Annotated in this window: 53 protein-coding genes and 6 pseudogenes (1 of these 59 cut by a window edge); 32 read left to right on the plus strand and 27 right to left on the minus strand. The window is 58.4% G+C overall.

The window, feature by feature from the left end; all coding sequences use genetic code 11:
• Positions 1-52: 52 nt before the first annotated feature.
• Both AC1DUP_RS33340 and AC1DUP_RS33345 read right to left on the minus strand, forming a co-directional pair.
• Complete coding sequence (locus tag AC1DUP_RS33340; RefSeq protein ID WP_113309762.1) at positions 53-589, minus strand: ankyrin repeat domain-containing protein; 537 nt, start codon at positions 587-589, stop codon at positions 53-55.
• Between the two features lie 77 nt (positions 590-666).
• Complete coding sequence (locus AC1DUP_RS33345; RefSeq protein ID WP_477836854.1) at positions 667-1,755, minus strand: DUF7256 domain-containing protein; 1,089 nt, start codon at positions 1,753-1,755, stop codon at positions 667-669.
• A gap of 187 nt (positions 1,756-1,942) precedes the next feature.
• Here AC1DUP_RS33345 and AC1DUP_RS33350 point away from each other — a divergent pair, with 187 nt between their 5' ends.
• Both AC1DUP_RS33350 and AC1DUP_RS33355 read left to right on the plus strand, forming a co-directional pair.
• Entirely contained in the window at positions 1,943-2,317 is a 375-nt protein-coding gene (locus AC1DUP_RS33350; protein WP_113309763.1) for a VOC family protein, read from the plus strand.
• Positions 2,318-2,469: 152 nt separating this feature from the next.
• Positions 2,470-2,802: a hypothetical protein gene (locus tag AC1DUP_RS33355; RefSeq protein WP_115038856.1), complete on the plus strand. Its 333-nt coding sequence runs from the start codon at positions 2,470-2,472 to the stop codon at positions 2,800-2,802.
• 128 nt (positions 2,803-2,930) lie between these two features.
• Here AC1DUP_RS33355 and AC1DUP_RS33360 read toward each other — a convergent pair whose 3' ends face one another.
• From AC1DUP_RS33360 to AC1DUP_RS33370, 3 genes are all read right to left on the minus strand, one after another.
• Complete coding sequence (locus AC1DUP_RS33360) at positions 2,931-3,686, minus strand: hypothetical protein (protein ID WP_162747587.1); 756 nt, start codon at positions 3,684-3,686, stop codon at positions 2,931-2,933.
• 304 nt (positions 3,687-3,990) lie between these two features.
• Complete coding sequence (locus AC1DUP_RS33365) at positions 3,991-4,566, minus strand: hypothetical protein (RefSeq protein WP_113309765.1); 576 nt, start codon at positions 4,564-4,566, stop codon at positions 3,991-3,993.
• A gap of 116 nt (positions 4,567-4,682) precedes the next feature.
• Positions 4,683-5,150, minus strand: a complete 468-nt coding sequence (locus AC1DUP_RS33370) for a MarR family transcriptional regulator (RefSeq protein ID WP_113309766.1) — start codon at positions 5,148-5,150, stop codon at positions 4,683-4,685.
• Between the two features lie 144 nt (positions 5,151-5,294).
• Between AC1DUP_RS33370 and AC1DUP_RS33375 the strand changes: the two genes are divergently transcribed.
• Complete coding sequence (locus tag AC1DUP_RS33375; RefSeq protein ID WP_113309767.1) at positions 5,295-6,083, plus strand: alpha/beta fold hydrolase; 789 nt, start codon at positions 5,295-5,297, stop codon at positions 6,081-6,083.
• A gap of 197 nt (positions 6,084-6,280) precedes the next feature.
• The gene (locus AC1DUP_RS33380; RefSeq protein ID WP_113309768.1) at positions 6,281-7,912 is read left to right on the plus strand and encodes a GMC family oxidoreductase; all 1,632 of its coding nucleotides are present in this window, start codon (positions 6,281-6,283) and stop codon (positions 7,910-7,912) included.
• Between the two features lie 189 nt (positions 7,913-8,101).
• Here AC1DUP_RS33380 and AC1DUP_RS33385 read toward each other — a convergent pair whose 3' ends face one another.
• Entirely contained in the window at positions 8,102-8,467 is a 366-nt protein-coding gene (locus tag AC1DUP_RS33385) for a winged helix-turn-helix transcriptional regulator (RefSeq protein WP_477836855.1), read from the minus strand.
• Positions 8,468-8,563: 96 nt separating this feature from the next.
• Here AC1DUP_RS33385 and AC1DUP_RS33390 point away from each other — a divergent pair, with 96 nt between their 5' ends.
• Positions 8,564-9,406: an enoyl-CoA hydratase/isomerase family protein gene (locus tag AC1DUP_RS33390; protein WP_113309769.1), complete on the plus strand. Its 843-nt coding sequence runs from the start codon at positions 8,564-8,566 to the stop codon at positions 9,404-9,406.
• A 189-nt stretch (positions 9,407-9,595) separates the two neighbouring features.
• Here the strand turns inward: AC1DUP_RS33390 and AC1DUP_RS33395 are convergent, their stop codons facing one another.
• Entirely contained in the window at positions 9,596-10,015 is a 420-nt protein-coding gene (locus AC1DUP_RS33395; RefSeq protein WP_162748529.1) for a hypothetical protein, read from the minus strand.
• 123 nt (positions 10,016-10,138) lie between these two features.
• On the opposite strand from AC1DUP_RS33395, the gene AC1DUP_RS33400 reads away from it, so the two are divergent.
• The 5 genes from AC1DUP_RS33400 (at position 10,139) to AC1DUP_RS33420 (ending at position 14,300) form a co-directional block, all read left to right on the plus strand.
• Complete coding sequence (locus AC1DUP_RS33400) at positions 10,139-10,849, plus strand: helix-turn-helix transcriptional regulator (protein ID WP_113309771.1); 711 nt, start codon at positions 10,139-10,141, stop codon at positions 10,847-10,849.
• A 337-nt stretch (positions 10,850-11,186) separates the two neighbouring features.
• Entirely contained in the window at positions 11,187-11,513 is a 327-nt protein-coding gene (locus tag AC1DUP_RS33405; RefSeq protein WP_113309772.1) for a YciI family protein, read from the plus strand.
• A gap of 201 nt (positions 11,514-11,714) precedes the next feature.
• Entirely contained in the window at positions 11,715-12,458 is a 744-nt protein-coding gene (locus AC1DUP_RS33410) for an SDR family oxidoreductase (protein ID WP_113309773.1), read from the plus strand.
• An 85-nt stretch (positions 12,459-12,543) separates the two neighbouring features.
• Complete coding sequence (locus tag AC1DUP_RS33415) at positions 12,544-13,434, plus strand: LysR family transcriptional regulator (protein WP_477836856.1); 891 nt, start codon at positions 12,544-12,546, stop codon at positions 13,432-13,434.
• Positions 13,435-13,628: 194 nt separating this feature from the next.
• The gene (locus tag AC1DUP_RS33420) at positions 13,629-14,300 is read left to right on the plus strand and encodes a glutathione S-transferase family protein (RefSeq protein WP_113309811.1); all 672 of its coding nucleotides are present in this window, start codon (positions 13,629-13,631) and stop codon (positions 14,298-14,300) included.
• A gap of 83 nt (positions 14,301-14,383) precedes the next feature.
• Here the strand turns inward: AC1DUP_RS33420 and AC1DUP_RS33425 are convergent, their stop codons facing one another.
• On the minus strand, positions 14,384-14,629 hold the full coding sequence (locus AC1DUP_RS33425; protein WP_113309774.1) for a hypothetical protein: 246 nt from the start codon (positions 14,627-14,629) through the stop codon (positions 14,384-14,386).
• Positions 14,630-14,712: 83 nt separating this feature from the next.
• Positions 14,713-17,112, minus strand: coding sequence for an arylsulfatase (locus tag AC1DUP_RS33430; protein ID WP_113309775.1), 2,400 nt, complete (start codon positions 17,110-17,112; stop codon positions 14,713-14,715).
• An 881-nt stretch (positions 17,113-17,993) separates the two neighbouring features.
• Between AC1DUP_RS33430 and AC1DUP_RS33435 the strand changes: the two genes are divergently transcribed.
• On the plus strand, positions 17,994-18,974 hold the full coding sequence (locus AC1DUP_RS33435) for a 3'-5' exonuclease (protein ID WP_162748530.1): 981 nt from the start codon (positions 17,994-17,996) through the stop codon (positions 18,972-18,974).
• Between the two features lie 227 nt (positions 18,975-19,201).
• On the opposite strand, the gene AC1DUP_RS33440 is transcribed toward AC1DUP_RS33435, so the two are convergent.
• Positions 19,202-19,789 carry a hypothetical protein gene (locus AC1DUP_RS33440; RefSeq protein WP_162765518.1) on the minus strand — a complete coding sequence of 196 codons (588 nt, stop codon included), beginning with the start codon at positions 19,787-19,789 and terminating at the stop codon, positions 19,202-19,204.
• A 41-nt stretch (positions 19,790-19,830) separates the two neighbouring features.
• A pseudogene (locus AC1DUP_RS33445) lies at positions 19,831-20,859 on the minus strand (zinc-dependent alcohol dehydrogenase family protein).
• A 106-nt stretch (positions 20,860-20,965) separates the two neighbouring features.
• On the opposite strand from AC1DUP_RS33445, the gene AC1DUP_RS33450 reads away from it, so the two are divergent.
• From AC1DUP_RS33450 to AC1DUP_RS33465, 4 genes are all read left to right on the plus strand, one after another.
• Positions 20,966-21,901, plus strand: coding sequence for a LysR family transcriptional regulator (locus AC1DUP_RS33450; RefSeq protein ID WP_113309777.1), 936 nt, complete (start codon positions 20,966-20,968; stop codon positions 21,899-21,901).
• A gap of 57 nt (positions 21,902-21,958) precedes the next feature.
• A complete protein-coding gene (locus tag AC1DUP_RS33455) occupies positions 21,959-22,849 on the plus strand; it encodes a LysR family transcriptional regulator (protein WP_113309778.1) in 891 nt (296 codons plus the stop codon).
• A 167-nt stretch (positions 22,850-23,016) separates the two neighbouring features.
• A complete protein-coding gene (locus AC1DUP_RS33460) occupies positions 23,017-23,811 on the plus strand; it encodes an SDR family oxidoreductase (RefSeq protein ID WP_113309779.1) in 795 nt (264 codons plus the stop codon).
• Positions 23,812-23,846: 35 nt separating this feature from the next.
• The gene (locus AC1DUP_RS33465) at positions 23,847-24,620 is read left to right on the plus strand and encodes an SDR family oxidoreductase (RefSeq protein WP_113309780.1); all 774 of its coding nucleotides are present in this window, start codon (positions 23,847-23,849) and stop codon (positions 24,618-24,620) included.
• A gap of 129 nt (positions 24,621-24,749) precedes the next feature.
• On the opposite strand, the gene AC1DUP_RS33470 is transcribed toward AC1DUP_RS33465, so the two are convergent.
• From AC1DUP_RS33470 to AC1DUP_RS33485, 4 genes and pseudogenes are all read right to left on the minus strand, one after another.
• Positions 24,750-25,028, minus strand: a complete 279-nt coding sequence (locus AC1DUP_RS33470; protein WP_162748531.1) for an MDR/zinc-dependent alcohol dehydrogenase-like family protein — start codon at positions 25,026-25,028, stop codon at positions 24,750-24,752.
• A 1,426-nt stretch (positions 25,029-26,454) separates the two neighbouring features.
• A complete protein-coding gene (locus AC1DUP_RS33475) occupies positions 26,455-27,564 on the minus strand; it encodes an AI-2E family transporter (RefSeq protein WP_477836857.1) in 1,110 nt (369 codons plus the stop codon).
• Between the two features lie 85 nt (positions 27,565-27,649).
• Positions 27,650-28,039: pseudogene (locus AC1DUP_RS33480) on the minus strand (response regulator).
• Positions 28,040-28,109: 70 nt separating this feature from the next.
• Positions 28,110-28,274: pseudogene (locus AC1DUP_RS33485) on the minus strand (histidine kinase); the annotation flags it as partial.
• A gap of 302 nt (positions 28,275-28,576) precedes the next feature.
• Here AC1DUP_RS33485 and AC1DUP_RS33490 point away from each other — a divergent pair.
• Complete coding sequence (locus tag AC1DUP_RS33490; RefSeq protein WP_113309785.1) at positions 28,577-28,975, plus strand: DUF1236 domain-containing protein; 399 nt, start codon at positions 28,577-28,579, stop codon at positions 28,973-28,975.
• Positions 28,976-29,015: 40 nt separating this feature from the next.
• Positions 29,016-29,621, plus strand: coding sequence for a BA14K family protein (locus tag AC1DUP_RS33495; protein WP_113309786.1), 606 nt, complete (start codon positions 29,016-29,018; stop codon positions 29,619-29,621).
• A 298-nt stretch (positions 29,622-29,919) separates the two neighbouring features.
• Here AC1DUP_RS33495 and AC1DUP_RS33500 read toward each other — a convergent pair.
• Positions 29,920-30,021, minus strand: a pseudogene (locus tag AC1DUP_RS33500) (integrase); the annotation flags it as partial.
• A gap of 250 nt (positions 30,022-30,271) precedes the next feature.
• Between AC1DUP_RS33500 and AC1DUP_RS33505 the strand changes: the two are divergent.
• Together AC1DUP_RS33505 and AC1DUP_RS33510 are read left to right on the plus strand one after the other, a co-directional pair.
• Positions 30,272-30,619 (plus strand): hypothetical protein, encoded by a 348-nt coding sequence (locus AC1DUP_RS33505; RefSeq protein ID WP_113309787.1) that lies wholly within the window; start codon positions 30,272-30,274, stop codon positions 30,617-30,619.
• 508 nt (positions 30,620-31,127) lie between these two features.
• Positions 31,128-31,418 (plus strand): annotated as a pseudogene (locus AC1DUP_RS33510) (alpha/beta fold hydrolase); the annotation flags it as partial.
• Positions 31,419-31,548: 130 nt separating this feature from the next.
• Here AC1DUP_RS33510 and AC1DUP_RS33515 read toward each other — a convergent pair.
• On the minus strand, positions 31,549-32,691 hold the full coding sequence (locus AC1DUP_RS33515; protein WP_477836858.1) for a mandelate racemase/muconate lactonizing enzyme family protein: 1,143 nt from the start codon (positions 32,689-32,691) through the stop codon (positions 31,549-31,551).
• A 60-nt stretch (positions 32,692-32,751) separates the two neighbouring features.
• Here AC1DUP_RS33515 and AC1DUP_RS33520 point away from each other — a divergent pair, with 60 nt between their 5' ends.
• From AC1DUP_RS33520 to AC1DUP_RS33545, 6 genes are all read left to right on the plus strand, one after another.
• Positions 32,752-33,447, plus strand: coding sequence for a GntR family transcriptional regulator (locus AC1DUP_RS33520; protein ID WP_113309788.1), 696 nt, complete (start codon positions 32,752-32,754; stop codon positions 33,445-33,447).
• A gap of 107 nt (positions 33,448-33,554) precedes the next feature.
• Positions 33,555-34,793: an ABC transporter substrate-binding protein gene (locus AC1DUP_RS33525; RefSeq protein ID WP_113309789.1), complete on the plus strand. Its 1,239-nt coding sequence runs from the start codon at positions 33,555-33,557 to the stop codon at positions 34,791-34,793.
• A gap of 61 nt (positions 34,794-34,854) precedes the next feature.
• The gene (locus AC1DUP_RS33530) at positions 34,855-35,772 is read left to right on the plus strand and encodes a carbohydrate ABC transporter permease (RefSeq protein WP_113309790.1); all 918 of its coding nucleotides are present in this window, start codon (positions 34,855-34,857) and stop codon (positions 35,770-35,772) included.
• On the plus strand, positions 35,769-36,620 hold the full coding sequence (locus AC1DUP_RS33535; RefSeq protein ID WP_477836859.1) for a carbohydrate ABC transporter permease: 852 nt from the start codon (positions 35,769-35,771) through the stop codon (positions 36,618-36,620). The genes AC1DUP_RS33530 and AC1DUP_RS33535 overlap by 4 nt, the downstream gene beginning before the upstream one ends.
• Positions 36,621-36,630: 10 nt before the next feature.
• Positions 36,631-37,728 (plus strand): ABC transporter ATP-binding protein, encoded by a 1,098-nt coding sequence (locus AC1DUP_RS33540; RefSeq protein WP_113309792.1) that lies wholly within the window; start codon positions 36,631-36,633, stop codon positions 37,726-37,728.
• A 202-nt stretch (positions 37,729-37,930) separates the two neighbouring features.
• Positions 37,931-38,770, plus strand: a complete 840-nt coding sequence (locus tag AC1DUP_RS33545) for an SDR family NAD(P)-dependent oxidoreductase (protein ID WP_477836860.1) — start codon at positions 37,931-37,933, stop codon at positions 38,768-38,770.
• 416 nt (positions 38,771-39,186) lie between these two features.
• Here the strand turns inward: AC1DUP_RS33545 and AC1DUP_RS33550 are convergent, their stop codons facing one another.
• From AC1DUP_RS33550 to AC1DUP_RS33565, 4 genes are all read right to left on the minus strand, one after another.
• Complete coding sequence (locus AC1DUP_RS33550) at positions 39,187-39,954, minus strand: LON peptidase substrate-binding domain-containing protein (RefSeq protein ID WP_477836861.1); 768 nt, start codon at positions 39,952-39,954, stop codon at positions 39,187-39,189.
• A 90-nt stretch (positions 39,955-40,044) separates the two neighbouring features.
• Positions 40,045-40,884, minus strand: coding sequence for a TIGR01459 family HAD-type hydrolase (locus tag AC1DUP_RS33555; RefSeq protein WP_113309794.1), 840 nt, complete (start codon positions 40,882-40,884; stop codon positions 40,045-40,047).
• Positions 40,877-42,157, minus strand: coding sequence for a xylulokinase (locus AC1DUP_RS33560; RefSeq protein ID WP_113309795.1), 1,281 nt, complete (start codon positions 42,155-42,157; stop codon positions 40,877-40,879). The genes AC1DUP_RS33555 and AC1DUP_RS33560 overlap by 8 nt, the downstream gene beginning before the upstream one ends.
• Positions 42,154-43,236, minus strand: coding sequence for a class II aldolase (locus tag AC1DUP_RS33565; RefSeq protein WP_113297920.1), 1,083 nt, complete (start codon positions 43,234-43,236; stop codon positions 42,154-42,156). The genes AC1DUP_RS33560 and AC1DUP_RS33565 overlap by 4 nt, the downstream gene beginning before the upstream one ends.
• A gap of 196 nt (positions 43,237-43,432) precedes the next feature.
• On the opposite strand from AC1DUP_RS33565, the gene AC1DUP_RS33570 reads away from it, so the two are divergent.
• The 6 genes from AC1DUP_RS33570 (at position 43,433) to AC1DUP_RS33595 (ending at position 50,152) form a co-directional block, all read left to right on the plus strand.
• Positions 43,433-44,209: a DeoR/GlpR family DNA-binding transcription regulator gene (locus AC1DUP_RS33570; protein ID WP_113309796.1), complete on the plus strand. Its 777-nt coding sequence runs from the start codon at positions 43,433-43,435 to the stop codon at positions 44,207-44,209.
• Positions 44,209-45,615: an acetate and sugar kinases/Hsc70/actin family protein gene (locus AC1DUP_RS33575; protein ID WP_113309797.1), complete on the plus strand. Its 1,407-nt coding sequence runs from the start codon at positions 44,209-44,211 to the stop codon at positions 45,613-45,615. Before AC1DUP_RS33570 ends, AC1DUP_RS33575 begins: the two co-directional genes overlap by 1 nt.
• Positions 45,612-47,156 carry a sugar ABC transporter ATP-binding protein gene (locus AC1DUP_RS33580; protein WP_113309798.1) on the plus strand — a complete coding sequence of 515 codons (1,545 nt, stop codon included), beginning with the start codon at positions 45,612-45,614 and terminating at the stop codon, positions 47,154-47,156. The genes AC1DUP_RS33575 and AC1DUP_RS33580 overlap by 4 nt, the downstream gene beginning before the upstream one ends.
• A gap of 31 nt (positions 47,157-47,187) precedes the next feature.
• Positions 47,188-48,171, plus strand: coding sequence for an ABC transporter permease subunit (locus AC1DUP_RS33585; protein ID WP_113297916.1), 984 nt, complete (start codon positions 47,188-47,190; stop codon positions 48,169-48,171).
• Between the two features lie 65 nt (positions 48,172-48,236).
• A complete protein-coding gene (locus AC1DUP_RS33590) occupies positions 48,237-49,175 on the plus strand; it encodes an ABC transporter substrate-binding protein (protein WP_113297915.1) in 939 nt (312 codons plus the stop codon).
• A gap of 77 nt (positions 49,176-49,252) precedes the next feature.
• The gene (locus tag AC1DUP_RS33595; RefSeq protein WP_113309799.1) at positions 49,253-50,152 is read left to right on the plus strand and encodes a sugar phosphate isomerase/epimerase family protein; all 900 of its coding nucleotides are present in this window, start codon (positions 49,253-49,255) and stop codon (positions 50,150-50,152) included.
• A 108-nt stretch (positions 50,153-50,260) separates the two neighbouring features.
• Here AC1DUP_RS33595 and AC1DUP_RS33600 read toward each other — a convergent pair.
• Positions 50,261-50,431, minus strand: a pseudogene (locus AC1DUP_RS33600) (ABC transporter ATP-binding protein); the annotation flags it as partial.
• 240 nt (positions 50,432-50,671) lie between these two features.
• Between AC1DUP_RS33600 and AC1DUP_RS33605 the strand changes: the two are divergent.
• Positions 50,672-51,028: a hypothetical protein gene (locus AC1DUP_RS33605; RefSeq protein WP_113297913.1), complete on the plus strand. Its 357-nt coding sequence runs from the start codon at positions 50,672-50,674 to the stop codon at positions 51,026-51,028.
• Between the two features lie 354 nt (positions 51,029-51,382).
• Here AC1DUP_RS33605 and AC1DUP_RS33610 read toward each other — a convergent pair whose 3' ends face one another.
• The 5 genes from AC1DUP_RS33610 to AC1DUP_RS33630 all read right to left on the minus strand — a co-directional run.
• On the minus strand, positions 51,383-51,625 hold the full coding sequence (locus AC1DUP_RS33610; protein ID WP_113297912.1) for a hypothetical protein: 243 nt from the start codon (positions 51,623-51,625) through the stop codon (positions 51,383-51,385).
• Between the two features lie 79 nt (positions 51,626-51,704).
• The gene (locus AC1DUP_RS33615) at positions 51,705-53,165 is read right to left on the minus strand and encodes an aldo/keto reductase (protein WP_113309800.1); all 1,461 of its coding nucleotides are present in this window, start codon (positions 53,163-53,165) and stop codon (positions 51,705-51,707) included.
• Positions 53,166-53,169: 4 nt separating this feature from the next.
• Positions 53,170-54,141 carry a branched-chain amino acid ABC transporter permease gene (locus tag AC1DUP_RS33620; protein WP_113297910.1) on the minus strand — a complete coding sequence of 324 codons (972 nt, stop codon included), beginning with the start codon at positions 54,139-54,141 and terminating at the stop codon, positions 53,170-53,172.
• Positions 54,138-55,049 (minus strand): branched-chain amino acid ABC transporter permease, encoded by a 912-nt coding sequence (locus AC1DUP_RS33625; protein ID WP_113297909.1) that lies wholly within the window; start codon positions 55,047-55,049, stop codon positions 54,138-54,140. The genes AC1DUP_RS33620 and AC1DUP_RS33625 overlap by 4 nt, the downstream gene beginning before the upstream one ends.
• Positions 55,046-55,177, minus strand: partial view of a branched-chain amino acid ABC transporter ATP-binding protein gene (locus tag AC1DUP_RS33630; RefSeq protein WP_113309801.1) — the final stretch only. The gene runs 612 nt beyond the window's last position; the window shows 132 of its 744 coding nt (coding positions 613-744); its start codon lies beyond the right edge, outside the window; it ends in the stop codon at positions 55,046-55,048. The genes AC1DUP_RS33625 and AC1DUP_RS33630 overlap by 4 nt, the downstream gene beginning before the upstream one ends.

Below are 55,177 nucleotides of genomic sequence, written 5' to 3' on the forward strand. Positions count from 1 at the left end.
AGCACGGCGCGCGATCGCGGATCGCTTGACCTTGTCGCAGACGGCCGTTCCCTTAGTCCGTCGCTCCAGCCGAAACCAACACCTTTATAAATTCCTCGTCGCCGGTTTCGCGCGCGAAAGAAAGCGCGGTTTCACCATGGGGCCCCTTGTGAGCAAGGAGGGCGGCGACCACATCAGGCCCGTTATCTTGATTGTTGGCCTGTTCAATGAGCGGCGTCCACCCACGGACATCCTTCGCCTCGATATCAGCCCCCCTACGAATCAGGAGGTCGACCGCATCAGGGTCTGTCACGATATGTAGAAGGGTCACTCCCTCATCATTTCTGGCGTTGATGTCGGCCCTATTGGCGAGAAGAAGGTGAAGGATTTCTGCATTGCACTCCATATCGAGAAGATGGATCGGCTGGAATTTGTGCTCGTCTACAGACGTTGCCAACGACGGATTGCCTGCAAGCATAGTTCTCACAACATTGATATCGCCCGATTGGACGGCGTTGTGAAATTTTGCAACGCTGCCCGCGTCTTCCGCGCCAGCCTGCCCAACTGAAATCCCGAGTACCGAGATCATCAGCAAGAGGAATTTGCGCATTTCAGTCTCCAGCAAACGTGGTCAGTCGTTTTTGCAAGCGGCGCGCTCGACCTTTCGGTTTTGGGGCAATGTTTGACCTAGTCCACCTGCACGCCGCGTTGCTCGAGCTTTTCCAATATAGGTGCCGCAGCAGCGTTGCGGGAAAAGCGGCCAGCCTCTTTGAGCGACGGCAGATCGAGCAATGCCTCGATATTTTCGGACGGGACGTTGATGCTGACCCGTTCCAATCTTTTGAGCGGGGCAAGGACCTTGATGTCGACCTTGTCCATCATCGAAATCACTGAGAGGCTTTTGAGGTTCGGGCAGAAGCGGATGCCGGAAAGATCCTTGATATCGAAAGCGCCTTCTTCTCCGCTCCAGAAGTACCAGGCAAACGGATAGATCGTCGCGCCGCCATCGAACTCCATCCGCTCGACGGAAGCTAGCAGGTCGTCGGTCAGCGGATACCGAGCCAGATAATCCAGTGCTTCCGGAATTAGGTCGTAGCCATCCTTCTCCAGATCGACGGGTCGGCGCAGAACATGGGTCGCAAGCTGTTCCGGCGTGCCAAGATCGAGCAGCTTTGCATCGAGAAGCGATGACATCACCGCAAGTTTGAGGTTTACGTCCGAGAATGGCGCGCCAACCGCGCCGCTTGCAGCCGGGTAGGGCGGCGCGGTCGGATCGTTGTATTGGGCATCGGGATTTGCAATGCTGATGCCGTAGACCGTGTCGAACGTAATACGGGCGGTGAGCATTCCCTCTGGCAGCCGTTTTGTTGCGAAACGGGCACCCTTGGTCACTTTGCTCTCTTCACCGATCTGGATGTCCGGTACGGCCCCGGGAAGGTCGATGAGTGATATGCCCATCGGGACGCCGGCAACAGTATGCATGAAACGGGAGTTGAATTCGATCTCGCCGATCAGCCCGTTGCGGTCGATCCGCACGACGACGCCGTAAGTTCGCTCCAGAATGTCGATCAATCCGCCCTTATGCGGCGCGGGCGCGCGCCAGGCAGATTGCATGGCCCTTTCGACGGCTGAGACCGGCATGCCGGGCCGCAAGGCCGCAAGTGCTTCGACATCGACCCGGTCGCTCGATGCCGCCATGCCTTGACCTCCTGATATTGCCGAAAGAGCCAGTGCGGCGCCGCCGATGAGAAAATGCCGCTTCTGCATAACCCTCATGACTGTCCCATGGTCTCCAAACGTCATTTCAAAACGTAACATATGCTGCCGTCCGAAGCACTTTCAACGTCTGAAACCTTCACCTTTGCGGCTTCACGGAAGTCAGTTATCAATTCGGGCGTTTTTGGCCACGGCAGGTCAGATACCTCGGATCAGAGCCCTTGGGTAACTTACTGGAGATGAAAACATGTTCACCCACGTCATGATCGGCAGCAACGACCTGGAGCGGTCAAGAGAGTTCTACGACGCGACGTTCGCTGCACTTGGCGGAAAGCCCGGCGAGATGGATGCGAGAGGCAGGCTGATCTATGTCCACGAAGGCGGTCGACTGATGATTACGAAACCGATCAACGGTAAGCCGGCGACCGCTGCTAACGGCGGGACGATCGGTATTGCCGCCGTGAGCCGCGAGCATGTTCTGGCGTGGCACGAGGCCGGCACCACGCACGGCGGGATATCAATCGAGAGCCCGCCGAATGAGCGCCCGAACGGGGCCTTCGTCGCCTATCTTCGCGATCCGGACGGACATAAACTCACCGCACGGTCTCAGCCGACAACGTAAAGCCAGCGGCAAGCGCTGGTGTTCTCCCCGCTATTGTGGATGGCTTTCCTACCTCACCAGCCAGAAATCTGGCTCGATGTCATTGGAGATTTGGAGGAAGCGCTCATTTCAGGATTTATGCTAGACCTGCGGTGCTGCCGCTGAGGATTTCAATGCCAGACGAGCCTAACTACCAGATCACCTATACCCTTACCGCGTGGGATTATGCAGCCATGGCGCGGGCGCTCACTCGCCGGCCCTGGCACCGCAGCATCGTCACGATGGTTCTATGGTTGTTTTCCGTCTGGTGCCTTCTGGTCTTCTTCACCGATCTCTACAATCCGATCACCATGATCAACGACGTTGCTGAAAGCAGTTCCTGGCTCTGGCTTCCGGCGTGCCTCCTCGTCGTGGCTTTGGTCTCGCTAGCCACGCACTGGCTGGCGTGGGAGCGTCGTTTCTGTATTACAGGCAGATCGCATCCGCTGACGCGAGCATCACCATAAGTTTGAGCGATGACGCCATTCGTGTGAGGTCGAACGTGGCGGATTCGCCGTGGCCACCGTGCAACGGATCATTCGGGAAAAAGATCATCTCATGTTGCCGATATCGAAGCGCGAAGCCTTCATTCTGCTTACTGCGCCAGATATTCAATCCGCTGCTTCTGGATCTTATCGTAGTTCGCAGACATGTTTTGCAGCTGTTCGTAAAGCGGATCGTTCTTCATGGCGTCATAGTCAATTGTTGAAGTCGGCGGCTCAAACGGGACGAGCGTATTATAGTGGCTTTGGGTCATTGCCGTTCCCGCCTTGACGATCCGGCCGCCCAGCATTTCGGCAATTTTGTCCGCTCTGTACTGCGCGCCAGAAGGGCCGCTAGAGGCGCTATCCTCGTTGAGGCCAGTGAGAAGTTTGTTGATGCGATCGCCAAGCGCATTGCTGTCCGTAGAAACGACACCTTGATTGTCAATCGTCGCAACAACCTGACCTGCTACCGTGATCGTTGCATACGGCTTCATGCGCGGATCGTTCGAATAGTCCGGAAAGGAAGTTTGAGTGTACTGATTTTCGAGGTATTTTTTGTTGGCCGCAATACGTTGTTGATCCTGCTCCATAAAGCTCTGGTACTGGTCTTCAGGTAGCTCCGAAACGTTGATCGCCGCCTTCTTCCAGTCAGAGTCCGACAACTGGTTCAATTTTCCCTGCAGACGATTCACCGATATGGATGGCGTGCCGTCGATAACAGTCCCGGAATTCTTGGAAGCGCCGACGTTTGTCTCGTCATTCAGACCGTCGGTATAAGCGTCCATGGCGGCAGAAGCAGTGGATCGGTCAGAGCCAGTGTATCGATTGGCTGAACTGCAATATGAAGTTGTTCCAATAGTTGTCACTGCAATCCTCCCCGTGCGGTTCCTGCTGTATAGCGCTCGGAGCTTGCCTCAACCTAGCCTTGCAGGTGGGCTTTTGGTATCGAAAACGAGGTTGGTACCGCTTGTCATCGGCGTTGTCCGCCAAACCGATGTGCGTATCTCAGAAGCAGCATCTACAGCGGACGTAGCTGACGCCGTATCGTTGAGCCTCTTCTCAGGCACGTTCACCTCCGACCATTCGTCGAACTCGTCAGAAGTCCTCAACGGTCATGTTTTCGTGGTACGTCACAGGCAAGAAATCCGGAATCGAGGTCCTTATGAGGCATTACATTTCTCCTGCTGTGAGACTGATGTTCTCCACACTGGCCGTTCCGCCTCCAATCGCTGCGAGCCCAATATCGAACCAGTACGGCGTACCAGGAACGAGATCGGGAACGATTGCCTGCAACGAAAATGGAATAGATTGCGGGTTCGAGACGATCGCGGTCACACCCCTTACGGCGCCACCAACAGGAGTATTGCTGTCAGTCAAAAGAACGTTCGAGGACTTGGCGGTTGCGCTGAAAGTTGCCCCGGAACCGATGACGATCATGCCGTCGGTGAGCTGCAGGCCTCCGAAGCTGCCGGCGCTGTTGAACTGGATTGAGCCCGGGCCACCGCCCGGCGCGCCGGCGGACGAGAGTGTGATTCCGCCTGCGGTATTGGTGATCGTTATCCCAGGGCCGGCTGTCAGGTTGGCGGCTTGCGGCGGATTACCGGACGATCCGATCAGAAGTTGGCCATTGGCAAGGGCCCCAACGGCGAGAAAGCCACCGTTGCCGCCATTGACCTGGATAGCATTTTGAGAACCGGCGGGTACCGCGTCCTCGATGCAGTCCACAAGCGCGTTGACATCTCCCATGACCTGGGTCGCATCTGCCACTTGGCCATTGGTCAACTGATAGGGAACATCGCATTGCGCAAAGGCGGGGACTATTCCGACCGCTTGAGCAAGCGGCGATCTAGCCCGATTGCAGATCAGGCGGGTGCGTCCCACCCGCCGATCTGGGAGTAAATCGCGTCACGAAGATGCCGAACATCGCGGTTCAAAGCAGCGAGTTCCGGTGGTGTCTGGGTCGAGGCTCCAAGCAAGGCATCGCTGAGGCAGCCCGCCCTGTGCTGCAACGCACGACCCTGGTTTGTCAGCGCCACCAATACCTGCCGTTCGTTTTTCAGATTGCGCGTCCGACTTAAGTGTCCGGCTGATTCAAGACGCTTTAAAAGCGGGGTCAGCGTGCTGGATTCCAGGGCAAGCTGATCTGCGATGGACACCACGGTCTGCTCGTCTTGCGCCCAAAGAACGTTCAGGACGAGATATTGCGGATAGGTCAGCCCCAGCTCGTCGAGAAGGGGCTTATAAGCGCGCTGAATAGCAATGCCGGCGGTGTAAATTGCGTAGCACAGCTGGTCGCGTAGGGGCGGGGGGTCGTTACGGCGTTGGGTCATTTTGAACTCCTGTAGACATCCATATAATCCAACTTATCACGAAAACCAATATCGCGATAAGATTCATGTTGACGCGCACCTCAAGATATGAAAACTTATAGTTATCGCGATAATAGTTATCGTATAGAAACGAAGGAGATGACCATGACACGCAAGTCCACAACCACCGTTGCCGCGATCGCAGTCGCTACCGCGTTGTCGGGCGCACTGCCGGCGAACGCTGCTGACACCATTCCTCAGAACCAGTCCGTAAAGAACGTCGTGCTCGTCCACGGCGCCTTTGCCGACGGCTCGGGCTGGAGGAGTGTTTACGACAATCTCACGAAGCGCGGCTATCGCGTCACCATTGTCCAGAACCCCCTGACCTCTCTGGCAGATGACGTTGCCGCCACCAGACGTGCGCTGGAACGTCAGGATGGTCCGGTCATTCTCGTCGGGCATTCCTGGGGCGGCACGGTTATCACGGAAGCTGGCATCGATCCGAAGGTTGCGGGCCTCGTCTATGTCTCTGCGCTCTCCCCGGATGCCGGCGAGACGACGGCCCAGCAGTATCAGGGGTTTGCTCCTGCATCTGAGTTCGTCATCGAGACCACCAAGGATGGTTTTGGATATGTCAGCCCCGCAAAGTTCAAGGCCGGTTTCGCGCATGACGTCAGCGATGCCGAGGCCGCGTTCATGAGCGCTTCACAGGTGCCAATCAATATGTCGGCGTTCGGCACCAAGCTCCAAAACGCTGCCTGGCGCACCAAGCCCAGCTGGGCTGTGATCGCAACCGAAGACAAGGCATTCGATCAGGCCATGCTTATCCACATGGCAGAGCGCATCAAGGCGAAGATCACCAAGGTGTCGGCAAGCCACGCCCTGTTCATGACACAGCCGACGGTCGTCGCGGACACCATTGATGCGGCTGCCAAGGCCGTTTCGGGAAAGTAGAAATGATGCATACCGCGTCATAGGGACATTCCACGCTGCCCCGATGACGACCTTCAAGGTCTGTCAAAACAGGCGCGGTAGGGTAAGAGCGGGCACGCAAAGGCCACGATCTTTGGCTGAGATCCATTGCGCGGCTTCGCCCTCTGGGAACCCTACACCACCCGCAATTTCCCCAAATCATTCACGGAGGTAGTCACGTGAATCTGAATACTCATGACCAAAATGCATCCGAAAATCCGCACCTTCCTCAGAGCGAGGTCGGTGATGTTTTCGACTTCATCGTCTGCGGCGCCGGGTCCAGCGGCTCGGTTGTTGCCGCCCGACTGGCAGAGGATGGGAACGCAAGCGTCCTACTGCTTGAAGCAGGCGGAGACGATGCGGCTGAGACCGTTACGAAGCCAGCGCAGTGGCCGCTCAATCTCGGCTCGATCCGGGACTGGGGTTTTGTCGGGCAACCGGCACCTGGCCTGAACGGTCGACGTCTTCCTCTCAGCATGGGCAAAGGGCTCGGTGGCGGTTCGAGCATCAATGTCATGGTGTGGGCCAGAGGACACAAGGGAGATTGGGACCACTTTGCCGCCGAAGCTGGCGATGACGCGTGGGGCTATCAGTCTATCCTCGGCTACTATCGCCGGATCGAAGATTGGCAGGGCGCTCCGGACCCAACGCGTCGCGGCGTAGGAGGACCGGCCTACGTCGCGCAGCCGCAGGCGCCACAACCGATCGCAGAGGCCTTGTTAAAGGCCGCATCCACTATCGGCATTCCCGTCTACGATAGCCCGAACGGCGAAATGATGGAGGGCCCGGGTGGCGCGTCTATCGCTGAACTTCGGATCCGGGATGGCAAGCGGGAGTCGGTCTTTGGCTCCTATGTCCGCCCGCTCATGTCGCGCCCGAACCTTACCGTGCTGACCGACGCGCTGGTCACGCGCCTTATCTTCGAGGGCAAGCGTGTGACCGGGGTCGAGGTTCTCGTCAAAGATCAGCGGCGTCAGTTCACGGCGCGCTGTGAGACGGTCCTGTCGCTCGGCGCGATCAACACCCCGAAAGTGTTGATGCAGTCGGGCATAGGTCCGGAAGACGAGCTGCAAGCCCACGGCATCCCCGTGGTGCAACACTTGCCTGGCGTTGGGCGCAATCATCAGGATCACCTCGCATTCGGCTGCACCTGGGCATATCGAAAACCAGAAGCCGTGGGTGGAAGCGGATGCGAAGCAAAACTCTACTGGAAAAGCGACTCGCGACTTGCGCAGCCGGACATTCTTCAGTGCCAGCTGGAGTTCGCGGTGCCGTCACCGGTGGAGACGGGTCTCGAAACGCCAGAACATGGCTGGACGATGTTTAACGGTCTTGCCCAGCCAAAAAGCCGCGGTCGATTGCGGCTCTCCGGCCCCAATATGAATGACCCTATCCTGATCGAACCGAATTCTCTCAGCTCCCCGGAGGACATGGCAGCCGCCCTGGCCGCAGTGGAGTTGTGTCGCGAACTCGGAAACAGCGATACCTTCGCGTCGCTGGTGACAGGTGAGGCGGCTCCGGGCGCGCGCGACAGATCAGGGATGATCGACTTTATCCGCCGTTCAGCGGTCACCTATTGGCACCAATCCTGCACGGCCAAGATGGGGCGCGACAGCATGTCGGTGGTCGACAACGAGCTCAAGGTGTATGGAATCGATGGTCTTCGCATCGCAGATTCCTCGATCATGCCACGTATCACCACCGGCAACACGATGGCGCCTTGCGTCGTCATCGGCGAGCGGGCAGCTGATCTCGTTCGGAAGATGCATGGCCTTCCGATCTTGATCGGAGGGGTCACTCAGCCAATTTGATGAAGAGATTTATGTGAAGCTCGGCGGCCAGCATACGCGGGCCGCCGAGCTTCTTTGTGCAGGCCGGGTATTGGGTCAAGGCGAAACGTGATTGTGTAAGGTTCAGACGTGCGCAATCGCTGTGCTTAACAACACGACCACGCGTAGCACCGTTGGAGGTACCCGATCTGCAGGTGAATGATTGATCCTTCAGTCGGCCTTGTAGCGTTCACGAGCCTGCATCACGTCGGCACGATGTTGTACGGTCCAGGTGTGGAGCGCCCGAAGCGGTGCCTCCAAAGTGCGACCCAATTTAGAAATTTCATAGGCAACAGCGATCGGCGAGAGGCTGATAATGCGCCGTTCGATAATTCCATTGGCCTCCAGGCGCCTGAGGCACTGCGTCAGCGCCTTCTGCGTGACGCCGTCCAGCCTTCGTTTCAATTCATTGAAACGCAATGGGCCATCACAAAGCGCACCCAGCACCAGAATAGTCCATTTGCTGGCGATCTCATCGAGCAACAGTCGGTCCTCGACGAGATTTTCATTCGCAGATTCAAGCGGAAGGGTCTGCATGGGATACTCCAGGCTACCAGGTAGCATCAAGGTGCGTAATTGACTGCTAGTATACAGATTATACCCAAGGGCGCTTGACATGAAAAGGAGTTTGAAATGTCCGCCCCAAAATATGAGACCATTCACGTCCACCGCGAAGGCGCCGCCGCGTGGGTGACGATCAACAATCCCCCTCTCAACATCCTCGATGCACGCCTGATGACGGAGATCAACGATTTCGCCGGGCATGCTGCCAAGGACGACACGCTGACGGTGATCGTCTTTCAGAGCGCCGACCCGGACTTCTTCATCATCCATGGCGATATGAATTTCGTGAAACAGCCCGAAGCGCTCATGTCGCTTCAGCTTGGCGATGCGGGGACCGAGGGGCTCAATCCGATGATGCGGCTGCACGAGAGGCTTCGCGGTCTGCCCCAGATCACGATCGGCAAGCTCGCCGGCTATGCACGGGGTGGCGGCGCAGAATTCCTGTCGGCGCTCGATATGCGCTTCGCTGCCAGGGGGATTGGTGGCATTGCCCAGATGGAGGCGTTGATTGGCATCATTCCTGGTTCGGGTGGGACAGCCTATCTTCCCCAGCTTGTTGGGCGGGCCCGCAGCCTGGAAATTACCGTGGGTGCGGAATTGTTCGACGCAGACCTGGCTGAGCGTTATGGCTGGATAAACCGGGCACTTCCTCCGGAAAAGCTTGATGCGTTTGTCGACGATCTGGCAAAGGCAATCGCGTCACGGCCCCCTGGAATGGTCCGCGCAGCCAAACAAGCGATCGATGCAAGTTCCAAAGATTTGACGCAAGCACTGCGGGTCAACAATGAACTGCTTGGCCAGACTTTTGCCGCGCCGATAGCAACTACACTCACTCTCGCCGCCCTGAAGGCAGGAGCGCAAACCCGTGAGGGTGAGAAGCAGCTGGAGGAAACGCTGTCTTCCTTGAACTGAACAGTCGCTGTCGGCACGACCGCCAACGTGCTTCTACCCTCACAATTAAAGAGGGCCATTGAGGGAGGGGTGAGGTCAAGCTCGTTTCGCGCTTTTCCTTGGGCGGGGCGAGGGATTATAAAACCACGCCAGCGGGAGTTTCGGCACCTTGAAGCTCCCACATCATCTGAGCTCGCGTGCAGAATTGGCCTACTGCAGCAGGAACAGCACGGCGCTCGTTACCAACATGTTGACCAGGAAATAGGCGCATTCACCATCGTTTAGTAGAACGGCCTGGGGAAATTGGGATTGATTGCGATCGTCATACACATCGCCAGGAGATAACCGACGCCGATCACGAGCCCGAGCGACAGGGCATCGGTAAGCGATGGAAGGCCGATCATGCGCATGATTGCAGCCGTCGTGACGATCATCACGATGTTGCATACGAAACGGGCCAATAGTCGTCAGCATGTCCAGCTTCGCCACCGGCATGGCCTCACGTCCCAGCGCCATTGCGTAATATCTGGGTACCAGGGCGCCAAAATAAACTCCCCCGAACACGAAGCCGAACGCGGCGGCCGCAAGAACGCCCCAGAGACTGATCTGGGCAAAGGCGCCGAAAACCATGGTTCACTCTCTTTCTAAAATATCTCCGCAGGATGCTCGATGCCTATGTGAAATCGATGAAACGGGTATAGTTAGACCCAACTGACACTTCACGGCAGTTGGACGTCGAGCGGACCCGATAGATTGCTGCGCCTACTTGAGCTTATGCGCGTAATGGTACCCCCGATCACGGCGTCACGCCTGGCGGTCGAACGCGGGGTGTCCGTTCGATCAATCTACCGCGATATCGAACTGTTGCGGCTGTCGGGCGCTCGCATCGAGGGAGAACGCGGCTATGGCTATCGATTGATCGAGGACTATGCTCTGCCGCCGCAAACATTCGATCGTCTGGAAATCGAGGCGATTACCGTGGGCTTGGCCGAAGTGCGCCACATGGGCGACCCGGATCTGGCGCGTGCCGCCGAGGCAGTGCTCGCCAAGGTCGCCGCAACCTTGCCGAACGATCGCGAGCAGCAATTGCTGCATTCCATATCCCATGTCTATCGGCCAAACGGCCGCTACGGCGCGAATGCGCATCTGCAAGCGATACGGCAGGCGTGTTGGAAAGAACAGGAAATCGAGATCGGCTATCGTGATCAAGTGGGTACCGCCAGCGAGCGCATCATCCGCCCGCTTGCCATCATGTACAGCGATCACGTCTTGACGGTTCTGGCCTGGTGTTGCCTGCGTGATGACTTCCGGATGTTCAGGGTCGACCGGATCGAGAGCCTTTCCAGCAACGGTGCCAGTTTTCGTCCCCGGCGGGCGAGTTTGTTGCGGGATTACCTTGCAAAGCTCCGTGAGAAATCGAGCCAATTAACGGCGGCTTTCGAGAGCTCCGCCAACATTCTTTGACATCCATGCCGGAAGCGGTCACGCTGACCGCGTCTGCGAACGTCAGCTATCCACCGGTCGTAGTAAAAAACTTCTTAGAGTTGATCGCTGACCCAAACAAATTCACGTGGTTGGGAAATCTTGGGGGCGGGTGTCAGTTCGGCTCCGTCAAGACCGATGAAACTGCGATCTCGCACAGCCGACGCCGTCAAACTGCTTTCCCGACCAAGGTGAGGACAATTCAGTCAATCGGTGGATCAATGTTATTCGAATTCAGCCGCTACCGGCCTCGGCGCCCAAGCCTTAGGTTTTCTCCATTGGATCCGGGAAACACGGATACGCAACAAGGAGAACGTCAATGATCGATCAGAACGGACCCCATTACTACGTCGTATTCCAGACGCCCGGCCGGAATTGGATCGAGGGCACGCCCTATAACGAACAGCCTGGATTTATGGATCATGTGAACTACGTCAGCACGCTCCACGACGAGGGCAAGGTCATCCTGAGCGGGCCTTTCATGAAGGAAGAGGGTGGTCTGTCCGGAAAGCTCGAGGACGGAGGGCTCACGATTTTCAGGGCTGCAAATCTGGCAGAAGGCACCCGTCTCGGAACGGATGATCCCGGTGTCCGGTCCGGATTGCTCAACGTCGAGATCAGGACGCTTTGGGTACCGTTTCACTAGCCAGAACTCGGCAGCACCAGATGTCCATAAGACCCTGCGGGATCGTCCGCAGGGTCTTTTTCATATTTAATTGCCGTTCGGATCTATTCAGCGGGCTGATAAATCATATCCAACTTTGCCGTCTAATTGGAGACCGTCACCCTTCGTATCTCTGGAGCACGAGCCGCACTGGCGGCCGTGAAAACCTGAAAGGAAACGAATATGGGTAAGCTCGACAACAAGGTCGCCCTCGTCACTGGCGGCAGTACCGGAATGGGTCTCGACACCGCCCGCCTCTTTATCAAGGAAGGCGCTAAGGTCGTCATCACCGGCCGCAATCGCTCGACGGTTGAGGCGGCCGCCCGCGAGATCGGTGCAGACTTCGTCCAAGGCGACGTCTCCAAGCTCGAAGACATCATCCGCCTTCGCGATCATCTCAAGGACAAGTATGGCCGCGTCGACGTCATCTTTGCCAATGCCGGGGGCGGAAAGCTCGTGCCGCTCGAAGAAGTGACCGAGGACGATTTTGACACGACCGTCGATACGAACTTCAAGGGGACGTTCTTTACGGTGCAGAAGCTTCTTCCGCTGGTCCCCAATGGTGGCTCGATCATATTGAACACCTCGATCGCGGGCTCGAAGGGACTGCCGAACTTCAGCGTATACTCGGCGACGAAAGCCGCGCTGCGTTCGCTGGCCCGGACCTGGACGACTGATCTGAAGGCACGTGGCATCCGCGTCAATGCGCTGGCACCGGGTCATATTGCAACCGACATCCTGCGAAAGTCCGGACTGAGCGCCGAACAGGTTGATGGAATCAACGGTCATGTCATCCCGTTGATCCCGCTCGGTCGGATGGGGACGGGCGACGAGATCGCGGGACCTGCTTTGTTCCTGGCTTCGGACGATAGCGCCTATGTGACCGGGATCGAACTGACTGTCGACGGCGGCTGGGCACAGGTTTGATGCCGGGCGCCCGCGTCGACGTCCTTCGATGCGTGCGCCTCCGCTCCTCTGCAGTTGCTTATGTGATGCGGGGAAACTATCGTCCATGTGGATGGGTGACCAACTTGCAGCTTTGAGATTATTTGTCCGCGTTGCGCACGCCGGAAGCTTTTCCCGTGCCGCCAAGGACATGAAGATTTCGCAGCCAACGGCGTCGCGTCTGATCTCTGTTCTCGAAGAACAGCTCGGTGCGACGCTGCTCGTCCGGACCACGCGATCGGTGACGTTGACGGATGCGGGCAGAGACTATCTCGCAAGCGTGCAGGCTGCGCTGGACACACTGGACCAGGCAGAGCACGACGTGCGCGGTAATGGGGAACTGCGCGGCCGCATCAGGGTCGCATCGTCATCGATCTTTGCGTCCCAGGTCATCGTGCCGAGCCTTCCGGAGTTCATGGCGCTTCATCCCTCTCTCAAGGTAGAACTGATCATTGAAGACCAGCGGCAGGACCTGATCGCGGAAGGCGTCGATGTTGCGATCCGTTTTGGCAAGCTCGCGGATTCGACGGCCATTGCCCGGCCGCTTGGACGATGGCGGCTCATACTCGCGGCGGCTCCCCGCTATCTCGAAAAACACGGCGCGCCAAACACACCGGGCGACATGGCTAATCATCGTGCAATTCTTGCTGGGCCAGCCGCGAATTCCGAGTGGACGTTCAACAGGGGAGACGAGCAGGTCACCATCAGGCCGGCGGGAGACTTGACGATCACCGGTAGCGAAGTCGGCATTAATGCAGGTCTCGCGGGTCTCGGCATGGTCGTCGCGAGTTACCCCTCTCTTCGCGGTTACATCGGTAATGGTGAGCTCGTTCGCCTCCTGCCGGGATGGGAAATGGCTGAGATTGAGAGCCACGCTCTCTTTCCAAGCGGACAGGCCGCAAAGCCTGCCGCGCGAGCGTTCGTCGACTATTTACAGCAGTTGTTGAAGAACTTCTGAAAGGAGCCGGCGTACGAGTGCCTGCGACAATGCTCCGAACCCACCGGATATTGCAACAGGTCACCCTCTTGCCCGTTTGGGAGCGGGCCAATTCATTCGGCCGGCGAATAAAAGTTATCGCATCGTCGCGCGTTATTTCGCAGGTCGCCAATAGCTATCTTCGTCATCCAGTTATCGAACAAAGGATGACCTCCATGGCCTATGAATTCTACTGGGTTAGCGGTAGCCCCAATTCCTGGCGGACAATGCTCGCGCTCGAGTACAAGAAAATTCCCTATGTCTCCAAACGCTTCGATCCGACAAGGGGCGAAAGTAAGACGCCGCAATATCTTGCACTGAATCCCCGCGGTAAGGTGCCCACCCTTGCGAACGGCGACTTCGTTGTCCACGAGTCTGTCGCCATCATGGCATATCTGGAGCGTGAGTTCCCGGATCCTGCACTGTTCGGGGAAAGCTCTTCGGAAGCAGGCCTAATCTGGCAGCTTATACTTGAATTCATCAATTATGCCCGCGACCCGATGGACGAGGGGGTCTCCCGCCCGTTGATCAGGGGACAAGCTGGCACCAACGCAGATGGGATCAGGGCCTCGGCGCTTCAATCGCATGCAGCGTTAAGATGGATGGAGGGCCTCTTGACCGTCCAACCGTTCCTGGCGGGCAACCAGCTGTCTGCCGCGGATTTCACGGCGATCCCATGCGTCCAGTTCCTTGCGCGCGTCGGGAAAAGCGCAGATGCCGTCTCGCTCCAACTCGGACTTGACGATCTTCAATCCTCATATCCCGCAGTCTCCCGATGGATTGCCAGGATCGAACAGCTCCCGTGTTACGAGCGCGCTTATCCTCCGCACTGGCGCAATTCGCGCTAGCCTGAAAACTGACGCCACGCTTGTTCGGACGGGCGGTGCTATCGGATAGCAATGATTTGCGGGAGCGGAAAGTCTGGCAAGGCTCACGCGATCGCGTCTGCTTGGAAGCGGACCCGCGTGCCGGGGCTGTCGGTCCCGGTTTCCGGCTTTGCCGGCGCTTCTCTAATCGGCGCGTCGAGGTCAAGCTCTTTTCGAGCTTTTCTGAGATGACACAAGACGAGAGGGTCGTCCGCAGTCGGCCCATTGCGGACCTCCTGTCGCATCAAATCATCACGCGAGCGAGGTGCGTCGGTTCCAAAGCGAGTTTGCGCGTCGGTGATGCTCTCCATTGGGTCTTCAATGCCGGGTCGCGAGAGACGCTGAATACGGGCTCGCGATATGCCGCCGTACAAACACTAGGCGAGTGAGCCGCCTAGATCTGCGGCGCCCCAACCTTCACCGTTAGCTTGTCGATCTTGCCAGTAAAGCGGAACGGCAGGGTATAGTCGTTGTCATCGACCCCGCTGCGGGTATCAACTCCCACGTCAAAGGATTCGTCGACGGTGACCAAGAAGGGCATGGTATGCGGGATGGATTGCTCTGCAACGACAGCGCCATCGACGCTAAGCACGCCCTTGCCACCCTTCCCGTAACCGGGTCCCGCATATGTGAAGTCGAATACGATGGTGTGCGCTCCTGGCGTCAGCGCCTCCTCGCCGGCCCACCGGAAGCGCTCCAGCGCAAGCATATTGTATGTAAAGATCGGTTTGCCCTTGAGCAGGTACAGACCGTAGCCGCCAAACCTGCCGCCGAGCGTGGCAAGCATTCCTTCTCCGCCACCTTGCGGAACATCGATGTTGGCCGTGATCGTGTAGGAGCGAGTTAGCGGATCGGGCGCCGAAGCTGGCGGCAGTCCTGAGATTTCGCCAGAATAGACGAACTCCGTCCGACCGGCCGTGGCGCTCGGGCGGGGTGCGATCAAGCGCGCGATGACGGAGTTGTCGAGCGGCAACACCTGATATTTGGCAGCCTCTACGAGGAAAAGCTGCTGCATATCCCGCAATTTATCCGGTTCACTGGCGGCGAGATCATTGAACTGCGAGTAGTCTTCGTTGAGGTTGTAGAGTTCCCATTTATAACCATCCATCACGTCCGGCATCTTGCCAAGACCCATCAGCCATGGCGCCGCTGGGGGCGTAGTCGAGGCTATCCAGCCGTCGTGATAGATCGCGCGATTGCCAAACATTTCAAAATACTGAGTGGTACGTGCTGAAGGCACGTCCTTCGCCCCTTTGGACCAAGTATAGGCCATGCTGACGCCTTCGATGGGCTTTTGGGCGATGCCGTTTACCGTGAGCGGAGTTTGGATGCCAGTCGCTTCCAGGATCGTTGGTACGATGTCGATCACGTGGTGGAACTGGCTGCGAATGCCACCCTTGTCAGTGATATGACCAGGCCACGACATCGCCATGCCCTGGCGGGTGCCACCGAAGTGGGAAGCAACCTGCTTGGTCCACTTGAACGGTGTGTCGAAAGCCCAGGACCAGGCAACCGACATATGCGGCTCCGTGGTCGGATCGCCCCAAGCGTCGTAATATTTCAACTGATCGGCTACGGGCATTGAAATCGCCTGGATCGCCGCCAAATCGAAAGCAGTGCCAATCGCCGTTCCTTCGGCGCTCGTGCCATTGTCGCCCTCGATGTAGATGATGAGAGTGTCGTCGAGTTTGCCCTGTTTGCGCACCTCATCAACTACCCGACCAATCTCGTAGTCCGCGTACGCAACGTAAGCCGCATATACCTCAGCTTGACGGGCGAACATCTTCTTCTCATCCGCCGACAGCGTGTCCCATTGGGGAAGATCGTCGGGCCACGGCGTTAACTTGGTGTTTTCCGGAATGACGCCGAGCCGCTTCTGATTGGCGAATATCTGGTCGCGCATGGCATTCCAACCCATGTCGAACTTACCCTTGAACTTATCGATCCACTCTTTGGTCGGATGGTGTGGAGCGTGGGTTGCGCCGGGAACGTAATACATGAAGAAAGGCTTGTCGGGTGTCGCGGCATTGACCTTGCGAAGGTAGTCGATTGCGTCATCTGCCATCCCGGTGACCAAGTTATAGTTCGGGTTGTCCAGCCACGGGTAGATCTGATCGTGATTGCGAAACAACCAGGGCGTCCACTGATTGGATTCACCACCCTGAAAACCATAAAAATAATCGAAGCCCATTCCTGAAGGCCATTGGTCGAACGGTCCCGAGGTGGAAAGTGCGTATGTCGGGGTATTGTGGTTCTTCCCGAGCCAGGAGGTGGCGTAGCCGTGATCTTTGAGGATCGACCCTATCGTGCCGTTGTTCGGACCAATGATCGCGTCATACCCTGGAAAACCAGTGGATTGCTCCGCAATCACTCCGAAGCCCGCCGAATGGTGGTTGCGGCCCGTAATCAGAGCCGCGCGGGTTGGCGAACACAGAGCTGTCGAGTGGAATTGCGTGAAGCGCAATCCATTCGCGGCGATCTGGTCGAGCGTAGGCGTTGGAATGACCCCGCCGAAGGTGCCCGATACGCCGTAGCCGGCGTCGTCTGTCATGATCAACAGAACGTTTGGTGCGCCTTTCGGCGGCACTACCTTGGGCGGCCACCACGCTGTGGAGTCCTTGGCGTCCAGGTTGATGGTGCCGCCAAACGCCGGGGGCGCGGCTGGGAGCGACTGGCCATCGATAGTCGCGGTGGCGCTAGGCGAGCCAATGGCTCCCGAAACATCCTGTGCAGCAGCGGGAAAGCACGAAAAACAACTTGCGGCGAACGCCGCTAGATAGGCGCGCGTTTTCATCGTTCGATGCTCCTGTTGGCATAACCAAAAACGGATAAGCGGCCGATACTTTCCCGCGCTCAAATACACTCTCGTGGGCTGAAACTCGGTAACAATGCGTCAGACGTATGCATTACACTCACTTGCGGCTGCAAAAGTGTCTCAGATTATTAGCCGTCGATGAAGTACGTTACTGTAAATTACAGAACCCTACGAGCGAACCTGAGGGTCAGTGGAATCTACCCGGGAATATATCGCCCGATTAAGGCGAGCTTGTTGTGCCGCAATCTGTAACCGACTTGTGGCGCATTCCAGCCGAAATCGCTGCTCTACTTGAGCAGTCGTCCTTATCAAGTCATATTTGGTTCGTTCCACTTAGCAGCGTTCACATCGTTTCGCGGCCCGCGCTTCTCTCCGGGATCGGCACTCGGCCCTCCCATGATGGGGTCCAGTAGATGATGTGGTCCAATCAATGCTGCATCCTGATGACGGATCATCGGTATAAACGCCGCCGCGAACTCACATCACCATCGTCCGCGAAGGACGTCTTCCGCCGCTACACGGAACTTGGAATGCAGGTTGCTCTTACTGTCGCTATCACGGACTATCACGCCGCCGCGGCGAAAGTTTTCTCCCCGCTCATCCAGCGGAACTCCGAGCCATCGACCTGACCGGTCTTGCGGGAGGCGAACGGCTTTCGGAGTTCCTGCTACAGCTGGTATGCCCTTCCTATGTTGGATGGGTCTGCCCGGCGACCCAAGAGCGGTCACCGTGTGAAACTTCGCGATTGCAAACCTCGCTGGCCAGGTTAGCTGGCATCGCGCCCCGACCAACAAGGTTGATCTGCCGATCGTGCCGTGTTTTGAAGGTGGAAGATCGGCGGTGGGGCTTTGACAACAGGAATGGCAGAACAGTTTGACATGTTTTCGGAGCAGGCTCCGTGCGACCATGTGGTCACGCGAAGCACCACCGAATCTGCCGAAACCGCCAAGCATGCCATCCCCATGAGTGAAGAGGACATGGTCCGACATCTGTCGGAGACTGGTCGATATCGGATCCTCACGAAACTCGTGCCACGCGCAATTGCGCCATTCGCCCGGCCAGCGTACCCCCTCAAGGGCATCATTCTCGACACCGAGACCACGGGCCTCAAAGCTGGCAATCATGAGATCATTGAGATTGGCGTGATCGCATTCACCTTCGATGCGACAGGAAATTTCGGTGACGTGACGGGCATCTACGGTGGACTTCAGCAGCCGAGCATTTCCATTCCTAGTGAGATCACCAGGCTCACCGGGATCACCAACGACATGGTCGCCGGGCAGTCAATTGATATGGCAGCGTTGCAGGCATTGATCGAGCCAGCCGATCTGCTGATCGCTCACAATGCCGGTTTCGACCGGCCCTTTTGCGAGGCGTTTTCTGACCTGTTTTCCGGCAAGGCCTGGGCTTGCTCCAACTCCGAGATCGACTGGTCGTCGCGGGGATATGAAGGGACCAAGCTCGCCTACCTGATCGGGCAGGCGGGCTACTTCCATGATGGTCATCGTGCTGTTGATGATTGCTTTGCTCTTCTGGAGGTTCTGGCTCGCGAGGTGGAGGGATCGGCTTCCACCGCTTTTGTCGAACTCTATGAAGCAAGCCAGAGGTCGCGTGTCCGGATCTTTGCTGAGAACAGCCCGTTCGATATGAAGGACCACCTGAAGGCGCGAGGCTATCGCTGGTCCGACGGAAGCGACGGCCGTCCCAAATCCTGGTGGATCGAGGTTGGTGAAGAAGCATTCGATGATGAACTCCGCTATCTCAGGGCCGAAATCTACTGCTATCCAGACGCCGATCCACCAACCAAACGCCTCACTGCTTTCGATCGGTTCCGGGCCTGATAGCTCAATTCAGCCCACCTTCGGGCTATACGTTGGTTCAACATCATATCGATCTTCGAGTTCTCGCCTAATTTCCGGAAGGCAGATCTGGAAAATCCGGAATTGATCCGTTTTCCCCCATACATGGCCTCCAGGCTCAAGTGATGTGGAGACGCTGTCGCGACAGGAGGCGAAAGCTTTTCTCGGGTTGTGAAGGCTTCGGTCCGGAGACGCCAGCCAGATCTGATTCAACCACGCCGACTGTAACTATATCGATGCCCCAACCATTCGATGCCTTCCCCGTTGGCCAAGGTGAAATATTGATCCTTGCTGTCAGAGTCCGGCCCATCGAACCGTGTCACCTGACGCATTCGCATAAGGGTCCCAGCACTTCCGCCATCGCTCCAAGCGGCGATCGGGAAGAAATCCAGATCGATCGTTTTACCGTCACCAGCATTCCGGCTCCAGGCGGGCATCAGGCCGACCGGATCCCGGATATCGAACGAGACATATTGCCATCGGGCTTCTACGCGGTCGAACGTCAGGAAATCGGTTCTTTGCACGGCCCGTCGCGAGATATCGTCCGCTGGCCGGATGATTTCCTGAAGCAGCGCACCCATCATGAAGCGTTCCGCCACAAGCCCTGTCGATGTCTCAGGCTCGGCGCCCGGTTTCGTCCAGCGGGTTTCGTTCAAATCCCACAGCCCGATCCGCCTCGCAATGCTCTTACCTTGGGATCCCAGCTCGTTCAGTTCAACGCCGTTGGTTGCGTCGGCACCCGATGCGATGGCAGCGGCGCCTGCTACTGCGGCACCGAAGAACGCTGTGGTCTTCATGAAATCTCGACGGTACATGGTTCACCTTTTCCGTTGTTCGATCAAAGAGAGAAGTCGACGACGATCTTGCCGAAAGCACCATGGGTGAGGTGGTCCAAAGCGTTCTGGAGATCCGCCAGGCCGTAGCGGGCGTCGATGATCGGCTTGATATGAAGGTCGTCGATCGCCCTCACAAGCTTTTCCTGCGCGCGACGATGGCCGACGGCGATCCCCTGAATGACAGGACCCTTTAAAAGGAGCGGGCCAACCGAGGCTGACAATTGCCCGCCTTCCAAAACGCCGATCATCGATATGCGGCCGCCCGGCGTGACGGCTTCGAGCGCCTTGGCCAGATGAGGACCGCCCACAATCTCGAGAATGTGGTCGACGCCGCGGTCCGACGTAATGTCGTAGACTTTACCGACCCAGTCCTCTCGCGTTCGGTTGATCACGAAATCGGCAAGGCCAAGCGCCTTCGCCCGTTCGAGCTTCTCGTCGCTTCCGGAAACGAGGATCACGGTCGCACCTTTTGCCTTGGCGATCTGCGCGCGAAGATCGCGACGCCGCCCGTTCCCTCGATCAGGACGGTCTGACCCTTCTCGACTCGGCCGAGTTCTTCGAGCGCGTACCAGGCGGTGAGCCCCGCGCAAGGAAGCGTGCTGGCTTCGACCTCATCGAGTGATGATGGGCCATTCGTCAGCCATGCCCCCGGAAAAGAGACGTATTCGCTCAAGACACCCGGATAGTGACCGCCAAGGGATTGGTAGTTTGGATGTCGACCCGACCCGAGAGGGCGACCATCTTTCCAGTCTGGAAAGAATGTCGAGATCACCCGATTTCCGACAGCGACGTTTTCAACTGACTTGCCGGCTTCGACAACCGTACCAGACATGTCCGATCCAATGGTGATTGGCAGGTTGAACGCGCCCCTTCGCCCGGCAATAACGTCCTGGTCGCGATAATTGAGTGCGACCGCATTGACCCTGACGAGCACCTCGTCTGCCCTCCACCATTGGGACTGGCACTTGTTCAAGGCTCAGTCCGTCCCGGCTGAAGGCTGATAGTTCCCAACGCATCATGAGGTTTTGCATGGATTTAATCCTTCCGATTTCCGATGACTGGAAGGTACCACCTCGGACGGCGCACCAGTTGCGCAGTTTTTGCTCGACTATGGTGCGTAGAACGCTACAATGATCTATGACGATTTCCATGAGCGACATCCCTGTTTTCGTCTCCGCGGTGGATACCGGAGGGTTTTCCGAAGCCGGGCGACGGCTGAACCTGTCACGCTCTTCGGTCGGAAGGGCGGTCGCCCGCCTTGAAGCAGGTCTGAATGTCCGGCTGTTCGACCGAACCACCCGCCATCAGAACGTCACGGCGGATGGGCAGCTTTTCTACGAGCATTGCCAGCGGGCGATGGCGGAACTTCGCGCTGTCGAGGCCGCGCTGGATTCGGGATCGAGCGCGCCGCGCGGAAAGCTTCGGGTGTCTATGCCTGTTCTCTTCGGTCGCATGTGTGTCGCTCCAATCCTCACCAGGCTTGCCAGAGAAAACCCCGACCTTGAGCTCGAACTCAGCTTCAGCGATCGTAAGGTCGATCTCCTGGAGGACGGCTTCGACCTCGCGATACGAAACGGTTCGCCGGGCAATGCCGCGGGTACGCGCATCCGTCGGGTCGGCCATGAGGAGACAATGCTCTATGCCGCGCCGGCCTACCTCGAAAGGCAAGGCGTTCCAGAAACCATCTCAGATCTCGACGCCCATGACACTGTGACGTATTCCCGCGCTGGGAGGGTACAGTCCTGGATGCTCGAGCAGGACGGTGCCCCCTATGAATTCAATCCTGTCTCCCGGCTCCGGTTTGACGACATCGACGCCATAGCAGACGCCGCGGCAGACGGTTTCGGACTGGCGTGGCTGCCGTACTGGCTCGTGAGGAAACGTGTCGAGGCTGGAGAGCTCGTGCCCGTGATGCGACAGATGCCTCCGCATGTGCACGAGGTCTGGGCTTTGTGGCCGGATGGCGCCCACCTGCCAACCCGGGTGCGGTCGGCCGTAGATGCACTCGTAACGGAGTTGCCGAAGCAAGCATCATCTTCGAACAGCGCTGGGAGGGATGATGCATGTATGTAAATGTATGTGCAGGAATGGTCGGAAACCTTCCATCCTTCCATACCGTGAAGGAATAAGATGGACCGGCTTTCCGAGCTCGAGGCGTTCCTTGCGGTCGTCGAGACGGGCGGCTTTACGGCAGCCGCCCGCAGAACGGGCACGTCGCAGCCGGCAGTCAGCAAAGCGATCAGTGCGCTCGAAAACCGTCTGGGCGTCGCACTCTTCAATCGCAGCACCCGAAACGTCACCTTGACGGATCAAGGACAAAGATACTTCGACAGGATGAAGCCCTTGCTCGAGGAGATCGACGACGCCAATCGCGAGGTCATAGGCAGCGCGGTCGACATGTCGGGGTCGATACGCATTGCTGTCCCCACCACCCTCGGTCGACTTCATATCCTGCCACTCATTCCGGATCTGCTGTCCAGATTTTCCAGGCTCAAAGTGGATCTGGTGCTATCAGATCTCATGCGGGACATGGTCGAGGATCGGGTCGATTTGGTGATAAGAGTGGGGTCTGTCGAAGAGCCCGATGCCGTTGTCAGACGGGTGGCAAAAACTCCTCTGGTATGCGTCGGATCTCGCCGGTATTTTGAAAAGCATGGTATTCCCACAAAGCCTGCCGACCTTGCAGATCACAATTGCCTCGTCTACGGCGGCTTCAAGGAGTCGGCGAATTGGCCGTTCGTCGGTCCAGAAGGTCACTTCAGCGTCGCAGTGCGCGGCAACCTTACCTCAAACAGCATTGAGACGATCCGTGCGGGTGTGCTTTCAGGCGTTGGGATCGGCATGTTCACCAAAGCATCCCTTGTTGGAGAGCTCTCGCATCCGGACGTGGTGACGATCCTCGGCGAATATGTTCAGGGCACAAGGGACATCAGCTTCGTCTGGCCGAAGCGTCGGCTGGTTTCTGCGCGGGTTCGGCACGTGACCGACTTCCTCGCCGCGTCGCTCGAAGCGCGGCTCTAGCGGCATTTTAACGCCTCGGTAATTTCCGGCAACAAGCATCGTAGTGTGAGAAAGTTCGACGCTATTTATTCCAATATAGCATCAATTACATTCTATTCGTCCGTATTATCGTGATTTTCGACATGCGCTACAAACAGTGATCGTCGCAATTCATCGAGAACACGATCATGAACATTTCGCTTGAAGGCCGCAAAGCAGTCGTCACCGGATCCACCGCGGGCATTGGCCGGGCGATCGCAGAAGGCTTGGCGCGGGCTGGCGCATCCGTGGTTATCAACGGTCGTAGCGAGGCGCGGGTCTCCACAGCGGTCGCTGAAGTCAAGGCGCTCTTCCCAGACATCGAGATCACCGGCGTCGTTGCGGATCTGGCCACTAAGGATGGCAGCGCGGTTCTTACAGCCCAAGCGCCTGATGCCGACATTCTTATCAACAACGCAGGCACAGCCAATCCCAAACCCTTCTCCGATCTTACAGATGAAGACTGGTTGGGCATGTTTCAGCTCAACGTCATGAGTGGCGTTCGTGCATCGCGCCATTACCTGCCGAGGATGACCGCGCGCGGCTGGGGGCGTGTCGTGTTCATCAGCAGCGAATCCGCACTCGCAATCCCAAAGGATATGATCGACTACGGCATGACCAAGACGGCGCAGTTGGCGATCTCGCGAGGTCTGGCGGAGACGGTTGCCGAGACGGGCGTGACGGTCAATTCGGTGCTTCCCGGTCCGACGAACTCTGAAATCATGTCGAACTGGATGGCGGGGACCGCTCGAGAGCAGGGCATCACCCGGGAAGAAGCAGAACAGCAATTCCTAAACGCCACGCGCCCGACGACGCTCATCAATCGGTTCACCAGCACGGAAGAGGTGGCCAACATGGTCGTCTATCTTTGCTCGGAGCAAGCATCAGGCACGACCGGGTCCGCCATGCGTGTGGACGGCGGCGTGCTTAGGCAGATCGCATAGCTTAATCAGACAAAGACCATTCAAGGAAGCTTATCATGACAACGGCACAGAGCGAGCTGAAGGGTTCGCAATCACCTTCCTATGATCTCACCGGAAAACGTGTGGTCGTCGTGGGTGGCAAAACAGGGATCGGGCTCGGCATCGCTCAGGCCGCTCACGCGGCGGGAGCGAGCGTAACGGTCGCCAGTCGGCGCTCGGATTCCGAAGCAGACCATCCAGAGCTGGCGCCCTTCGAGCAGCTAGTGCTCGACATTAGCGATGAGGACGCCGTTCGGGCTTCCTTTGATGCTATTGGCAATCTGGATCATTTGCTTGTCTCCGCGGGGCCGACCGATGGCAGCTGGGGTGCATTCATGGACGAAGACATGGGGGGTGTGCGCAGCTACGGCGATAGCAAGTTTCTCGGCTCCTGGGCATGTGCACGCTATGCTGTACCAAAACTTTCCTCCAATGGGTCGATCACCTTTATGACCGGTGGGATCGCTGCTCGTTCGAAGATTGGAATGACGAGCGTCACATCGACTTTTGCCGCAGTGGAGGCCCTGGCGCGCTCGCTGGCGCTCGAACTTGGCCCGATCAGGGTAAACGCCATTCGGCCTGGGTTCATCGATACCGAACTTTGGAACTTCCTTTCCGCGACAGACGCCGCTGATGTCCGCGAAAAGGTGCGCGCCAATTTCCCAGCGCGCCGGATCGGTCAACCGGCCGACGTGGGGCACGCTGCGGTGTTCCTGATGACCAACCCTTACGTTACAGGCACTGTGCTTGAGGTCTCCGGCGGCGAGCAACTCGTCGATTGGCAGTTCTGAGCGGTTCCTTGCCGTGTTCACATTCCAAAACCGAGACGGTTATCCTGGCGCATCATACCCGTGCCCCTTCGTCACCCATCACAATTACGGATTTGCCTGGAAGCCGGTTGCCGACTTCGAGATCGCTGATCAGGGCGATCGCCTCGGATAGGGGGCGGTGCGGTTGATCGGTATCGTGAACTGGCCGGCGGTGGCCAAATCGACGATCTTTTGCAGGATGGATGTGCTTAGCACGCCCCTGACGAAGCTGTGTCTCGATGAGATCAGCGATCTGATTGAATTGCCGACACTCGGATCGATGTCCGCCGCGATACCTGAGCGCTTGGTCAGGAAGGCCTCTTGCCCGGACGTCAGGCGGCCATGACAGTCGAAGACGACGTCGAACGCGCCCTTCAGGTGTTCCGGCAAGGGCTAGAGTGTAATCCAGCACCCCCGCCAGCTCCAATCGGCGAAACTGGCAAGGGACGAGGGCCCAACGCGCGCGGTGATGACTGCCCCGAACACTTTGGCGATGGCGATCGCCGCCTGTCCGACACCACAGGAGGCGCTGTAGATGAAGACCGACTGTCCCGGCTTGAGCTTACGGCCGTCCATCAGCGCGCGCCAGCGGTGACGCCGACATGCCGGTCGAAAGTTGCATTTGAACAGATGCCCTTCCTACACCAATATTGCCGTGATCGTGAAAAGGTTAGATTGAGCCTGTCGTCAGGTGAACGTATCGTTGCAGTGCAGTCTGTTGGGGAACACAATACGAATCGTACGCGCACGAATTGCACGCCACGGACGTTAAAGCCCCCCGCTTATAGTCAATGCCTGCTGGCCCAACCGCCCGCTCATCTCAGGAGGGGCACTTGACTAATGCCTACCGGCGGATTGACCTGAGATAGGCCGGAATCCTGACGGCTAGAATAAGTGCGCAGAAGTGCGCCGCCGATCCATGCGGGGAGATCGCGGAACATCCGAACGAATTGGTCGTTCATGTGCATGACCGCAGACCTGAAAGTGCTCCTAGAAAAACTTCGTGATCCTCGGCGGGTTTATCCGGATTTTGAGGACGGCTCCGGGGCGAGCAAAATTGCCGATATTCTGGAGAATGCACTAGTTAATCAGGCACCGACGAGCGTAATTGATTTGCTTAAGGCAGCCGCGGAAAATGTACTCTGCAGATCTCAAATGAAGAACTAATTTGCATGGTTCCGCTCTTTGCGTAAGCGGCAGTACGATCTGTTGCCATGCAATCGCCAACGCTACGCCGGGGGTACCTGCTCACGCTCGATGCGAGATTGGAGACTGCCTGCGCCAACCAGAACGATATCCGCGAAAACGCGTGGCTCTCGCCAAAAGAAGCCCGCCGAAGCGGGCTAGTTTCACAGGGATTTCGCACAGGTGGATCGCACGACGCCTGCTGGGGCGAGCAGAACGAAGTACGTCGCCGCGCGATCCTTGCGTACAACTTAGAGACGCGTGCAAAGTTCCGATGAGGCCGAGGAAAAACCTTACGGTGAGTACCGATTTCCCCACACCGCTGCAGCCCTCCGCGGCCCCCATCATCATACGCCAGGGGATAGGGTTTCAGTTCTCTGGGGAACAACATCAGCTGTGTTCGATGCCGCACGCGGCTTGCCACGATCTGCTGGCCTGGGCAGTCGTGCGCGCCCAGTGACAGGATGGTCTGTTTCATTCAACAGCCCATCTCTGAGAAGGAATGTAAGAACGTGCGGTGGTGGATACGAATTTGTGCCATGATTGTTCCGCGTTCTCCGGGCGTCGGCGTGGGAACGATCCGCCGCATCTATCGGACAGGCTCGCAAGCTCGTCCATCACTTGCGCGTCGTCACTCCCCTCCGTTGTTAAAGCGCCGGGAAGCCGGTGAATTCTCATCCAATACTTTTGGACTTTGCTCTTCAGCGCTCTGCTGTTCGGCGAACAGCGACCACGCCGCGATAAACAAGGCGGCGATCAGGGGGCCAATGACGAAGCCATTGATGCCGAACAGGGAGATGCCGCCGACTGTCGAGATCAGCACGACGTAGTCGGGCAGCCGCGTTCCCTGGCCGACCAACGGCGGGCGCAGCAGATTGTCGATCAGCCCAATCACGAATACGCCGACGACGACGAGGATCGATGCTTTCAGCCAGGCCCCCATGAGGACCAGCCAGATGGCGGCCGGAACCCATACGAGCGCCGCGCCAATTGCGGGCAGCATCGACAGGAATGTCATCGTCACACCCCATAGCAAGGCGGCTTCAATCCCCACAGCCCAGAATGCCACGCCACCGATCATGCCCTGGACGATCGCGATGATGATGTTTCCCTTGACGGTGGCGCGAACGACAGCGGAAAACTTGTCGAGAAACTGCCGCGTATAGTCATCGCTCAACGGGATTGCATGTCGGATCTTGCCGCTGAGGTCCGCGCCATCCCTGAACATGAAGAAGAGTAGATAAAGCATGATCCCGAAGCTGATAAAGAACTGCAGCGTGTTCTGACCAAAACTGAGCAGGCTGCCGCCGACCGAGCGGCTTGCCTGCACGACGCCCGAGGAGATGTTCCCGCGCAGTTCCGAAAAACCGCCTAGCTTCAGTGAGGTCAACCAATTGTCGATGAAGGCGGGGAGGGCATTCTGGATCCGGACCAGGTATCCATTGAGATCGATTTCGTTGCTGCTGATCCGTTGGTAGAGGCTGGTTCCTTCCTGGATAAGAGAGCCGAGAATGATCATTGCCGGTACGATGACGAGGCATATGCACATCAACACCGTCAGCAGGGCGGCAATGCTGCGGCGGCCCCCTAACAAACGCTCCAGTCGCTTGTGAACGGGAAAGAAGATGATCGCGAGGATGACGGCCCAAAAGACAGCGGTGTAATAGGGGATAAGCAGCCAGATGAACGCGATCGTCACCAGCGCCAGAAGGACGTAAAAGCTCGTACGCTGAATTGACATGTCTGCCTTGTTCCTGACCGGCTCTTTCCCTGCTATCTATACAAGAGAATTTGGCACAAGACAGCTTCGGCGCCCGAGGGCTCCTTTATGCCGTGGGAATCCTAAAGTCGCCCGAAAGCATAACTGCCATTGCGTCTGCGATGGTATGATTGCTGTATGGCTTTGAAAAGAACCGGCTTCCCTTAGGAAGGCTGGTCTAATCGAGTATTGCCTTGCCGGAAGCGACGATCAACTTCACCGGCGGCCATCGATTGCGGATGTAGTGGGATAGCTTGATGCCGTCCATCGTTCCCGGCATCTGTACGTCGGTGAACACCAGGTCGATGTCGGCTCTCGATTCCAGGATACGAATTGCCTCGTCGGCGTTGCTCGCCTCAAGCACCTCGTAGCCTGCAGATTGCACCAGGTCGACGGCGCCCATTCGAATGATCGCGCTGTCTTCGACCACCAGGACGACCGCCTTGCCATTAAACATTTGTCGCTCGATTTTCGTGTGAGCCGGGAAAGCCCTGGCTCAAATTAGCGTTTCAGTGAGTAATACGTTCCTATGCCGCCACCGGAATTCTAGTTCGGCGGTCGGCGTCGCCGCGATGACTGATTGTCACTGCGGTTCCGGGGCTTGCATCGCTCAGCTGGATCTCGCCCTGTAGATTCCTTGCCAGCGCTTCGACGATGCCGGTGCCGAGGCCGGCCTTGGGTGCGTCGCTACCGGGTTCGGCCGCCGCACGCCGAGATCGCTCTCTGAAGAGGAAAGACAGTTGAACACGACAGGCCCAACATTCGCAGAACTCGGGCACCCTGAGCGACAGGCCGTTCTCGAACGGCTTGCAGTCACGGTTGAGCGCACTGCTCGTTGGGCGGAGGAGGGCGCTGGCATCGCTGGTTTTGGGGAACCTTGAGTTGGGTCGTTCAGAAATCCTGCCCCCGGACCAAAGTCCGATGCGTGGAACAGAGTGCATAATCGACCGTTCTTTGGCTGCGGTCGGTTGGCCGCATCACAAAGGAGGATGAGATGTTTCACAAGATCGTCACAGGTGCGGTCGTTTCGGCAGCCCTGATGTCGGGTGCAGCTTTCGCCCAGTCGTCCACCGTCAATGGGGCTGTAGGCGGGGCAGTCACCGGCGCGATTGTCGGCGGTCCGGTCGGTGCAGCAGTCGGCGGTGTGACTGGCGCAATCGTCGGCGCAGTAGTTGATCCGTCGCCGCAGAAGGTCGTCACCTATGTCCAGGAAGCCCCGGCTCCGTCGACCCGCGTCGTCATCGAGGAGAAGGTGGTAGTCGGCCAGCCACTGCCGCAAACGGTGGTCGTGACGCCGGTTCCGGAGAACCCGAATTATGCCTATGCGATCGTGAACGACGAGCGCGTCATCGTCGAGCCATCTTCCCGCAAGGTCATCCAAGTCATCAACTGACCAGGTCGGTCTTCTTCGAAACAAGTAGGAATATGGGATCATGAAGGCCATCGCTTCCCTTGCGTTCGGTATAGCTAGTTCTATCGGCGTGTGCATTGCTGCCTGCTCAGTCGCCTCCGTTGTGCTGGCCGATCCCGAGACCCGCACGGTCGGGAGCCTCTCGTCACCAGATCTCTGGACGACGAAACCCGTACGCGTCGACGTTGCCAGTCAGAATTACGAGCGCGTCCCCGCAGCTTTTTCCAGCTATGTCACCGACGTGCCGAAGCCCGCGATCACGCCTCGTATCCATGCGGCTGTGCCACCGGAACCGGAGCCGCCGATGCCACAGCTGTCGGCCGAGCACCTCGAATGGTGCGCAGACCATTACCGATCGTTTGATCCCGCCACCAACAGCTACCGGGCCTATAGCGGACAGACAAAAGCCTGTACCTCGCCGTTTACCGCGTCTATGACGACGGCCGTATCGGCTCCGAGGCTAGAGGAAGTCGGGGCAGTCGGGGCAGCAGACGGTGCCGCGGCGGCGGCATGCGCGGCCCGGTACCGGTCCTATCGCGCAGAGGACAACAGCTACCAGCCCTATGATGGCCCCCGCAGAGCCTGTGTCCCTCCGGCTCGTCAGGTCGTCGCCTCGGCCGCCTATTGAAGCAGCATGCCCGGCGGCTGAGCGCGGTGATCACACAGCCGCTCCGTGCTCAGGGAGCCGTCGTTTCTGTCGTTTTCCTGATTAAGGCCACGGTCCTCAAACCGCCAAATGCATCGCCGATAGAGCCTTGGTCGAAGAATTCTTCGCCAATCGTGGCGGCAAGTGCGGAGCCCTCGGCGGCGATCTGGGCGCGTTTCAGGCCATGAAATCAGAGCTGGAGCCGAGGCTTTTTTGTAAAGAGCGAGCCAGAATGGCGCCCCTGGACGCGTCAGTCTGACGCGGCCGAACAGCGGGTTTGCTATATGACAAGGCGCGCAGCACGCCCGTTCTTTCGCTCCGCATTATTGTAATAGCTTGCCGCCTGGGTGACCGATTTGTGCAGGGATTGCTGCATCGCCTCCACAGAACCGCAGCGTGGTTGGTATCAATCCCGTCAAGGCGACCATGCAGCCAGCATCGCAAACTGGTGCTATTTCGCCTCGGAACTCGGCTTGGGTCTAATTCTCCCGCTGGGGACGAGAGCCATCGTCCATTGCTTTCGCCACCTGTCCATCGGGGCATCTTGCCAATTTTAACTGCTGCAATAACACAACGGAAACGGGCAGCGTGCTAGGGTCAATTGACGTCGACGTGTAATGTCAGGGGGCAGGATGCAGGCTTTTATTTGTATCCTCGATCGCCTCGCTCTTAGCTGCTTTTTCTTGAACCTGAATGAGTCCGTTCTCGGGTTTGAAACCATCCTGGGCTTGATCCGCTCGCCATCTGAAATTATCGCGCGGGGATTTGGCGAGTTCTTGGTCTTTCGGGGCCTCGCCCTTTTGGCGGGAGTTCCGGTGTGGTTCTTAACGCAGAAGTTGAGAAGCCCCAACCTCGGTATTGCTTCGTCAGCATTCGCGACGGTCCTGCTTGTCGTGCTCGCGCTGATAGGCCTTCATCATCCTGATCTTCCTCTAGAAAATATTGGATTGCGCGGAACCCTATCGGACAATGCTCTTTAAGCGCGTTCGCCTCCTCGCCTTTCTGCGATTGAAAAACCGGTCAATTCCCGGCACCAAGGGGACGCGCTGCAGGTCAGTATTGGGTCCGACGAGTGCCATCGGTCGCAACGCCGACCCAAATCCGGAACACGCGGCGACGGGGCGGTCCCGCGCCGGCTGATCATCATCGTGTCAGGTTTTCAAAGGCTGCATAAGAACAATTCGTCGCATTTCTAGTCAGATATTCGTCTCGCTCGTTGAAGGACTACGGAGCGACCGTCATGAATAGGATCAGAAGTCTGGTGACTGCCACGGCCTTCGCCGTCGTGGCCCTTGGCGTTTCGGCGGCATAGGCCGAAAACGTCAAAAACATCGTTCTCGTGCATGGAGCCGTTGCGGATGCCTCGACATTCCGCGCACTCTTCGAAATCCTGGAGAAGGACGGCGCAATGTGTCGATGGTGCAGGAGCCGATAACCTCTCTCGAGGACGGTGTCGCTGCGACCGACCGAGCCCTTCAACTGCAGGATGTTCTCGCCTGTGCGGTCACGCCCCTGATGTTGAAAACCGACGAAAATCCGGAAGGATTACCGTTAGAGGCGTTTGACGGAATCCGCAAAAGCACGGCGCTTGATCGATCGCAGTTCTTCAGAAATCTGGCGCTGCCCTTCTATGGTTTCAATCGCGAGGGGGCGACGATCAACGAGAGCCTTCCCGAATCCCTCTGGCTGATGGGCGGCATCAAGCGTGAGTACGACTGCATCCGCGAATTTTCCGAGATCGACTACACACAAGACCTGAGGAGGATCGACAAGCCGACAGACGCGCGCTGGCCGTAATGCGTCGCCATCAGATCGCCGGGAATAGCGATTGGGAATCGGCATCTCGTTCGTCAACCGTAGCAGTTCGTTTCTTCTCACTCCTGCGACAGGTATGCTTTCAGTCGCAGGTTTAGCTGTATGCCGGAAGGCGCGGGTTGATCGGTGCTGCGCCAAGTTCCGATCGGTCAAGGCGGCGCGGGCGGGACCATTCCTTGCGGGCGGTTTCGCTCAGAACGAGACCGTGCCCGGGCCGGGCCGGAGCATAGGCGAAGCCGTTGGTGATTTCGATCGGCTGCTCGACGAGATGATCGAAATTCTGGAACGAATATTCCAGCCATTCGACTTCCGGAAGCGCGGCGGCCATGTGAACGCCGACCTCCAGGAACGTATTCCCCAGACTGACCGGAATGCCAAGCTCGGCGGCGAGCCATCCGATCCGCATGACGTCCGTGACTTGACCGTGAACATTGAGCAGGTCGGTGCCGAAATTCTCCATCAGGAGCCGCTTGCCGTTTGCGTCCAGATATTCGCCGCTGTTGATTTGCGTCCAGTTGACGGCGTGACGGAGCGTGCGAAGGCCCTCGAAGTCGTGTCGCAGGATCGGATCCTCCGCCCAAAGGAGTTCGTGGCCCGCATCGCGGATCGCCGTCAGTTTGACAAGCGCTTCCTTGGAATTCCAGGCTTCGTTCGGATCGATCATGATCTGCGACCCGGCCGGGACGACCTCCTTCAGCAGATCGAGCCGACGCATGTCCCGCCGGAAGTCGGGATGGCCGACCTTGATCTTGAACGCTTCATAGCCAAGGCTGGCCGCATGCGAAAAAAGCGCGCAGAATGCAGCGTCGCTCAGGTGGAAATCGAGGCCGCTGGCATAGGCACGCACCCGGTCGCGACGGCTTCCCAGGAGCTTGTGCAGGGGCAAGTCCGCCTCTTTGGCGGCAAGGTCCCAGAGGGCGACTTGAAGAGCTTCATGAAACGGCAGCGAAAAGGCACGCTGGTTTCCACCGCGCGGGCGACTGACACGATGAACCACGCCGATCGCCTCCTGTCCGACGATGCCGGGCCAGACTTCATGTTTGAAGACCGCCTCTATCTCCGCCTGATCCGGCAGAGGGTGGAAGAGCGTCTGAATGAAACCCAGTCCGATCTTGCCGCTTTCGCCGATGAGTTCCAGCGCCGCCACGTTGACATCGTCAGCGCGGACCTGACTGTCGCCGATTACCCTGTCGCGGGCGAATTGAAATCGGGTTATACGAAATCCGGAAATGGGCATAAAAGTGCTTTCTGATCGCTTTACATGGATAACTGATCTATCAGAGGTAATATCGGATCGATGAAAAAATCGCAAGAGCGTAGATCGAAACCAGCGACCCCGGACATATCTGCGCCGCGGCTGAGCGATGTCGCCTACGAGCGAATCCTCGAAAGCCTGTTCGAGCGCAAGGTGCCGGTCGGCGCGTTCATTTCACAGAGCGAGCTGTCGGCGATCGTCAGCGTGCCGGTCGCGCCGTTGCGCGACGCGCTACGCATGCTTGAGGCCGAAGGCATCCTGACGATCCATCCTCGTTCCGGCATCCAGTTTGTGCGGCCTGGCCTCGAGCTGACCCGTGCGACCTTTCAATTCCGCGCGATCGTCGAGCGTTCAGCTGTTCGCGCATTCGCCGAGGAGGCCGGTGAGGACACGATGAACAGTCTGGAAGTCCGCCATTCCAGGCTATTGCGCAAGGTTGAGAAGGATGGAATGACGCCTGAGCACCTCGCGGAAATGGACAGGCTTGAGCTGGATCTTCATGGTCAGATCATCGCGATTTTGCGCAATCCTCTGATCGATATCGCCTATCGCCGAATGCACAATTACCTGCGCCTGCTGCGGCTGGACCGCAAGATGACGCCGCCGATCCTGATGCGGACCCTGAGAGAGCACCTGGACATCCTCGAAGCGTGTTCCTCAAGGGATGCCGATGCCGCCGAGAGGGCGCTTCAAGCGCATTTCCAGGCCGCGATAAACCGCAATCTCGGCTTGGCCTGATTCCAGGGTTTTCCCCTGGGGCAACTCGGCTATTGCCGCGAAATCAAAAGGCTGCTATCTCCGACTGATCGATCAGATCACAATTCTGATATCTGGGAGGATGAGAAATGCAGATCACGAAACGCGAATTTCTTGTTGCGACGGCGGCTCTGGCGCTCGCCAGCGGCGTCCGCTCCGCGAGTGCGGCCACGGCGATCAGCTACTGGCATCATTTTGCCAGCCAGTCGGAAGTCGCGGGTCTGATGAAGATTATCGAGCTCTTCGGCAAGTCCCACCCGGACATTACGGTCACTCAGGAAAGCATCCCGAACTCGGAATACATGGCCAAGGTATCGTCCGCCGTCGTGGCCGGCGGGCGGCCTGATACCGGGATGGTGATCGCCGAACGTTTTGCCGATCTCACGGCGATGGGTGCGCTCACCGACATCTCCGAACGCGTTAACGGGTGGAAGGGAAAAGCCAATCTTCCAGAAAACCGATGGACCGGCATGTCCCAGGATGGTGCGATCTACGCCGTTCCCGCCTATGCGTTCGTCGACTGGATGTACTATCGAAAGGACTATTTCGAGGAGGCCGGCCTGTCCGGACCGCCAAAGACTTTCGAGGAATTCGTCACCGTTTGCCAGAAGCTCACCGACCCGGCAAAAGGCCGCTTTGCCTTCGGCATGCGGGGCGGAGCCGGCGCTTTCAAGTATGTCATCGATGTCATGGAGGCCTTCGGGTCGCCGATCGTTAAGGACGGACAGGCGGCGATCGACAAGAGCGCTGCGGTCGAGGCAATCACCTTCTATTCAAATCTCTTCCTTAAGGACAAGGTTGTTCCTCCGAGTGCTCCGAACGACAGCTATCGTCAGATCATGGAAGGTTTTCGCACTGGCCAGACGGCGATGGTGTGGCACCATACCGGATCGCTGATCGAAATTTCGGCTGCCTTGAAGCCTGGGGTACAGTTCGCCACAGCGCCGATGCCGGCGGGACCGAAGACGCATATCGCCAGAGTGGCCTATGCCGGAAACGGCATCATGAAGGACGACAATATTGACGCTGCCTGGGACTGGATCAGCTTCTGGGGCGAAAAGGATGCGGCGATAGCCTTGCTGGAGGCGACCGGCTATTTCCCGGCATCGACCGCCGCGCTCGACGACGAGCGGATCAAGTCCAACCCGATCTATCAGGCGGCCTCGCAGACGCTCGACTTCGGCCGGCTGCCGAACAGCTTCGTGGGTGCTGCCGGCTGGTCGGAAAATGTGGTCAATCCTTCCTTCCAGTCCGTACTCACGGGTCAACTCACTTCCGAACAGGCCGTCGATCGCATGATCGAGGGTCTGGAAACCGCCCTCCGGTGATGAAACTGACGTGGCGACGAAACGTCGACGCGTCCGAGAGGACGGCCTGTGCCGTGAAAACATGAAATCAGTCTTGCACCGCGGTCCAGTCGCCAAGCTCGGTGATCTTTCTGAAACACGCTATTGGGTCTACCTCCTGCTGTTTCCGAGCCTGATCCTGCTTTTGCTGGTCGTCGCCTATCCGACTCTCTACGGCTTCGTCATCAGCGTAAGGGAAATGCGCCTCACCCGGCCGGCCCTCAACGGCTGGGTCGGGGCCAGGCATTACATCGCGATGATGTCGGATCGCGTCTTCTGGATCTCGTTGAAAAACACGGCGATCTGGGTGACTGCGGCAATCGCGATCGAGGTGACGCTCGGGTTCATCGCCGCGGTGGCCCTGAACCGCAATGTGCCGGGCACAAAACTCTTCGGCGTTTTGATCCTGCTTCCTTATTTCCTGCCCAACGTCGTTGCGGGCCACATGTGGGCACTTCTGCTGGATCCGCGGCTGGGAGTCATCAACGACCTGCTTGTGCGAATTGGTGTGTTGAGCACCTACAAGGCGTGGTTCGCCGAGCCCGCCACGGCCTTGGCGGCGACCATTCTCGTGGAGGCATGGCATGGCTTTCCGTTTTTCGCACTGTTGTTTCTGGCCGGGCTGAAGGGCATACCCGAGGATCTCTACAAGGCGGCCGCCGTCGATGGCGCAGGGCCGGTTCGGCAGTTCCGGCTGATCACCGTGCCGATGCTGCGGACAGTGATCACTGCCGCCGTCATCCTGCGGGTGATCAGCCTGGTGAACTCACCGGATCTGCTGCTCGTCCTGACCGGTGGCGGGCCAGGTAACGCCACCCAGGTCTTGTCGCTCTATGCGTTCCAGACCGCCTATCGCGAATTCAACTTCGGATATGCCGGTGCGCTCTCGGTCGTCATGTTCGTCATCCTCATGGTGTTCGCGAGCCTCTACATCAGATTCACGCAGGTCACGAAAGAATGACAATGTTCAAGACCAGCCGTGGTCGCCGCCTAATGGCCGACATCCTGACCTATATCGTCCTCTTCACGATGACGATTTTCTGCCTCGGACCGATCGTCTGGATGTTCTTGACCTCGTTGAAGAACGAAGCGGACATCGTGACATCCCAGATGCAGTACATTCCCCGGTCCATCACCTTTCAGAATTATCGCGCGATCTGGACCCAGTCGAACTTCCCCGTCCTGATCACCAACAGCTTCGTGGTGACGGCGATAACCGTGGCGATCTGCGTCGTGACCGGAACGTTGGCAGCCTATGCTTTCTCACGGCTATCCTTCAGAGGACGCGACAGACTGATGCTGAGCTATCTGCTCGTTCGCATGTTCCCCGCCGTGATGGTGATCATTCCGCTCTTCGTGATGATGCGGACGGTCGGTCTGGTAGATAGCCGCTTCGGCTTGGCGCTCGCCTATACGAGCTTCCTGCTTCCCTTGTTCGTCTGGATGCTCAAAGGCTTTTTCGACGCCGCTCCGAAAGAGTTGGAAAGCGCTGCCCGTATCGACGGGTCCACTCGTTTGGGCGCCATGGGGCGTATCATCTTGCCCCTGGCGCGAAACGGCCTGGTCGCGAGCTCGGTGTTCATCGCCATCGCGGCCTGGAACGAGTTCATTTTCGCACTGATGCTGACGACAGGGCAGGGGTCGCGGACCTGGCCCGTCGGCCTGCAATTGATGGTCGGGGAGTTCCAGTTGCCGTGGGGCGTGCTCGCTGCCGGCGGCATCCTCAGCATCCTGCCTGTTGTCGTCCTGTTCGCCATCGTCCAGCGCACGATGGTTCAGGGACTCACGGCGGGCGCGGTTAAGGGTTAAGGGCAGTACAATGGCGACACTATCGATCAGAAAGATTCAGAAGTCCTATGGCGCCCTGAAGGTGCTGCATGGCGTGGACGTCGATCTCGACGACGGCGGTTTCCTCGTGCTCCTGGGACCATCGGGATGCGGCAAGTCTACCTTGCTCAACATCATTGCCGGGCTCGACGAGCCGTCCGATGGTGATATCGCGATCGGTGAGCGATCGGTTACAGCACTCCCGCCCAGGGATCGAAACATCGCCATGGTGTTTCAGTCCTATGCCCTTTACCCGACGATGTCGGTGGCGCGGAACATCGGGTTTGGGCTCGAGATGCGGGGTGTTTCTGAAGAGGAACGCCGGGCGGAAGTTCAAAAAGCGGCGGAGATGCTGCAGATCACCCACCTTCTGGATCGGCTCCCGGCGAACCTTTCGGGTGGCCAGAGGCAGCGCGTCGCCATGGGGCGCGCAATCGTGCGCAGTCCGGATCTGTTTCTCTTCGACGAGCCGCTGTCCAATCTCGACGCGAAGCTGCGGGTGGAGATGCGAACCGAGATAAAGCGGCTACACGAACGGCTCGGTACCACGATCGTCTACGTGACCCACGACCAGATCGAGGCGATGACCCTGGCCACCAAGGTTGCCGTCATGAAGGGCGGGCATGTCCAGCAGCTCGCCGATCCCAGGACGATCTATGAACGGCCCGCAAACATGTTCGTTGCCGGTTTTATCGGTTCGCCGGCTATGAACTTCATCAGGGGTAGACTGATCTCCCATGGCACGGCCAGCCGCTTCGAAAGCGAGGGTGTTGTCGTTCACATAAGCGCTTCGAAAGAGGCGGCAGGTTCCCGCGAATGCTTTCTCGGCATAAGGCCGGAAGAGTTCAAAATAGTCGACAGCGACGACGCGGCGATCAAGGGTGTGATCGATGTCGTGGAACCGACCGGTCCAGACACGATGGTGACCGTGAAGGTGGGCGACCATGCGATCGTGGCAAGAGCCGAACCGCGTTTTCAGGGCCGGAGAGGCGAACAGGTTCGGTTTGGGGTCGATCCGCAGAGCATCAACCTCTTCGACGCCGAGACAGAGGTTCGGATCGCGATTGGTCCAACTCATCAGCAAATTTAATGCTCAGGTTAAGCCATGCCCTCACCGGTTTAGGGATAAAAGGACCCGTGTGGTCTTTCGGTGCGCTTGTACCGAGGGTGAAATTGGGCAGCGTCACATCGCCCAGATGTGAGTGCGCCCGGCGAAGGCATTGATCATCAGGCGGCATTATCTAGATACTGCTGGCAGCTCACGGACCCCACAACCGAAAGAGGAGTACAAAATGGCCCGGCTTACGCACACAGTAGCAGTCGTCACTGGCGGCGGTAGGGGAATTGGTCGGGAAATCGCGCTGCAGCAGGCACGGGAGGGCGCCAAGGTCGCAGTCCTTGCGCGAACATCTACCGAGATCGAGGAAACAGTCGCGCTGATTGAAGGCGAGGGCGGGCGAGCGATCGCCGTGAGGACCGACGTGACCGAATACAGCGCCGTCGAAAGCGCTTTTGCCCGAATTGGATCCGAATTGGGTCCAGTCGATACCCTGGTCAACAACCATGGCTCTTTCCAGGCTTTCGGTCCGGTGTGGGAGTGTGATCCGCTCGTCTGGTGGCGAGATGTTGAGATCAATCTGCGCGGAACCTTCCACACATCGCGCGCCGTAACTCCGAAAATGCTGGAGCGCGGCAAGGGCCGCATCATCAACCTTGTTGGTGGTGGAACAGGCAACAGCTTTCCACATGGCTCGGGTTATGCCTCTAGTAAAGCTGCCGTCATGCGACTGACCGAGTGCCTCAACGATACGACGATTGCTGAAAACGTACGCGCCTTTGCAGTGGACCCTGGGCTTGTCCGAAGCGCGATGACCGAAATGCAGCTGTTTTCCGAAGCTGGTAGGACCTATCTGCCTGGCATCCAGAAGCTCTTCGACGATGGTATCGACATCGATCGCTCACGCGCTGCACTCCTGATCGCAGATATCGCTGCTGGCCGTTTCGACGTGCTTGCTGGTCGTCTGTTGCGCGGCGTTGACGATCGCGACGAACTCGAAAAGGAAATGAAGAGTTTGGTGGCAGCCGATGGAAGGGCGCTTCGCTTCAGCGCAATCGCGCAGCAGAAGCTCTGACCTTGCTTTTCGGCAGACCAGTCGCAGAGGCCCTCGGGCGAAAGCGCTGGGGTCTCCGGGATGCTTTGTCACGCCTCGTTCATGGTTAACCAAGTGTTAACCATTGGCGACTACTGTCAAGACATCGCAGCACTTCCTCCCGTGCTGTGTCACCAAAAATTCTTGGCCCGAGCCGCTTGTGCTAGGGCCATTTTTTGTCGGCGAGGGCTTCACCGCCACTCGAGGAGCTGCCATTCCACGTTTCTCGTGTATCACGCGATTGATGGGCCCAGTGGGATTACGTCGATCAGTCAGGTCGGGAACCGACCCTTGCACCCACCGTCCACTGATGGCCGTAGATTGCGTCACCAGATCGAGCGCCGCAACTGGTTTCGAGGATTTGCGACGCGGCCGGCGCTCATCAGCTCGATAAGCTTCTAGAGACAAGTCACCACGTCACTAGTTTCCAGGAGTTGCTGCTTTTGTTCAATGCTAGTCGATACCAACGGAGCGACCGTGTCGGCCAACAGGCTCGGATCGCTGGTCGAAGGCAGGCCGAAGCGGGCTTTGGATCCTGGTGGAAGCGCGAAAAAATCGAGCTGAGCGTAGGTCTGATACGCATCGAGAACCGCACTTGAGAGAGCGGCTACCTCCTTTAATTGGCTACGCTGCTCTCCAATCGGCGTGACCTCCGCCGCCAGGAGCTCGCCATCGCTAATGCGGACGATGCCTGTTCGCTGAAGCCCGCAGACGGTGACCTTGAGAGCTCCGTCCACCTGGGTCTGGCGATCGACCACATTTGCAATGACGCCCACCGGATGGAGAGCATCAAGAGTGCTAGGGCGGTCATCGGTGACATGTCTCTGGGCGACAACGACAACGCGCCTATCCGACAAGGGCGTGTTCGACCGCCTGCCTTGTTTTATCTCGGGCCACGAAAATCCGCGAGATGATGTGCGGAAACAGGACCATGTCCCATAGGAACGATGGGAATATCCCCCCGGCTGGAAAAGCGTGTTAGCCTGCACGGAGGTTGCAGACAACTGGGTCGCTTGGATCCTTGCGGCCAATACGTTCCAGTCTCGATAGCCAAGAATTCGAGCAACGAGCTCCTGGCTCACACTGTTGGTGGAGGTGACAGATTTGGCGTGAAGCGCTTCACGTAGCGTTTTCGCCATAGCTTTGGCATCGCGGAAATCGCGCATGAGATGATCCTTTGCAAAAGCGAACGGAGAGCGTCGGGGGCTTGCGTTGCTGGCCCGTTCGTTCGGGCAAAGGGAGCCACAATATCCAAATTAAAGCGCGAAGCTTTGCAGTGTATGCGTTGGGTAAGCTCCAACGCTTGCGGAGACGGTTTCAAGCTCCTCCTCATTGGCGTTGGACAGAATGCCAGTGCGGACGAGGACAGAGTCCAGCCCTGCCGATTTCGCACCGAGGATGTCGTGCTCGATGCTGTCGCCGATGCAAACCACGCATCGACGGTCGCTGACGGCCGTGAGCCGTAGAGCGTATTCATATATTTCGGGATGTGGTTTTCCTAACCAGGTGACTGGCCCCCCCATCGTTTCATAGAGCTTGGCAATGCTCCCTGCACCCGGCGCGACGGAACCAGTGTGCAGTTTGTGAATGTCAGGGTTGGTACAGTAGCACGGCACGCCTCTTTCGGCGGCCGGGCGCAGCATGTCCCGGTAATCGTCCATTGAAACTCGTTCGGCCTCGCTGCCGGAGACAATGACGATTTCAGCGTCTGCTGCGGTATTTGCGGAAACCAGTCCCAGACGATCAGCCAGATTGCTGTCCCCGCCACTGGAGACCGTTAAACAACGGGCCCCTTTTGCAATCGCATTTTCCGGTCGCGAGAGGATGTCGAACGCGACGTCCCCCGAGGTCACAAAGAAGTCGAAGCTGTCCGCCGCAAAGCCCATTTTTATCAGCCGCTCGGAATTGTAGTCGCCGCTTCTGCCGGAATTGGACAGGATAACGATCGTCCGGCCCGCCGATGCTAAATGGGATAGAGCGGCAATGGCACCCTCATAAGGGCCGGCATCATCCCTCAGTACGCCGAACTGATCGATGAAGAAGACGTCGTAAGCTTGCATCAACTGAGCCAGAGAGATGGACAACGGTCTAGACATTGGTGGAATCCAACTGGGAAAGGACGAGTGCGGCTGTCCCGACGGCGGCTTCTAGTGATCTGGAGGGTGGAGTTTCAACGCCCAACGCTCTGGCCCTCATTTTCGTCCAGGCCGGATTTCGGGCCCCTCCACCGACGGTTCGAAGGCTTCTCAACGCAGGCGATCCGAGTTCGCGCAACCGCTGATAACCCAGGCGCTCGATTTCCGTCATGCCTTCGAGTATGGCCTGAAAAAAATCTCCATCGTCGGCGGGCCGCGGCGTGAGGCGGGGCGGATAGTGGGCATCGTTAATCGGGAAACGCTCGCCCGGACGCAGAAGGGGATAGAAATCCAGATCCATTTTACGGTCTGGGTCGATTTTCCGTGTGAGGTCGTCCAGCCGATCATCGCCGATCAGGGCGCGCAGGACATTGCCACCGCTATTTGACGCCCCGCCAACAAGCCAGAAATGACCGACACGATGCGAGTACACCCCGTAATCGGGAGCGCTGATCGGCCCGTCCGATGCAAGCTTGAGCACAATCGTGGAGCCGAGCGCCGTCACTGCGTCGCCTGTTGCCGATGCCCCCGTTGCCAGGAACGACGCGCAGCCATCCGTCGTACCGGCATGAAACCAAGCGTTCGTCGACAGGCCGAGGTCTTGCAGGTAACCCTGTACTGGAGCAATCCTTACACCCGCGCGCACGACACCGGGCAGCCGAGCAACGTCCATGCCCGCCGCTTCGATCCACTGCGGCCAGCGTTCCGCACTGAGGTCAAAGCCCGTTTTGAGCGCATTGTTTTCGTCACTGATGCGTCCGGGGCAACCCAGTTTCATCAGGATCCAGTCGGCCTGATGAATCACAGCATCGACACCCTTCTCGTGGGAAAGATATATCGCACGCGCCAGACCGGAATTTGCCCCGAGAGCCGTACTACCTGCGGGAGCCTCGCGGGCTATGCGGTCTACGACCGAGGCGTCGGGACAAGGGTCGTTGTACATAAGGACCGAGCCTGTTGGCTCATTTGCAGCATCGAGCGCGAGTACGCTTCCGGAGGTTCCGTCAACGGCAACGCCCTCGATCGAAGAGAAGTCTGTCTTTTCGGCGAGCCTTTCAACGGCCTCCTTCACTCTGTCCCACCACGAGGCCGGCTGGCGCAATTCATCTGGCGACCTGAACGGCGCGGCGGCGAAACCTACTGGATTTCCGTCGCGGTCAACTGCCGAAGCGCGAGCCCCTGAAGTGCCGATATCAATACCGAGGGCGACGGGCCGGCTAGCTTCCACGGTCACGCGGGCTGCCTCGCGGATGCGCGGTCAAGCGCCTGCCGATACTGCTCCGCCTCCCAGTGTGTCAGCTCATATTCATCGTCCTTTGAAAGGTAAGCGACCGACTGTCCTTCCGGAATTCTCCCCACTACTTCGGCCAGGCAACGTGCCATGACTTCGCCCCCTGCGGTAAGGGTGGTGGACAAGAGGATGCCCTTGCCGGGGACAATCAACATCTTCGGCGCTTCACGACCTTCGCGGTGCAATGCCGCCTCAAGATCGGCCGCGCTCTCGTCCTGCGTGAGAACACCTATCTCCGTCCCGAGGAAAATCACATGGTCGGGATAAAGCGAGCCGCCGAGCGCGATCTCCTGATTGGCATTCGAGAGTGCGACTGAGTGGCTTTCACGATCGTGGGCGGGGTGGTAGCCGGACCCCTTCGCGATAACAGCGAGCGCGTCGATGTCGGCGGTCTCGGTTCTGCGTGCCTCACCCGTAAGGGCGTTCGTGACGCGCTGAATTCGGTTCGAAACCTCCTCTATGGTGTCCCCACAAACGATGATCCCGTGATTGAAAAGGATCAGGACGTCGGGCTCGGATGAGGCTGCTTTCTCGATCTCCCGTGCAAGGGGCGTTCCCGGACGCCTGTATGGTATCGTCACCCACTTGAGATCGGAAACGGCTTTCATGCGCGCAGCCAGTATCGCATCACGATCCTGGAGAACAGCGAGAGCGATCGCGTTGACGCAGTGATAATGCGCGACAACCGGACTTTTGAGAGCCGCGTGAAAACTGGTCTCGATCGATGGCCGAAGGCCGCTGGAGTTCAGGTCGGAAACGACGAAATCGGTGGACTTCTCGGCTCGTGGGTCGCCTTCTCGAAGGGCTGCAACCAGAGGCTCCACAACAACCGGGACCATAATGTCTTCAGCATCCGCCTTTGAAAGCCAGGTGCCCGATGCTTTCACCCACATGACGCCGTCGCTTTTGATTGACGTATTGCCGCCCGCGCCCTGCGTCTTGAGGATATCGTTGCCTATCTCGCTCGACAGCCGGAGGAAGCCCTTGAACAACTCCGTGTGTCTCAGGTCCGGTGTGGCCATTTCGTTTCCCTCCTGCCGCTCTGGTCTCCGCTCTTCTATGCGTTGGGTCGCATGAGCGAACTTTGGCGTGATCCTATAAATGTGATTGGATATCGTCAACTGTGAAGATTTTGCGTCGTCGATATTGCGACATCTGAATTGTTGTGATTATAGTTCGTCATAGACGCTGAGGGAGAAGCGTCAGTGGAGGAAAGTTTTGAACGATTCCGATCGCCATCGTCTGATCACGGAAATGCTTCGAGAGAGGCCGTTCGCCTCCGTGCGCGATCTCCAGAAGCGACTTGGCGTCTCCCCGGCGACAATCCGCCGTGACATCGACAAGCTCGATGACATTGGTGTGGCCCGGAAGGTCTATGGAGGTATCTCCGCCAATGAGGCTTCGAGCTCCGCCCGCCTCTCTGCGCGGCCATATGACGAAAACCGCGATATAGCTGTCGATGCGAAGCGCGCGATCGCTGAAACGGCCGCGGGCCTTGTGCGTGATGGCGACTCGGTCATCGTCCATGCGGGGTCGACGTGCTATCAGCTCGGTCTGCAGCTATCTCGGCGCAATGTCAGGCTCTATACCAATTCCATGCCGCTGGCCGCCTATGTCGGCGAGCACGGGACATGCCATCTGACGTTGGCGGGTGGGGTGCTGTACCGCGAGCCGGGCATAATTCATGACGCTTCCGCGGGAGCGCCCGACTTTTTCGCCTCGCGATTCTTCCTCGGAACCCAGGGCATCAGCGACGAGGGACTACTGGAATCGCATCCCCTGTTGACCAAGGCTATTGGAGAGCTGAGCGGCTGCGCCGATGAGATAGTCCTACTGGCAGATAGCCGGAAGCTCTCGATCCAGCCGCGCAATGTCGTCCTTCCGCTTTCACGTATCGGAACGATCGTGATTGACGACGGCCTATCGGATGCCGGCGCAAAGATGCTCGAGGACGCCGGAATTGCCATAATGATTGCCACGGTGGGAGGCCAGTGATGACGCCATCGAACGTGATAGCTGTGTTTGATCTCGGGAAGACGAACTCCAAGCTATTCGTCTTCGGGGCGGACGGTTCCGTACTGTCGGAAACCAGGACAAAGCCGAGTTGGATTGAATACGGTGGCCTTCGCGTCCTCGATGACGAGGCGCTTTTCGACTGGATGAAAGCTTCTCTGAAGCAGGCAGCACTGGATCATTCCGTCGGACACATCATGTTCTCGGGCCACGGGTGCACCTTTGCTCTGGTTGACCATGACAAGTTGGTGCATCCGGTGCTCGATTACGAACAGGAACCTCCCCAGTCGCTGGCGGATCGCATCGACATGCAGGTGCCGGCGTTCAGCGAGACTTTCTCTCCGAGGCTCCCGCTCGGCTTTAACTATGGACGCCACATACTCTGGTTGGAGGCCATCAATCCCGACAACTTAAGCTACGCCGACGCCATTCTTGCGTATCCACAGTTCTGGTCCTGGAAATTTACCGGCCACAAAGTCTCCGAAGTTTCCTACATCGGGTGCCATTCTCATCTTTGGGCACCGCTGCGCGGCGATTTCAGCAGCCTAGTCGACGGTCGAGGTTGGCGCGAAAAGATGCCTGCTTTCGAAAGGGCGGGTACTGCCCTTGGTAATTGGGAAATCGGGTCGGATGAGAGCGATACGGTTTCGGTCGTCGTTCACAACGGCGTCCACGACAGTAACTCGGCGCTCTACTACTATCGTTCTGTCGGGTTCCAGGACTTCACATTGGTATCCACTGGCACCTGGGTGGTGATCTTCAATTCGGCGTGTCCGCTAGATGCGCTTGATGAAAATCGTGACATGCTTGCCAACGTCACTGTCGACGGGAAGCCAGCTCCGACGATCCGGTTCATGGGTGGAAGAGAATATGACCTTGCGAGCGGGGGTTGGAACAAGCCGATCAGCATCGACGCCATGTCACGTGTGATCGCCAAAGGCGTCTTCGCGTTGCCGTCTTTTGCACCCGGTGGACCCATGCAGGGGTTCGAAGGCCGTTTCCTGGGACCCGAGGTGGAAGGCGAGGAGAGGGCGGCAGCCGCACTTCTCTACGTCGTTCTGATGACCAATCTTTCTCTCGACCTCATCCAGTCACAAAATGCGATCGTCATAGACGGCGGCCTCGTCAAGACGGGATTGTTTGCGGAACTTCTTGCTCAGCTCCGTCCCTCGCAGCCGATATTTACAAGCGCAACCGCCGAAGGGAGCGCATTCGGAGCCGCCGCTCTGGTTTTCGACACGTTGGGTAAGAAGCCCTTCGTAAACGAAACGAAAAAGGCAGCGCCGCTTCAGCTTTTCGGCCTCGAAGCTTACCGCGAGACCTGGAGAGCGTTGAGCGAGATCGAAGAGCCGAAAGTGGTAAGTCCGAGGAAGGAACTTCACGCATGAATACGGCTGGCACCGAAACCCGCGTTCCCGTTCTGGAGATGCGCAACATCAGCAAGACGTTCGCAAGCACCAAAGCTCTGACCAACGTCTCGCTCACGGTCTATCCTGGGGAAGTCCACGCCTTGATGGGTGAAAATGGTGCCGGCAAGTCGACACTTATGAAGGTGCTTTCCGGAGCATACACCGCGGACCCGGGCGGCGCGGTTCTCGTCGATGGAAAGCCGATCGTTACCGGAGACCCGATCAGGGCCAAGGCAAACGGCATTTCCGTCATTTACCAGGAGCTGTCTCTTGCTCCTAACCTTACTGTCTCCCAGAACATGTTCCTCGGAGCCGAGCCCTCCCGCTACGGGATTGTCGACAAGGCTGACGCCCGCGCCCGTGTCGAACCGATCCTCCGGCAGTTGGGCATCACATTTGGCCCGTCCCAACTCGTTGCGACCCTCTCGCTCGGTGAGCGCCAGATGGTCGAAATTGCGCGTGCACTGACCACCAACGCGAAAATCATCGTAATGGACGAGCCGACGACATCGCTCACGTCCAGGGAAACGGAGCGGCTGTTCGACGTGATCGCCGGTCTCAAGGCCCGCGGCATCGCCGTCATCTACATCAGCCACCGCATGGAAGAGATTTATGCTCTCGCAGATCGCGTGAGTGTTCTGCGTGACAGCGCGTACGTGGGCACGCTGGAGCGGGACGAACTGTCTGCCGAAAAGCTCGTCTCGATGATGGTTGGCCGCGACCTTTCTTCATTCTACAAGAAGGCACACCGGGCACCTCAACAGGCTGCGAAGACGGTCCTCGCCGTGCGTGACATAGGTGATGGTCGTCGGGTTCTCGGCTGCTCGTTCGATGCCAAAGCCGGTGAAGTGCTAGGGATCGCCGGGCTGGTTGGTTCCGGACGAACCGAGCTCGCACGCCTTATTTTCGGTGCCGATCGCAAAACGTCCGGGACGGTTTCGCTTGACGGTAGGGACCTTGCCATCGGCGGTCCGCGGGACGCCATGGATGCGGGGATCGCGTATCTCACGGAGGACCGGAAGGGACTGGGCCTCTTCCTCGATATGACGATCAACGAAAACATAAACATCGGCGTCATCGGAAAGGATGCGACTGGCGGGGGAATTCTAAATTTCGCGTCGGCAAAAGAAAGAGCCACCCGGGCAATCAAGTCGCTTTCCATCCGCACCTCCAGCGACAGCGTCAATATCGGCGCTCTGTCGGGTGGCAATCAGCAGAAGGCATTGATCGCCCGTCTCCTCGAAACGAAACCCAGGGTCATCATCTTCGACGAACCGACGCGCGGCGTCGATGTTGGTGCCAAGTCCGAAATCTACCGAATTATCGACGAGCTCGCGCAGGCGGGGATCGCGATCGTGGTGATATCGAGCGATCTGCCCGAGATCATCGGGATCGCCGACCGCGTCCTTGTCATGCGCGAGGGCCGTATCGCCGGGGAAGTTCTGGCGGCACCGGACCAGCCAATAAGCCAGGAAGCCATCATGGCTTTCTCCACCGGATCGGCGTCGAAAGTCGCTTGAGGTGGGAAATCAAAGACGACGGGATAAAAACATGACCGCGACATCCACGGATCAGGGCAACGCCACTAAGGCAAAATTCAGATCGACGCTCACGGCACTCGGCATGCTGCCAGTGCTCGTCATTCTGGCGATCGGTTTCCATCTGCTGAGTGGACGCTTCCTCAGTGTCAACAACCTCTCGATCGTGATGCAACAGGCATCGATCAATACGGTTCTGGCCGCCGGGATGACGTTCGTCATTCTGACGGGTGGCATCGACCTTTCGGTCGGTTCGATCCTTGCCGCTTCCGCCATGGTCGGTGTCATCGTATCCCTTTGGCCCGATCTCGGCATGCTCGGTATTCCGGCGGCGATCGGAGTTGGGCTTGCCTGCGGTGTAGTCAACGGAACGATCATATCGGCGCTCAAGCTTCCGCCCTTTATCGTGACGCTCGGCTCGCTGACCGCCATGCGCGGCATCGCCCGACTGCTCGGCAATGACACGACAGTCTTCAATCCCGACCTGCCCTTCGACTTCATCGGAAACGGTAGTCTCTTCGGCGTACCCTGGCTGGCAATCATCGCCATGGCGACGATTCTGGTCTCGTGGTTCATCCTGAAGCGCACGGTATTGGGTACCTGGATATACGCCGTGGGCGGCAACGTCGAGGCCGCGCGCCTGACTGGCATCAAGGTGCCGCTCGTTCTGCTTTTCGTCTACTCGATGTCGGGCCTCTTGTCCGGCCTGGGCGGCGCTATGTCGGCAGCACGTCTCTACGCGGCGAACGGCCTGCAGCTCGGCCAATCCTACGAACTCGATGCGATCGCCGCCGTCATTCTCGGCGGAACCAGCTTCGTCGGCGGTGTCGGCTCGATCTGGGGCACGCTGATCGGCGCATTGATTATCGCGGTCCTGTCGAATGGCCTCATTCTCGTCGGTGTCTCCGACATTTGGCAGTACATCATCAAGGGGCTCGTCATCATCGTTGCCGTGGGGCTCGACCGCTATCGGCTGAAAGGACTTAGCCGCACGTAATGTGCGGCCGGAGGGACCGGGGTTACCGGATAACAGGGCGCAGGAAGCGCCATATGGAGGAAAGTATGCGTATGATCTCTAAACTGCTTGCAGCTACCGCAATGGCGGCCGCGATCGCAATGCCTGCCGCCGGCAAGGATCTCCAGAAGATCGGTATTTCGGTCGGCCTCCTTGGCAATCCGTTCTTTGTTGCGACCATCAAGGGCATCGAGGACCGCGCCAAGGAAATCAACCCGAATGTTCAGGTCACATCGGTTTCGGCTGACTACGACCTCAACAAGCAGGTTTCGCAGATCGACAGCTTCATTGCCGCCGGCGTTGATATCATCATGCTGAATGCAGTCGATGCCAAGGCGATCGCACCTGCCGTCAAGAAGGCTCAGGCCGCTGGCGTGATCGTCGCCGCCTTCGACGTTTCCGCACCGGGCGCTGACGTCACGGTCATGACCAACAACATCAAGGCTGGCGAAGAGGCTTGCCAGTACATCGTCGATCAGCTCAAGGGCAAGGGCGACGTCGTTATCATCAACGGCCCCGCATCTTCCTCGATCCTCGACCGTGTTCAGGGTTGCAAGAACGTCCTGACGAAGAGCCCCGACATTAAGATCCTCTCCGACGACCAGAACGGTCAGGGTTCGCGCGACGGCGGTCTCGCCGTCATGCAGGGCCTGCTGACGCGCTTCGACAAGATCGATGCCGTCTTCGCCATCAACGATCCGACGGGCATCGGTGCAGAGCTTGCCGCCAAGCAGCTGAACCGCAACGAGTTCTTCATCACTGCCGTCGACGGCGCTCCGGATATCGAGAAGTCGCTTGCCAGCGGCAAATCGATGATCAAGGCGTCTGCTTCGCAGGATCCCTACACAATGGCAGGTGACTCCCTGAAAATGGCCGTCGATGTTCTCAACGGCAAGAAGCCGGCAGAAAGCACAGTGCTGCTCGATCCGCAGCTGATTACTGCCGACAACATCAAGGACTATAAGGGCTGGACCGCAGCTCGCTAACGTCTCCTCCCGAGCGGCCCGTCGGTGCTTTCGAGCCCGACGGGCTGCGATCCGAAAATCAACCAGGAATTCGTTCCATGTCCAAAATCGGTATCCACTCGTTTGTCTGGAGTGTCGGCTCTTCCAAAGACGAGCTGGAGAGAACTCTCGCGCGATCCCACGAACTCGGTTTCAAGTTGGTCGAGTTTTCGTACCTGGACCCCGAACAAGTCGACGTAAAATGGCTCGCATCCCGCATCCGGGAATTAGGCCTGGATGTCGCGGTTAGCATGGGCTTGCCAACGGAAGGCGATATCTCCAGCGAAGATCAGTCCGTTGTCGCCAACGGTGAAGCCATCTTGGACCGCGCAGTTGCGTTGGTTCGCGATCTTGGCGGCACCAAGCTCGCAGGCATCCTGAGTTCGGCTCACGGAAAGCAGGAGCACGCGTTGTCTCGCAGGGCGTGGGACAAGAGCGTCAGCACGCTTTCGAAGGTCGCCGATCGCGCGAAGCACGCGGGTGTTACGCTTAACCTGGAAATCGTCAACCGCTTCGAGAGCAACATGCTCAATACGGCCGCCCAAGGGCTGGCTTACATCAAGGATACTGGAGCCTCGAACGTCTTCCTGCATCTCGACACCTTCCACATGAATATCGAGGAGGCCGACGTCGGACTGGCGATCCGCCACGCTGCGGAAAAAATCGGCTACGTCCATATCGGGGAAAGCCACCGTGGATATCTTGGGACGGGCAATATCGATTTTGCCTCAATCTTTGACGCTCTGGTCGCCATTGGATGGGACGACTATGTGACCTTCGAATCCTTCTCGACAACGATCGTCGACAAGGACCTGTCATTGAAAACGGCGATCTGGAGAAATCTCTGGGACGACAATGTCGCGCTCGCCAAACATGCCCTGACATTCATCGAACTCGGATTGGACACCGCGCGGCTCAAGGCTAAGCTAGTCAGAGCTGCGCATCTGCCGACGGTATGATCACCGTCGCACACATTGTGCAGGCCGTTGCGGCCGGGGATGTCAATCGGCGTCCAAAATTGGGTCTGACTCAATCTCGCGGATGTTCTGGTTTCACTTGGCCTTGTTTGGGAGGAGAATCAGTGCCATGCGAGCCCAGTAACTGTCGACCAGCGGCAGGTCCCACCATAGCTGGCTGCGCTGACCAAAAACGACGCCGATCTCGCGAGCGTTGTCCATCCGCTTAAGATGCGGCGTCCGGCCGAGCAGCGAGAGCGCGCCGTCGCTCGGCACCGGGATGCGCTTCTTTCTTTCGCTGATCATCGCTCGGCACGTGCAACCCAAGTTTGTCACAGTCATGGCAAATGTTTGAATTCCACCTAAACATAGGTCTGAAGAAGCCTGAACAGGGGTCTGATTTTCGAACTGCCGTTTTCGGGCGATCGTCTGACCGTTGCCCAAGATGGCCGGTAGTTGATGATCTCCCCAAATCAATTGCCGACCATGATTGAGGTAGATCAACCCTAAAGGAGAATTAAGATGAACAGCAGATTCAAGATTGCCTTTGTTGCAGCCTTTGCATCTCTGGCTCTGGCGGGCGTCAGCCGTGCCGAAAGCATCGCGATGAACACAGCCCCCGAAATTGCCCAGACCCTTCGTGCCTTCAATTCCGACTTCAATGTTCGTTACGTCGGAAACTGGGACAACGATCCGGAACATGAGACCCGCGGTCTCTCCGCAACGGGCCGCACGGACAACCAGTTGCGTGCGATCCGAGCCTCGATCAGCGAAAACAAGGACCTTGTTCGCAAGCTGAATCAGGATGATGTAAAAGTCGACAATATCGTTGACGCCGAACAGGCCGCCGACGGCAGCGTTACCTTCTTCGTACGCTAAGACGCCTCACAGCATGGACAATGATCGTCACTCCATGCTGCAGGACCAGCCGGGCAGCGGAAATCTGTACCGATACCGGAGAATTGTTATTCAGGTATTTTGGACTATGTTCCGGTCTGCCCGGCTGCCAGAATTGGCCCAACTCGTCAGTTCGCTTTCCATGGGGGCACAACTGCGTGCTCTTGGGGATTTAGGTGAGATAAAAAGGTCACGCTCAGATCTTTTGCCTTTTGGGACCCGGAGACTGCGGCCGGCGGCAAATAGTTCCATAAACTGGACAACGCCTCAGGCGTGTGTTTTCAATGATTTAGTGAATAGTGAAAGGTGGGGTGGCTCGATTCTCCTCAAGGCGCGCTAGTCGCTGACACAGAAGGACGCCGGCTTCGCCACGCCCGCCATGGCAGAAAGATCGCCTTGTGGCGGTCTCTCCAAGTCTATATGTGAGCGCCTTTGTAAGCCATTCTCAACAGCAGCCACGGCCTGCTGGATGATATCGATGACAACCGTGGGCAGGAAAGCAGTGGTACGTGGCTCATAGATATCCCCGTCGACAAGAATGTCGGCGGTGGGCACCTGGACATGTTCACGGCCCGTCATCTGCTAGCGACCGCCTGAACGGCAACGGATTCTTTGGTACGCGCAAGTCAGCGCCCAACCCGATTTATGTTGCCTGCACTCAGTCGCAGACTGCTTCCGCCTCGATTTCAACCTCGTAGTCCCCGATCAGGTTTCCGGCCTCGATGAGCGTATTGGCGGGCAGGATGGATGAAAAGGCACGGCCATGGGCCCGGGAAACGGGTTCCCACTGGTTTCCGTCGCGCAGATAGATACGGGTGCGGATCACGTCTTCGATGCTGCCGCCAAGTGCCGAAATGGACGCTGCGATCTTGTCGAGAATGTAAGTGGCCTGCGCACCGGCATCGCCGGGTGCGACGCAGCGGTCCGCGCCATGGGTCGCGGTGGTGCCTGACACGAGGATACGGTTGCCGATCCGGACCGCGCGGCTGTAGCCGGCCATTGGCTCCCAGATGCTGCCCGACGACACGCGCGAACGGCCCGGCCTGCCGGGCACCCGGACTGCGGTGTAGATCGAAGGGATGGCGTCCAGATGGTGGCTGAGATCGCCCGACGCCGTCAGGAACGGCGGCTTGCGATATTCGTCGCCGCAGTCGCCGGGAATGGGTTGCATAGCCGCAAAGGCGGCATTAAGGGCTGCGTGGTCCTCGCCGTCCAGCGCGAAGGAAAATACCTTGAGATTGTCGTCGCGATGCTCTTTTTCCCCAATCCGCGCGCCAACAATGGTGGCGGCGACGGCCGGATGTTCAAGAACCCAGCGACTGGCGACATTCGAGATCGAGACCTTGTGCTTGGCCGCGATGCCGGAGGCCGCGCGCAAAATACCTTGAAACGCCTCCCAGCCACCGGCGGTATCGATAAAGCGCTTGTACTTCGAGCGGCTCCAGTCGGCGATATCAGTGGGTTCCGGTTGATTAAGCCATTTCTCCGAGAGAAAGCCTCCGCAAAGCGTGCCATAGGCCAGCAGCTTGACGCCGCTTTTGGCGCAGAGATCCGATAAGGCACCCGCGGCCCGGCGGTCAACAAGAGAGAAAGAGACCTGATTGCTGGCAATCTCGATGCCATCGGCCAAGGCCAGCGCCAGATGCCCTGCATCGAAATTGGTAAGCCCCAACGCACCGATCAGGCCTTCTTCCCGCAGACGCTGCATTTCATGTAGGGCGTCGAGCCAGGCTGGATGTTCGAAGCTCCACCAATGGAACTGAAGCAAATCGACCTTGTCGACACCAAGCCGGGCCAGACGTTCCTCGATGCCGCCACGCACCACATCCGCGGTCATCGGACCCGGCTCGGGGCACCATTTGGTGAAGGCAGCCGGTCTGGCGCCGCTGTCATACCGCGCCAGCAGGCGTCCGGCGATTAGCTCGGCCGAACCGTAGTGATCCGCCATGTCGAATGTGTCGAACCCGTCGCGCGCATAGGCGTCAAGCGCATCGGCGCCTTGGTCGGGATCGATTATCGTGCCGTTTTTCTCGATGTCGGCAACCTGCCAGAGTCCGCAGACGAGGCGGCTGATGGAGAGCTCCTTGGTGAGGGCTATGCGATCGGGCCGGTGGGACATGGTTCTATTCCTTGGACTTTTCCGGGCGCTTGCGCGTCAGAGATGCCAGCGCATTCGACGCGCCGAGAATGCCGCGAGGGCGCAGGAGGAGGATGAGGCAGAGGCCGACCCCGATCATGACGATCTGAAGGGATGCTGCACGCGCCTGCTGCTCCGGCGGGATGAAGGCGGAAACGGCGGCGGCCGACAGCGCCCAGAGACCCCAGACGAGCACCGCGCCGAGAATTGCGCCGCGATTGTTGCCGGCACCGCCGACGATCAGCATTGCCCAGACCTGGAAGGTCAGGATCGGCAGATAGTTGTCCGGCGCGATGAAGCCGATGAAATGCCCTTGCGCCGCCCCCGCGATCCCCATGATGGCGCCGCCGATGGTAAAGGCTTGCAGCCGGAAGCGGATCGACCGCTTGCCGAGTGCCTGTGCTGCCGCTTCATCCTCGCGGATTGCCCGCAGCACACGCCCCCAGGGGCTTTTCGCCAGATGCTGGAGGGCGAGGTACAGCGCCAGCACGACGGCGGCCATCAGCGCGAGATTGGAAAGGCCGAAGGCGAGCGGATCGCCCGCGAGTTTGCCAAACGGCCGCGGAATGAAACCAATGCCGAAGGCGCCGCCGGTGAGCGGCTGCAGGTTGAGCACGCAAAGCTGTACGGTGACGGCGACGCCGAAGGTGGCGATCGCCAGATAATCGGACCTGAGCCGTATGGTGAGCGCCCCGACCAGCCAGGCGGCAAGGCCCGCGATGAGCGCACCTCCCATCCAGCCGACGGCAATCGGCAGGTCGAAGCCGCCGACACGATTGAAAGCGTCCGGTGTCGTCAGCAGGGCTGAGACATAGGCGCCAATCGCCACAAAGGCTGCAATGCCGACGTTGAACAGGCCGGTCTGGCCCCACTGCACATTGAGGCCGAGGCACATGATGGCGTAGGTCAGCGCCATGGTCAGAAAGAAGGCGGCGTAGGCGATCAGGTCTAGGCTCATGCGACCCTCCCGAGCAGGCCGCGCGGGCGCAGAAGAAGGACCGCAACGAGGATGACGAAGGAGACGGCGGCGCGCCACTCCGCACCGACCATTTGTACGGCTGCCGCTTCCGAAAGACCGACGATCAATCCGGCGATCATCGCACCCGGCACGCTGCCGATGCCGCCAAGGATCGCTGCGGCAAACAGCGGCAGCAGCAGATCATGGCCGAGATAGGGGCGGATCTGGACGAGCAACCCGGTCATGATGCCGGCGATGCAGGCGAGGGCGGCGCCGACGAACCAGACCACGCGGATCACCCGACGCACATCAACGCCGGCAATTCCGGCAAGCGCCGGGTTTTCGCTGACAGCCCGCATCGAGCGTCCGATATCGGTGCGGGTCATCAGCAGGTGAATGGCGATGACGGCAACGAGCGAGACGCCAAGCGACAGAAGCTGATCCGGCGTTGCACGCAGTCCGCCGCCGATCTGGACGGCGATTTGCAGTGCCTTGGTGTAGTAGGCGGGCTTCGAGGTAAAGATGAATTCCAGCAGGCTGCGCAGGGCGAGCGATGCGCCAAAACTTGCCATCACCAGAATGATGACGGCGCTGCCGCGCGCCCGTAGGCGACCGAACAGCACGGCATCGACGGCGAGCGCCAAGGCACCCGTCAGGATAATGGCGAGGATGGCTGAAAGCGGCAGGGACCAGCCGAAGGAAAACGGGCCGAGCGGCTTCGTCAGCGTGGTGGACAGCAGGCCGAGGCCGCCGCTCACCACCAACGCCAGATAGGCCCCCCAGGACAGGAGTTCGCCATGGGCGAAATTGGCAAAACGCAGGATCGAATAGGTGAGCGTCACGCCGATGGCGCCCAGACCAATCATCGCGCCGGCGAACAGGCCATCCATCAGAAATTGCGGGTTCATGGCTGTGGCACCTCATGCGGCTGTGATGTGCCGAGATAGAGTTTGGCGATCAATGGATCGCCAAGCAGGGAGGATGCTTTGCCCTCATGGCGGATCTTGCCTTCGACCAGAATGATGGCGCGGCTGGC

It is taken from the genome of Rhizobium sp. 01L419, assembly GCF_056400025.1.

What these genes read in the sequence shown, in the direction of transcription:
- AC1DUP_RS33340 (WP_113309762.1), bottom strand. Translation starts at nt 589, where the DNA reads ATGCGCAAATTCCTCTTGCTGATGATCTCGGTACTCGGGATTTCAGTT.
- AC1DUP_RS33345 (WP_477836854.1), bottom strand. Translation starts at nt 1,755, where the DNA reads ATGAGGGTTATGCAGAAGCGGCATTTTCTCATCGGCGGCGCCGCACTG.
- AC1DUP_RS33350 (WP_113309763.1), top strand. Translation starts at nt 1,943, where the DNA reads ATGTTCACCCACGTCATGATCGGCAGCAACGACCTGGAGCGGTCAAGA.
- AC1DUP_RS33355 (WP_115038856.1), top strand. Translation starts at nt 2,470, where the DNA reads ATGCCAGACGAGCCTAACTACCAGATCACCTATACCCTTACCGCGTGG.
- AC1DUP_RS33365 (WP_113309765.1), bottom strand. Translation starts at nt 4,566, where the DNA reads ATGGGAGATGTCAACGCGCTTGTGGACTGCATCGAGGACGCGGTACCC.
- AC1DUP_RS33370 (WP_113309766.1), bottom strand. Translation starts at nt 5,150, where the DNA reads ATGACCCAACGCCGTAACGACCCCCCGCCCCTACGCGACCAGCTGTGC.
- AC1DUP_RS33375 (WP_113309767.1), top strand. Translation starts at nt 5,295, where the DNA reads ATGACACGCAAGTCCACAACCACCGTTGCCGCGATCGCAGTCGCTACC.
- AC1DUP_RS33385 (WP_477836855.1), bottom strand. Translation starts at nt 8,467, where the DNA reads ATGCAGACCCTTCCGCTTGAATCTGCGAATGAAAATCTCGTCGAGGAC.
- AC1DUP_RS33390 (WP_113309769.1), top strand. Translation starts at nt 8,564, where the DNA reads ATGTCCGCCCCAAAATATGAGACCATTCACGTCCACCGCGAAGGCGCC.
- AC1DUP_RS33395 (WP_162748529.1), bottom strand. Translation starts at nt 10,015, where the DNA reads ATGGTTTTCGGCGCCTTTGCCCAGATCAGTCTCTGGGGCGTTCTTGCG.
- AC1DUP_RS33405 (WP_113309772.1), top strand. Translation starts at nt 11,187, where the DNA reads ATGATCGATCAGAACGGACCCCATTACTACGTCGTATTCCAGACGCCC.
- AC1DUP_RS33410 (WP_113309773.1), top strand. Translation starts at nt 11,715, where the DNA reads ATGGGTAAGCTCGACAACAAGGTCGCCCTCGTCACTGGCGGCAGTACC.
- AC1DUP_RS33415 (WP_477836856.1), top strand. Translation starts at nt 12,544, where the DNA reads ATGTGGATGGGTGACCAACTTGCAGCTTTGAGATTATTTGTCCGCGTT.
- AC1DUP_RS33420 (WP_113309811.1), top strand. Translation starts at nt 13,629, where the DNA reads ATGGCCTATGAATTCTACTGGGTTAGCGGTAGCCCCAATTCCTGGCGG.
- AC1DUP_RS33425 (WP_113309774.1), bottom strand. Translation starts at nt 14,629, where the DNA reads ATGGAGAGCATCACCGACGCGCAAACTCGCTTTGGAACCGACGCACCT.
- AC1DUP_RS33430 (WP_113309775.1), bottom strand. Translation starts at nt 17,112, where the DNA reads ATGAAAACGCGCGCCTATCTAGCGGCGTTCGCCGCAAGTTGTTTTTCG.
- AC1DUP_RS33435 (WP_162748530.1), top strand. Translation starts at nt 17,994, where the DNA reads ATGGCAGAACAGTTTGACATGTTTTCGGAGCAGGCTCCGTGCGACCAT.
- AC1DUP_RS33440 (WP_162765518.1), bottom strand. Translation starts at nt 19,789, where the DNA reads ATGAAGACCACAGCGTTCTTCGGTGCCGCAGTAGCAGGCGCCGCTGCC.
- AC1DUP_RS33450 (WP_113309777.1), top strand. Translation starts at nt 20,966, where the DNA reads ATGACGATTTCCATGAGCGACATCCCTGTTTTCGTCTCCGCGGTGGAT.
- AC1DUP_RS33455 (WP_113309778.1), top strand. Translation starts at nt 21,959, where the DNA reads ATGGACCGGCTTTCCGAGCTCGAGGCGTTCCTTGCGGTCGTCGAGACG.
- AC1DUP_RS33460 (WP_113309779.1), top strand. Translation starts at nt 23,017, where the DNA reads ATGAACATTTCGCTTGAAGGCCGCAAAGCAGTCGTCACCGGATCCACC.
- AC1DUP_RS33465 (WP_113309780.1), top strand. Translation starts at nt 23,847, where the DNA reads ATGACAACGGCACAGAGCGAGCTGAAGGGTTCGCAATCACCTTCCTAT.
- AC1DUP_RS33475 (WP_477836857.1), bottom strand. Translation starts at nt 27,564, where the DNA reads ATGTCAATTCAGCGTACGAGCTTTTACGTCCTTCTGGCGCTGGTGACG.
- AC1DUP_RS33490 (WP_113309785.1), top strand. Translation starts at nt 28,577, where the DNA reads ATGTTTCACAAGATCGTCACAGGTGCGGTCGTTTCGGCAGCCCTGATG.
- AC1DUP_RS33495 (WP_113309786.1), top strand. Translation starts at nt 29,016, where the DNA reads ATGAAGGCCATCGCTTCCCTTGCGTTCGGTATAGCTAGTTCTATCGGC.
- AC1DUP_RS33505 (WP_113309787.1), top strand. Translation starts at nt 30,272, where the DNA reads ATGCAGGCTTTTATTTGTATCCTCGATCGCCTCGCTCTTAGCTGCTTT.
- AC1DUP_RS33515 (WP_477836858.1), bottom strand. Translation starts at nt 32,691, where the DNA reads ATGCCCATTTCCGGATTTCGTATAACCCGATTTCAATTCGCCCGCGAC.
- AC1DUP_RS33520 (WP_113309788.1), top strand. Translation starts at nt 32,752, where the DNA reads ATGAAAAAATCGCAAGAGCGTAGATCGAAACCAGCGACCCCGGACATA.
- AC1DUP_RS33525 (WP_113309789.1), top strand. Translation starts at nt 33,555, where the DNA reads ATGCAGATCACGAAACGCGAATTTCTTGTTGCGACGGCGGCTCTGGCG.
- AC1DUP_RS33530 (WP_113309790.1), top strand. Translation starts at nt 34,855, where the DNA reads ATGAAATCAGTCTTGCACCGCGGTCCAGTCGCCAAGCTCGGTGATCTT.
- AC1DUP_RS33535 (WP_477836859.1), top strand. Translation starts at nt 35,769, where the DNA reads ATGACAATGTTCAAGACCAGCCGTGGTCGCCGCCTAATGGCCGACATC.
- AC1DUP_RS33540 (WP_113309792.1), top strand. Translation starts at nt 36,631, where the DNA reads ATGGCGACACTATCGATCAGAAAGATTCAGAAGTCCTATGGCGCCCTG.
- AC1DUP_RS33545 (WP_477836860.1), top strand. Translation starts at nt 37,931, where the DNA reads ATGGCCCGGCTTACGCACACAGTAGCAGTCGTCACTGGCGGCGGTAGG.
- AC1DUP_RS33550 (WP_477836861.1), bottom strand. Translation starts at nt 39,954, where the DNA reads ATGCGCGATTTCCGCGATGCCAAAGCTATGGCGAAAACGCTACGTGAA.
- AC1DUP_RS33555 (WP_113309794.1), bottom strand. Translation starts at nt 40,884, where the DNA reads ATGTCTAGACCGTTGTCCATCTCTCTGGCTCAGTTGATGCAAGCTTAC.
- AC1DUP_RS33565 (WP_113297920.1), bottom strand. Translation starts at nt 43,236, where the DNA reads ATGGCCACACCGGACCTGAGACACACGGAGTTGTTCAAGGGCTTCCTC.
- AC1DUP_RS33575 (WP_113309797.1), top strand. Translation starts at nt 44,209, where the DNA reads ATGACGCCATCGAACGTGATAGCTGTGTTTGATCTCGGGAAGACGAAC.
- AC1DUP_RS33580 (WP_113309798.1), top strand. Translation starts at nt 45,612, where the DNA reads ATGAATACGGCTGGCACCGAAACCCGCGTTCCCGTTCTGGAGATGCGC.
- AC1DUP_RS33585 (WP_113297916.1), top strand. Translation starts at nt 47,188, where the DNA reads ATGACCGCGACATCCACGGATCAGGGCAACGCCACTAAGGCAAAATTC.
- AC1DUP_RS33590 (WP_113297915.1), top strand. Translation starts at nt 48,237, where the DNA reads ATGCGTATGATCTCTAAACTGCTTGCAGCTACCGCAATGGCGGCCGCG.
- AC1DUP_RS33595 (WP_113309799.1), top strand. Translation starts at nt 49,253, where the DNA reads ATGTCCAAAATCGGTATCCACTCGTTTGTCTGGAGTGTCGGCTCTTCC.
- AC1DUP_RS33605 (WP_113297913.1), top strand. Translation starts at nt 50,672, where the DNA reads ATGAACAGCAGATTCAAGATTGCCTTTGTTGCAGCCTTTGCATCTCTG.
- AC1DUP_RS33610 (WP_113297912.1), bottom strand. Translation starts at nt 51,625, where the DNA reads ATGACGGGCCGTGAACATGTCCAGGTGCCCACCGCCGACATTCTTGTC.
- AC1DUP_RS33615 (WP_113309800.1), bottom strand. Translation starts at nt 53,165, where the DNA reads ATGTCCCACCGGCCCGATCGCATAGCCCTCACCAAGGAGCTCTCCATC.
- AC1DUP_RS33620 (WP_113297910.1), bottom strand. Translation starts at nt 54,141, where the DNA reads ATGAGCCTAGACCTGATCGCCTACGCCGCCTTCTTTCTGACCATGGCG.
- AC1DUP_RS33625 (WP_113297909.1), bottom strand. Translation starts at nt 55,049, where the DNA reads ATGAACCCGCAATTTCTGATGGATGGCCTGTTCGCCGGCGCGATGATT.